Origin of the sequence: Streptoalloteichus hindustanus, assembly GCF_900129375.1 — a bacterium.
In the GTDB taxonomy this organism is placed as follows: Bacteria; Actinomycetota; Actinomycetes; order Mycobacteriales; family Pseudonocardiaceae; genus Streptoalloteichus; species Streptoalloteichus hindustanus.
Genome location: NZ_FQVN01000017.1, coordinates 1 through 56885, shown reverse-complemented (window position 1 = coordinate 56885; position 56885 = coordinate 1). Strand labels below are relative to the sequence as shown.

Genomic DNA, 56885 nt, shown 5'->3' with positions numbered 1-56885 from the left:
GTGGCTGACGAGAAGCCTTTATCACTCACTTGCTGGATGTTGACCCCCGACTGATGACCCACACGGGTCGAAACAGGGGCGTTTCCGGCTCCGCCGTGGTTACGGTCCTGTCATGGCTCGCTGTGGGACCGTACTCGGTCGCTATCTGGTGGCGGTCCAGCGGTTCGTCGCCCAGCTCGACCTGCCGGAGGACGCCGCCCGGCTCGGCGGCATGGCGCGGGCGGTGTTGACCGGCGACGGCTCGGCGTTGCTCGCCTTCCTGTGCGCGGCCCGGAAGTGCCTCTCCGCGCACCACGCGCCGGAGGACCTGTGGGTCTGGCACGAGAAGGCGTTGGCCATCGTGATCGACCTCGTGGTGGGCGGGGCGACACTCGACCGCCTGGACACCGAGACGCACCAGGGACTGTTGAGCAGCTACCGGTCCGCCCTGGGCGAGACGTGAGGAGTCGCGGGTGCGGAGCGGACCAACAACGCCGGCCAGGCCCCGAAAACGCACGACCGTCCACCGTGGACACTGTTGGTTTCCCCCGGCTCCCGCGTCGACCTCACGGGGACATCGGGCCACCCGCGGTCCGGCGCGCCCGGGGAAATCCGAGCCGCCGTGCCCGCAAACCGCGAGCACGGCGGCCAGGAACCCCCTCGATCCGGTCAGGGCGGGCTGGCGCTCAGACCTTGCCCATCACCGGGCTCTCCGCCTTGGCACTGGTGAAGGCATCACGCCAGGCCTTCAGGTACTCGTCCTTGCTGACAAAACCGTCGTTGTCGTTGTCGAGCTGCGTGGCGCCCTGCGACGCGTCCCCGCGCGCCGCCCCGGTCGCCTCCAGCACCTTCTGGAGCTCCTGGACGGACACCCGGCCGTCGTGGTCGGTGTCCGCCACCGAGAACTCCGCCTCCCCGAGCGGACCGAAGTTCCGGTTGAACGCCTTCTCGTCCGCGGCCTGCCGCGCCATCGCCTGGCAGAAGTCCTCCAGGGTCAGGCTGTCGGACGGCTCGACGCCGGCGGCGTCGGCGACGGCCTCCCACGCCCGGTCGTACTCGTCCTCCAGCCTGCGGGCCTGCTCCGAGCTGGGGGTCACCTGGACCGCCTGGATGATGCGGTGCGCCAGTTCCTGGTAGTCCTCGCGCGTGATCTCCCCGTCGTTGTCCTGGTCGACGTTGTCGAACAGGCGTTGGTGCTTGCGCTCCACGGCGTCCTTCGCCATCTCCCGCCCTTTCTCCCGTTTCTCGCCGGTCGCTGGCCGGCCCTGGTTTCTCCACCCACCCCGGCGCGCCGCTTCCCCGCGACGCGCCGTGCTCGGTTCCGCTTTCCGCGGCGGACCGCGCTTTTCGATCACCGCTGTTTGGGGCACATCCTGAATAACAGAGGCCGTGGCGGGCGAGCAGGCCGGCTTTCGCGCCAGCACTCGATCGGGGCCAGGTCTACCGCCCGCGAGTGACGCGGCGGGGGAAGCCGGAAGCTCCGGTCCCCCGCCGGGTTCAGACCGGAACGCGCGCGAGCAGGTCCCGCACCGCGATCAGGACGTCGCGCTCGCCGGGCACGAGGTAGAAGTGGTCGCCGGGGAAGGTGCGGAGCGTGAACCCGCCCGTGGTGAGCCGTGCCCACGCCGCGGCGTCCGCCTCCGAGGTCATCGGGTCGTCCGCTCCCCGCAGCACGGTGACAGGGGCGGAGGTGGTCGGCAGGACAGCCGGGCGGTAGGCGCCCAGCAGGTGGTAGTCGGCCCGGACGGCGGGCAGCACCAACGCCCGCAGGGCCGGATTGTCCAGGATCTCCTGGGGCACGCCGCCGATGCGGCGCACCGCGGCGAGCAGGGCGGCGTCCCCCTCCTCCCACGGGGGCCGCGGCGGCATCCGGTCCGGTGGCGCGTGCGCGGAGAGGACCAGGTGGGCCGGCGCCCGGCCAAGGCCCTGTTCCAGGCGCGCCGCGACCTCGTAGGCGACGAGCGCGCCCATGCTGTGGCCGAACAGCACGACCGGCAGGTCCAGCAGCGGCTCCACCGCGCCGGCGACGCCCTCCGCCAGCTCCGCCATGCTGTCCGGGCAGGGTTCGGCGACGCGGTCCTGGCGGCCCGGGTAGCAGACGGCGAGGACGTCGACGTCGCCGGGCAACTGGCGGGGCCAGTCCCGGAAGAGCGCCGGCGTGCCGCCCGCGTGCGGCAGGCACACCAGGCGCAGGCGCGGCCGGACGACCGGGCGGTACCGGCGGAGCCACGGCGTTCCGGTCCCGCCGACGAACATCGTCATCGCACCCCTCCAGCCGGTTCGTCGGGATCGTTCGGGGAGCTCGGTTCGGGGTCACCGGTCAGGGACCGCGCCAGGCCGGCCACCGTGGGGGTGACGAACAGCGCCTGGGCCGGGACCACCACACCGAGCCGGTCCTCGCAGCGCTGGACGACCTGCAGCGCCAGCAGCGAGTGGCCGCCGAGGTCGAAGAAGTTGTCGTGCGCGCCCACCTCGTCGACACCGAGCACCTCGGCCCAGATGCCCGCGATCTCCCTCTCCAGCCGGCCTCGCGGAACGTCCCCGCCCGCGCTCGACCGCCGCTCCGGGCACTCCCCGTCCCCGCCGTTCCCCGCGGCGACGCCACCTCCGGGGACGGCCATCGCCCGGAGCAGGTCCTCCGGGGCGCGAGTGGAGACCACCACCTGTCCCAGCGGCAGGGCGGCCAACGCGAGGGAGAAGGCCGTCACCGCGTGGTCGGGGTCCATCCCGGCGGTCACCTCGGCCCCACCGAAGCCACCGGTGGCGCTGGACCGCGCCGCCATCCCGAGGCCGCACCACCGGTCCCAGTCGATCGAGACGACGGGCAGGCCCAGGTCCCGGGAGGCGTGCGCCGCGAAGGTGTCCAGGAAGGCGTTGGCGGCGGCGTAGCAGGACTGCCCGGGGGCGCCGGACAACGCCGCCAGCGACGAGAAGAGCGCCACGAAGTCGGGGGACGCGTCGACGGCGCGCAGCGCGTCGACCAGGGCGCACGTCCCGTCCACCTTCGCCCGCAGCGCCGCCGACACGTCAGCGGGGGTGAGCAGCGCGGCCGTCCCACCGCCCGGCACACCCGCCGCGTGCACGACGCCGTGGATCGCCCCGAACCGCTGTCGTGTCTCGTGCAGGACTTCCTTGATCCGGGCGCGGTCGGCCACGTCCGCGCGACGCGGCACGACCTCGCCGCCCAGCGCCCGCAGGTGTTCCACCTCCGGCGTCGCGGCTCCTTCGGGCGCCGACCGCCCCAGCAGCACCAGACGCGCCTGGTGGGCGCGCGCGAGGTGCTGGGCGACGTGGAGGCCGACACCGCCGAGGCCACCGGTGACGACGTAGACGCCGCCCTGTCGCAGTGGCGGCGCTGGCAGGTGCTCGGCGGCCAGCGGTTCGAAGTGCCGGGTCCAGCGGTGGTGTCCGCGGAGCGCGACCAGTTCCGGGGTGGGCGGCCAGTCCGGCGCGGCGAGCAGGTCCCACAGGGTTCGGTTGCGGGCCGCGGTGTCGGCTGTGGCGGGGTCGAGGTCGACGACGCCGACCGTGATCCGGGGCTGCTCCAGCGCCAGGGTGCGGGCGGCGGCCGCCAGTCCCGTCGCTGCCGGCGCGAGGTGTTCCGTGCCCACGACCGGGAACGCGCCCCGCGTCACCACCGCCAGCTCGACGTCGGTGGGGCTGGTCGCGACGGCGCGGGCGAGGCCGAGGAGCGTGGTCAGGTTGACACCGGTCCCGCCGGAGTGCGGTTGGGACCACAGGTCCACCACGCGCACCGGTCCCGGTCCCGGCCCCGGCCCCGGTCCTGGTCCGCTTCCGAGCGCGTCCAGCAGGAGGGCGTACTGGTCGGGCTGGTCCGGGGCGAGTTCGACGTGGCCGGGGGCGGTCCGCCGGAACGACGCCCCGGCCGTGACCTCGACGGGTTCGACGCCCTGGTCGCGGAGCAGGTCGACGAGGTCCCGGGCCAGGGGTGAGCGGTCGGACAGGACGACCCACCGCCGGCCACTGGGCGTCGTGGCTGTCCGTGTGTCCCCGACAGCGCCGCCGAGATCGACCGTGCGCTTCCAGCTCACCCCGTACAGCCAGTCCCCCGGCTGGTTCCGGCTTCCGCGCCGCACCGGGGTGGGTTCCTCGTCCAGTCGGTGCGGCACCCGCCGGAACGGGTACCGCACGGCGGGGACGCGCGCCCGGCGCTCGCCGGCGAACAACGCGGACAGCTCGACCTCGACGCCGACTGTCCACATGCGACCGATCGCGTCGAGCAGAACCTCCCGATCCGTGCGCTTGTCCCGAGGATGGCGGCTCGCGGCGACGACGAGCGCGTCGGAGTGGGGGTCGGAGTGGGCACCGACAGGGACCCCGGCACGGGACCCGATATGGGCACGCGCCAGCGTCGACATCGTGGTGCCCGGTCCGACGTCCAGCAGCACCGGGCGTTCACCGGCCAGCACGTGGTCCAGGCCGGCGGCGAACCGCACCGGCGACCGGAGGTGCGCCACCCAGTAGTCCGGGTTCGTGACCTCCTCTCCCACCGGGCGCCCGAGGGCGGCGGAGACCAGCGGCGCGGTGGGCCGGCGGAACTCGATGCGGGCCACGGTTTTCCGGAACTCCTGGAGCACGGGCTCCAGGAACACCGAGTGCGCGGCGCTGGCGAAGGGCAGCCGACGGCAGGCGATCTCGCGACCGGCCAGGCGGGCTTCGACGTCCCGGATCCGGTCGGCGGGTCCGGTGAGGACGCACAGGGCGCGGCCGTTGACGGCGGCCAGGGACACGCCGTCGGTCAACAGCGGCGCGAGGTCCTGCTCGCTGGCGGCCACGCTGAGCATGGCCCCCTCCGGGGTCGTGGCCATGAGCTCGCCGCGCCGTCGCACCACGGTGAGCGCGTCGCCCAGGGAGAGGACGCCGGCGAAGTGCGCCGCCGCGTACTCGCCGAGACTGTGTCCCAAGTGGACAGTCGGCCGCAGCCCGCAGGAGAGCAGGAGTCGGCCGAGGGCGATCTGGGTGACGAACTGGGCGGGCATCCCCCACACCGGATCGGTGATCGGCTCGGCGCGATCACCTTGCCCTGCGGGGAACATCGTCGCGAGGAGTTGGTCCCGCGCCGCGCTGTCGGGCAGGAGTTGGAGGCATTCCTCGACGGCATCCCGGTAGACCGGCGCGTGCTCGTACAGGTCGCGGCCCATTCCCGTGTATCCGGCGCCCACTCCCGGGAACAGGAAGGCCAGGCTGCCAGGAGACGACGTCGCGTCACCACAACTCGGCGCACCACTGATCTCATGCAGCGCGTCGACTGCTCTGACGCGGTCGGGGACCACCACGGCGACGCGATGTCCGAAGTGCCGTCGCCCCACCGCGAGCGTGTAGGCCACGTCGGCCAGATCGGCGTCGGGATGGGCGTCGAGGAAGGCCGCGCACGCCGTCGTCATCTCCCGGAGTGCTGGGGATTCCCGGGCCGACAGCACGAGAAGGTGGCTGCTGCGGCCGGGATCGGACGGTGGGCGCGGCGGAGCTTCCTCCAGGACCAGGTGCGCGTTCGTGCCTCCGATGCCGAACGCGCTCACCGCCGCCCGGCGCGGGTGCGCTCCCCGGAGCCAGGGCCGGCCCTCGACCTGCGCGGTGAACGGGCTCGCGGCGAAGCGGAGGTCCGGATTCGGTTCGCGCAACAGGGGATGCGGTGGCAGGAACCCGTGGCGCAGCATCAGCGCGGCCTTGATGAAGCCCGCCACGCCGGCGGCGGCGTCGGTGTGGCCGATGTTCGCCTTGACCGCGCCCAGGCCGCACGCGCCGGTGTCCGGCACTCCCGCCGCCCGGTACGCCTCGGTCAGCGCGGTGAACTCCACAACGTCGCCCAGCGGCGTCGCGGTGCCGTGCGCCTCCACGTACCCGATGGACGCGGCGGGGACACCGGCGGCGGCCAGCGCGTCCGCGATCACCCGGCGTTGCCCGGCCACGCCCGGCGCGGTGTAGCTGAGCCGGTCCGCGCCGTCGTTGTTCACCGCGCCGCCCCGCACCACGGCGTAGATCCGGTCCCCGCCCGCCACGGCGTCGGCCAGCCTCCGCAACACCACCACGCCGAGGCCGTCGGCGGGGACGAACCCGGAGGCGTTGCGGGCGAACGGCCGGGTGTGGCCGTCGGCGGACAGCGTGCCGCCGGGCTGGTGCAGGTAGCCCAGGCGGCGCACCGAGGCCCAGGACACGCCGCCGGCCAGCGCGGCGTCGCACTCGAACGTCAACAACGCCTGGCAGGCCAGGTGGACGGCGACCAACGAGGTGGCGCACGTGGCCTGCACCGCGATGCTGGGACCGGTGAAGCCCAGCCGGTGGGAGACGCGGGTGGGCAGGAAGTCCTTGTCGTTGGCCGACAGCAGCAGGTCGCCGATGGAGCCCAGGAAGGCGTCGCGGTCGATCGGCCGGTGGGTGCACACCGTCTGCCCCGCGTACACCCCGACCCGGCCCGGGAGGGTCTCGGGCGCGTACCCGGCGTCCTCCACCGCGTGCCACGCGGCTTCCAGGAACATGCGCTGCTGCGGGTCCATCAGCGCGGCCTCCCGCGCCGAGTAGCCGAAGAACGCGGCGTCGAAGTCCTCGCCGTCGGGCAGCACTCCGCCGACGGGGACGAGGTCGGGGTGGTGGAGCCGGTCGTCCCCCGCGCCCGCGCGGCGCAGCTCGTCGGGAGCGAACCGGGTGGTGCCCTCCCGGCCCTCGACGATGAGCCGCCAGTAGGCGTCGAGGTCGGGGGCGCCGGGAAAGCGGCAGCTCATCCCCACCACGGCGATGTCCAGGTCGGGTTCGGCGTCCTCGACGTGCACCCTCGTCGCCTCCGTCCACGCCGGCGCGCCTCACCCGGAGCGGGCGCGGCCGAGCTTCACGGCGTCAGTCGTGTCGGCTCGCCCCGCCCCTCGGTCCGTCGAGCGGGCGTGGCTCGGAACTGCTGGTGGAGCACGGCGACGTGCTCCCGGCGGAACCCGTCGTCGAGCGCGCGTTGGACCCGGTCGCGCAGCACCGGGAGGAACGACCCCGCGACACCGGACTCCTCGGCGACCGCGGACAGGTTGCGGAGGATGTCGATGTGCGTGGTGAGGGGCGCCTGCTCGTACCGGTAGTCGCCGCGCCCCATCAGCTCGACGCCGACGTCGATGGTGTGCTGCAGCCCCGGTTGGTACAGCGGGACCGAGCGGGCGAAGTCGTCCAGTGGCACGCCCAGGCTGGTGGCGAGCGCGGAGCACTCCAGCAGCGTGTTGACGATTCCGTAGTAGAACGCGGCGGAGACCGAGTGGTAGGCCTTGGCGTAGGGGGCGTCCTCGCCCAGGTAGAGGGCGGTGCCGCCCAACGCCCTGGTCAGCGGGCTGATCTCGCCGTACCACTCGGCGGGTCCCGCGTAGACCGTGAAGCACTGCTCGGTGCCCACGGTCTGCGGATAGTTGAGGATGGCGGCCTCCAGGTAGCGGCCACCGGCGTCGGCGACCCACGTCGCCAGCGGCTCGACCTGGTCGGGCACGCCACTCGCCGTCTGCACCACGATCCGGCCGGCGAGCCCCGGCCCGGCCGGCTCCAGGACCTGCCGCGAGATGGCGTAGTTGAGCAGGGCGAGCACCACGACGGGGCTGGAGCGCACCGCCTCGTCCACGGTGGCGCACCAGTCGACCCCCTGCGGCGCGAGGGCCACGCCACGCTCGGGAGTGCGGTTCCACGCCGCCACCGACAACCCCGCGCCCACGCAGGCCCTGGCCACCGCCGAACCCATCACCCCGGTTCCGATCACCGCGACGTCAGCCACCGTGTTCCCGGCCCCCTTCCCGTCGGCCGAACCACAGGACTCCCTCCCCGGGAAAAGCCCGGGAATGGTGGGGATCAGCCGGCGAACCCGTCCGCCGACGCGTCGTGGCGTTCTGCCACAGGCGGTTCTATCGCCGCCGGGAATGGACGTCAACGCGGACGGTCCTTCCGAGTGAAACGACCTCGCGGGCCAGGGCTTGCCCTGGTCCGGGCGGGTGCCGACCCCGGCCCACCTGTTCAGGGGATCAACATGGCCCGATCAGGGACGCGTTATCCGCCGCGCCCACCCGGAATTCACCAGAATGCGCTGCCGATAGCAGCGGGCCGGCAGGGAGCGCACCCCGCAGGTCACTGTGCCCGAGCGGAACCGGATGTCATCGAACGGGACGTCCGAACGGAGCGTGGGAAAGCGACGGACCAGCGCGGGGAGCGCGACGGCCAGCTCCACCCTGACGAGCGGGGCGACCAGGCAGTGGTGGGCCGCACCCGAAGGTCAGGTGGGGTGACGGTGGGCGGGTGATGTCGAACCGGTCCGCCTCCGCGCACCACTCCTCGTCCCGGTTGGCGGACGGCAGGGCGCAGAGCACGGAGTCGCCGGCCTGATCAGGGTCCGGCCCAGCACGACGTCCACGACCGCGGGCAGGATCACTCCGAAGTGGACGACGGACAGGTAGCGCAGGAGCTCCTCCACCGCGCGCTCGGCGAGCAGTGGGTCCCTGCGCAACGCGGCCAGCCGGTCGGAGTGGCGGACCAGCTGGGCCAGCAGGCCGTCGCCCGGCGGGGACACCCGGTTCCGCTGGCTGCCGGTGCGGGGCGGGGGCACCGGCCCCTGTCCGGCGGAGGTGTGGCTGAACCGCGTGGCGTCCATGAGCACGCGGCGGACGTCAGCGTGCCGGAAGATCACCCAGGCGGGTTCCTCGTTGGGCAGGACGGTCTGGGCGACGAGCTCGTCGGCGCGGAGGCGGTCGAACTCCTCGCACGAGCTGAAGGGGTCAGCTCGGCCGTGGGACTGGCCGTTCCTGGTCGCCGATTACTCGCCCCGACCAGGAGCCACCCCGCGCAGCGCCGCTGTGGGCGACGGACACGGCACGTGGCCGGGGGCGGACGGGGCTCACTCGTGTGCTGGATGTCGTCCCCGATTGATACCCCGGTCGGTTGAATCATGAACATCCCGGGCCCGGAGCTGGTTACGGTCCTGCCATGGCTCGCTGTGGGACCGTGTTCGGTCGCTACCTGGCCGCGGTCCAGCGGTTCGTCGCCCAGCTCGACCAACCCGAGGACGCCGCGCGCCTCGGTGGCATGACGCGCGCCGTGCTGGGCGGGGACGGCGCGGCGATGATCACTTTCCTGTGCACCGCGCGGAAGTGCCTGACCACCCACAACGCCCCGGAGGGCCTGTGGGCCTGGCACGAGAAGGCGCTGGCCATCGTGATCGACCGCGCGGTGGCCGGGTCGGCGCTGGAGCGCCTGGACAGCGAGACGCACCAGCGAATGCTCAGGAGCTACCGGTCAGCCGGCGGCTCTCCCGTCGACCTGTGAACGCGGGGATCCGAACGAGCTCACACCTCAATGGGCTGTCCACAAAGGATTGGGATCAGTCCGGAGTGGACGGTGGACACCGCTGGGTCACATGCGCGAGGTGCGGGGCTCAGCGGGAGGGCAGGAGGCGGAACAGCCCGCAGCCCAGCGTGCCGCCGGAATCCACCGAGGTGACGACGGCGATCCGGCCAGCGCCCTCACCTGCCGGTTCCCGTCGGCTGAGGACCGCGGCGACCTGGAACGCTCCCGTCGCCGATCCGGTCTCCCCGATCGGCGTCAGGTCCGGAACCCGGGTGAGCGGCTGTTCGCCGAACAGCGAGGTCACCGCGGCGCGTTCCTGCCGCCCGAGGTCCCCTGCCGCATGCGACGTCGAGGCGGCCCACACCTCGTCCGGGCTGATCCCGTGTCGCCGCAACCCTTCGAGGAGACAGCGGCGCAGCGCCTCCTCGACGTCGCCGTCCAGGCAGACCTGGCTTTCCACCCCCAGCACGGCGACCAGCGGCGGCGGAGAGTGTCGCGTCCAGCGCTCCAGGAGGAACAACGCGCTCCCCTCGCCCAGCACGCCGGGTGGGGCGGGCGCGTGGTGGTGGAACTCCAGCCACGCCCGCATCGCGCTGTACTCCTCGCTCGCGCCCACCACCACCTGGCGGGCGCGGCCGGCCGTGAGGAGCCGGCGGGCGTACGCCAGCGCGTGCAGTCCGGCGGTCCTGCCGGTGGTGATCGTGGCGTTGGGTCCCCTGAGCCGGTGCCAGATCGCGACGAGGCCGGCCGCGCAGTTCGGCACGCCGCTGGGCACCGCGCCGGGGTTGACGTAGAAGGGCCGGGTCTCCAACAGGGAGGAGCGGGTGAAGTCCCGCATCTCCTGCACGGTGCCGGAGGTGGCCAGCACCACCGCCGTGTCGTCCCGGTCCCGCGATTCCGCGTCGTCGGCGCTCCCCTGCGTGCCCTCTGTGCCCTTGGTGTCCTGCGGAAGGAGCTCCCGGGCCGCGGCGAGCGCGAGCCCGCTCACCCGGTCCACGTTGCGGGTGCCGTTGCGGCCCAGCACCGCGCGGACGTCGAACCCGGGAACGAGACAGGCCTCGTCCACCGGCGTCACCCCGTGCTCGCCGCCGAGTGCCCGGGCCGTGCTGGCCCCGGCGCGCACGCCGGTGGTGAAGGCGTCCCGGCCGATGCCGAACGGCGAGACCGCCGACCACGCCGTGACCACCGGAGCGCCTTCCGCGACAGATCTGTCCATAGTGGACTCCTCACCGCCCTTCCGGCCGCTGCTCGGGTTGGTGTTCCCCGAAGACCACGACGGCGTTGTTGCCGCCGAAGGCCAGCCCGTTGTTCTGCGCGATCCGCACCCGCGCCGACACCGCCCGGTTCGGGACGCAGTCCAGGGCGCAGTCGGGGTCGGTGCGGTGGTGGTTGATCGTGGGCGGGATGAACTGGTCCCGGATGGCCAGCACGCAGGCGATGCCCGCGAGCGCGCTGGCCGCGCCCATGGTGTGCCCGAGCATGGACTTCAGGCCGACGGTGCGCGGCGGGCGCCGGCCGAACACCTCGTGGATCGCCCGGCTCTCGGTGCGGTCGTTGGCCTTGGTGCCGGTGCCGTGCGCGGAGATCACGTCCACCTCCCCTGGCTCGACACCCGCGTCGGCCAGGGCCAGTCGCATGCACCGGGCCACCCCGTCCTGGTGCGGGGTGGTCTGGTGGTGGGCGTCGCAGGTCAGGCCGAAACCCCGGACCTCGGCGTAGATCCGGGCGCCGCGCCGGCGGGCGGACCCCTCGGTCTCCAACACCAGCATCCCGGCGCCCTCGCCGGTCACGATGCCCTGCCGGTCGACGTCGAAGGGCTGGCAGGAGTGCGGCGCGATCAGCCCGAGCCGGTAGAAGCCGGTGAAGTTGCGTCGGCACATCGCGTCCGCGCCTCCGCACAACGCGATGTCGGCCTCCCCCGCGCGCAGCGCGTCCAGTCCCTCGCCGATGGCGTAGTTGCCGGCCGAGCACGCCGTCCCCAGGGTGACCGCGTGGGCGCGGGCCAGTCCCAGTTCCCGCGCGACGCCGACCGACAACGCCCCGGCCGGCACCCGGCGGACCAGCGCGGCCGGCATCGCCCCCGGGCCGCCGGCGATCTCGGCGGCGACGAGCTGGTCCAGCTCGTACGAGCCGCCGTCGGTGGTGCCCACCGACACCAGCACCCGGCGGTCGAGCAGACCCGCGGCCGTGAGCCCGGCGTCGGCGACGGCCATGCGCGCGGCCGACGCCGAGAACTGGGCGGCCCGGCCCAGACCCGCGACGGCGGCGGGTCCCAACCACCGCCGCGGGTCGAAACCCACCACCTCGCACCCCGGGGCGTGCGCGAACCCGGTGGTGTCGAACAACGTGACCGGACCAGCACCCGAACGGCCGGCCCGCAGCGCCGCCACGAACTCCGGGACGCTCTGGGCGACGCTGCTCACCACGCCCACACCCGTCACCACGACCCGCTGGTCCATCACCTGCTCGTCCCCGTCTCGTCGCCGTGGCGGTCCTCCCGGACCGCCTCCTTCGGAATGCGGTGGTGTTCCCGGGCTGCCGGGCCGTCGATCCGCGTCGGGCGCGGACTCGCCGGTGCCGGCTAGCCGACGGGCAGCGGTTCCCTCGTCGTGGCCAGCACGTTGGTCAGGCACCGGGCCCGCTCGCCCGCCCAGCTGTACTGCTGGTTCTGGTAGACCGCGATCTCCGACCAGATGTAGCCCTGGTACATGAAGGTCTTCTTCCCCGCCGGGACCGAGAACACCATCGTCTCGGTCACGGACTTCGACCACTCCTGGCTGAAGGTGAGGGTCGTGGTCACCGTGACGCTTCCCTTGACGAACACGGCGTCGGCCTCCAGCGAGGTCGACACGCTGAGCGTCTCGGAGGTGCTGAAGGTGAACCCGACGGTCACCGACCGGGACCAGGCGGTCTCGGCGTCGGAGTTGGTGTTGTCCAGGGAGCCGATGATCTGCAACGTGGGCGCGTAGAGGATGATCGCCCGCATCTGGCTCTCGGTCCCCGGCAGCGGAATGCCCTTGTCGAAGACGTCACTGTCCACAATGGTCGGTCTGGAGGTGAGGATCTCGACCTGCTTCGTCGGAAAACCCACGCGTTGACTCCTCCTCGCTCATGTGCCTCTTGTCACGGCGCCTCTTGTCACCACGCCTCTTCCCGCCGCGTTCGTCGTCACCGCGTTTTCTCGTCACCGCGCTTCTCGTCACCGACGGCTCACCGCCGGGCGAGCGCCTCGGCGAACACCTCGCGGAGAGCGGCGAGGTTGACCATCCGGCGGATCTGGTCCTCCTCGAAGACCAGCGCGTACTCCCGCTCCACCGCCGCCACGATCTCGACCAGCGTCATCGAGTCGATGCCGCAGTCCTCGACGAACCGGCTCGTCTCGTCCAACGCGCCGTCGTCGAGTTCGGCGAGCTCCAGGACGATCTCCCGAACCCGGTCCCGCTTCCCCTCGGTCACCGCCGCGTTTCCCTGACCGGACAACATCCCTTCCTCCCCGGCTAGACGGGCAGTGGGGACTTGGTGGTCACCAGCACGTTGGTCAGGCACCGGGCGCGCTCGCCCGCCCAGCTGTACTGCTGGTTCTCGTAGTCCAGGACCTCGGACCAGATGTAGCCCTGGTACATGAAGGTCTTCTTCCCCGCCGGGACCGAGAACATCATCGTCTCGGTCACGGACTTCGACCACTGGCTGCTGAAGGTGAGGCTGGAGGACACCGTCACGCTGCCCTTGACGAACTCCACCGTGACCTCCGCCGTGGTCGAGACGCCGATCGTCACCGACGTGCTGAAGGTGAAGCCGGTGGTGACCGACCGCGACCACGACGTCGCGGCGTCGGAGTTGGTGTTGTCCAGGGAGCCGATGATCTGCAGGGTGGGCGCGTACAGGATGACGGCGCTCATCTTCTGCTCGGTGGCCGGCAGCGGGAGGCCCTTGTCGAAGACCTCGCTGTTCAGGACGGTCGGCCGGGACGTGAGGATCTCGACCTGCTTCGTCGGAAAACCCATGTTCTTCCCTTCGGTTCCTTCCCCGGTGGGCGGGCTGTCGCCGACGCCCGGTCCGCGCGTCAGAAACACGGGCTCCCGGTCGCGATCCTGTGGTAGTTGTTCAGGTCGTCCGGGTCGGTGAGCTGCACGCACCGGGCCCTGACCTTCGTGGTGGACCACCGGTCGGAGTCGTTCTTCGTCTTCTTGCGGTAGTCCTTGATGTAGATGTTGTAGACCACCGTGAGCACACCGATGCCGGCGACTTCCTTCTTCTCCTCGTCGACCCCGGAGGCGAGGAAGATGACCATGCTCTGGTCGCCGCTGTTGTAGTCGCTGTCCGGGATCGTGGAGGGCTTGATCCGGTTGGCGAGCTCGGCCTCGGTCTCGGTCTTGGCCAGGCCGCCGGACACCGTGGCCGACGCCCGGTAGGCGACCTCGGTGAACAGCCGCACGAACGCCTCGCCGCTGGTGTAGGGCTTCTTGTCCGAGCTCCACCACTCGCCGGTCTTCGGCTCCCGCTTGCCCAGGAAGCTGGACCCGAGCGTGTCCTCCAGCTTCTTCCAGCCCGCCGGCGCCTGGATGTTCTGCAGGCACTGGGTGTACTTGATCCTGTCGTAGGGGATCCAGGTGCCCGTCGCGACCGCGCTGAGACCGAGTTCGGACAGCTGCGCCACCACCGCGAGGCCACCGACCTCCAGCGCGTCCACATAGGACTGGAGGGAGCCGAGCGAGTCCTCGTCGTTGACGACCCTGCCGACGAAGTCCAGCGCCTCGGGCCGGGACTCCCTGACCTGGGCGACGAAGTCGTGGGTGGCGGAGTCGTGGTTGGCCAGCGCGTCCACGAAGTCCCTGGTGCCGGGTTCGGTGCTCGCCAGCTGGCCGATGAACAGCCGTGTCGCCAGGTCGGCGGAGGACAGCGACGAGACCAGGTCGCGCGCCCCCGCGACCACGGAGCCCGCCGAGAAGTCCTGCTGACTGGCGGGCTGGGTGATGGCGTAGCTCTCGGTCGTGTAGCCCGCGCTGCCCTCCAACACCTTGTCGATGTTGCCCCGCAGCTTTTCCTTCTCGGTCTCCGGGCAGGTGAGGCCGATCGTTTCGAGTTGCCGCACAAAACCTTCCGGCGTCGCCTTGGTGCGCTCGCCTTCAGCGGTTTTCCTGACGTACATGTCGTCGAACGAGCCGATGGGAAAACCCATGCCTCCACGCCTTTCGTCACCGAAAACGACGACGTTGACCAAAGTGGACCGAAGGACACCCGAGAGTGCGTGTCGTACGCGGTTCGGGCGCGGCGCTGCGGTCCCGCGTCAACATCAACAACCCTAGCGGGAGAACGTCCGCGCACACGGGGCACGAAAGGTCACCCACTCGTGTGGTTCTCCTCTACACACCGTCATCGGTGAAACACGCTCATCTCGCGCCGGGGACCGGTGGTGGGCGCCAACAGCAGCAGAGGACAGCGCCACCGGCGAGGTCAACGACCCAAAAACGGGGGATTGCCGGGGGCGCGGAAACGCATTACCCTCCAGGCGGCCCGACCGGCAAAAAGTGAGGACACCGGGCAATGGAGGAAGCGTCCCCGGCAAAAGGGACCCACCCCCGCACCGCATACGACACCTGGTCCCCGTTCTACGACACCGACTACGCGCACCTGCCCATGCGGCGGATCGTCTACGCGTTCGTCGAGCTGGCCCGGCGCTACCACGCGCCCGGCCAACGCCTGCTCGACCTGGGCTGCGGCACCGGGGCCAGCGCCCTGGCCCTCGCCGACCTGGGCTACGCCGTCACCGGGTGCGACATCTCCCCCGAGATGCTCGCGATCGCCCGGAGCAAGCCGCACGCCGACCGCGTCCGCTTCGTGGAGGCCGACCTCCGACACCTGCCCGACCTCGACGGCTTCCACGTCGCCACCGCGGTGAACGACCCCCTCAGCCACCTCCTGACCGAACGCGACCTCACGGCCGCGTTGCGGGAGGTCGCCCGGGTCCTGGCCCCCGGCGGCGTGCTGGTGTTCGACCAGCGCACCGAGACCGCCTACCGCCGCGTCTGCGGCCGCACCCTGGTCAGCGACCGCGAGGACCAGCGCCTGCGGTGGAGCGTCGTCGAGCACGACATCGGCGAGGAGGGCGCGGTCTTCGGAATGCGCATCGAGCGCGACCTCCGCTGCGGCGACGCCGCGCGCCAGGTGCGGCACGAGCACTTCCTGCGCTACCGGAGCACTTCCCTGCTCCGCCGGCTGTTGGGCGAGTCGGGCCTGGAGTGCGTCGGCGTCCACGGCCTCGACGGCCACTGCTTCCTCCGCGAGTCACCCGACGAGACGGTGGACACCACCGTCCTCTACGTCGCCCGCCGACCGCACTCGGTTCTGAGAGCCCACCCCGGGTTGTGACCCGCCCGCGGCACTGCGGCCGCGACCGGTGACGTCTGTCCACTGTGGACCTGATCGTCGACTGGGACGGCAGCGCCGTCGCCCTGTCCCCACCAGGGCGACCTGATCTCGGGTGGCGGTCGCGCACGCCCAGCGTTATAGTCGGTTTCTGATATCAGGGAGCTGCTATGGCGCGAAGTGTGGACAACCCGCTGGCCCTCGCGGTGCTGGGGCTGCTGGTGGAACGGCCGATGCACCCGTACGAGATGGGAGTCGTGCTCCGCGAGCGCGGCACCAGCGTCCGAACCAACCGGGGGTCGCTGTACGACGTCGTCGCGGCGCTCGAAGGTCAGGGGTGGGTCAGCGCCCGGGAGACGGTCCGGGACGGGCGTCGCCCAGCCCGCACTGTCTACGAGCTGACCACGGCGGGGCGCGACGCCTTCACGGAGCGGCTGGACGAGCTGATCCGGGTGCCGCGCCGGGAGTACCCGGTGTTCCTCACCGCGGTCGCCTACCTGGGGGCGCTGGGTCCGGACCGGGCGACGGCCGCGCTGACCGAACGAGCCGGCCACCTGCGCGCCGAGCTCGCCCAGCTCGACGAGGGACTGGCCGGGACCACCGCGCCCCGGCTGTTCGTCATCGAGGCCGAGTACGCGCGGGCGCTCGTCCAGGCCGAGTTGACCTGGGTGGACGAGGTCGTCGCGCGGATCGCCGACGGAACGCTGAGCTGGCCCGACAACGAGGAGAGTGGGAACTGATGGAGTACGGGATCTACCCGGGCAGCGTCGCCGGAGACGACCGGGGCGGGTTGGCGACGGGGCCGGCCGACGATCCGAGCCGGATCCTCGCGGCGCTCCGGGCCCTGCAGGGCGACGGCGCGCTGCTGGTGCGCGGCTACCTCGCCTTCACCGACCCCGGCCGCGCCCGCACCCAGACACCGCACGATCTCGGGCAGTACGCCGGAGAGGGGCGTCGGCTGGACGTGGTCGCCCAGTACCAGTCGGAGTCCGGCGACGTCCCGGGCTACCTGGACTTCGTCCGCGACCTCCTGCGCCGTCTCGGCCCCGCGACCGCCACCCTGCAGATCGCCGAGGAGCCGAACCTGACCGGCAACCCGACCCTGGACGGCCACTACCCCGAGGTGCGCCGCGCGGTGGTGGAGGGCGTGATCGCCGCCAGGGCGGAGGCCGACCGCCTCGGGTTGGCCGACCTGCGCGTCGGGTTCAACACCACTCCGCTGTTCGGCCCCGCCGCGACCTTCCTCTCCGAGCTCACGGCCCTGGGCGGGCAGCCCTTCCTCGACGCCCTCGGCTACGTCGGCCTCGACTTCTTCCCCGACGTGTTCGTGCCGACCCCGGACCCGGGAGCGGCCACGGCGGGGTTGCTGGCGATGCACCGCGACCTGATGACCTCCGCCGGTATCCCGACCAGCGTTCCGTTGCACATCACCGAGAACGGCTGGCCGACCGGCCCCGACCGCACCCCCGAGCGCCAGGCCGAGGTGCTGCGGGACGTCCTGGGCGCCGTCGTCGACGGGAGCGCCGCGCTCAACATCGGCGCCTACCTGCACTTCTCCCTCCGCGACGCGAACTCGTCCCACGAGGGCCTCTTCCACCGCTTCGGCCTGCTGCACGACGACTACTCCCCCAAGCCCGCCTTCGCCGTCTACCAGCGGTTCCTCTCCTCGACCGCGCCCTGACCTCCTGGGCGGCGCGGTGACGCGCCCAACGCCACGCGGTCAACCACCGGGGCCGTCTCCCCTCGCACGCCGTCCGGCGCGAGCGGGGAGGCGGCCCCGTCGCGCTTCCGCCGCTCCGCACGTCACCGATTGATCTTGCCTACCGGGCGCGGCCGGGCTAACGTGGTCTGTGAACAAACGACCGACTTGTTCATACGTTCACTGGAGGCGGCGTGCCACGGGCGTTCGACCAGGAGGAGCGGGAGCGGATCACCGCCTCCCTGCTGGCGGCGGGAGAGCGGTTGTTCACCACGCAGGGGTTGCGGAAGACCTCGCTGGACGAGCTCGTCGCGGCGGCCGGCATCGCGAAGAGCAGCTTCTACGCGTTCTTCGACTCCAAGGAGTCGCTGTACCTGGAGCTGATGCTCCGCCAGGCGCCCGTGCTGCGCGCGGAGCTCAACCGGGCGCTGGAGCTGCCGGACTCCGCCGAGGCGGTGCGGCACTTCCTGCGCGGAGCGATCGACGTGCTGCACCACAACCCGCTGTACCGGCGCATGGTCACCCATCCCGACGAGATGGAGGCGGTGCTGCGCCGCATCACGCCGGAACGCCTGGCGGAGCTGAAGCGCACCTCGCTGCTGCCCGTCCTGGAGTTCATCGAGCGGGCGCAGCGGGAGGGGCGGTTCGCGGCGGGCGACCCGGCGGTGCTGGAGGGCGTGCTGCGGACGGTGTTGCTGCTGCCGATGCACGCCGACCAGTTCGACCCGGCCGTCTACCCCCGGGTGATCGAGGCGGTCATCGACATCGTGTCGGCCGGGCTCACCCGGCGGACGACCAGCGAGGAGTAGAGCTGCATGATCACAGTGGAGGATCTCACCTTCCGCTACCCCGGCCGGGACGAGCCGGCCGTGCGCGGTATGACGTTCTCGGTCGACCGCGGCGAGATCTTCGGTTTCCTGGGCCCCAGCGGCGCGGGCAAGTCCACCACGCAGAAGATCCTCATCGGACTGCTGACCGGTCACGGCGGCCGGGTTTCGGTGTGGGGCAAGGAACCCGCCGAGTGGGGGCAGGACTACTACGAGCGCATCGGTGTCTCGTTCGAGCTGCCCAACCACTACCAGAAGCTGACCGCGGCGGAGAACTTAGAGTTCTTCGCGTCGCTCTACCGGAAGCCCTCGGTGGACCCCGGGGCGCTGCTGGAGTCCGTCGGGCTCGGCGAGCACGCGAACACGCGCGTCGGCCAGTTCTCCAAGGGAATGCAGATGCGGCTGGTGTTCGTCCGCGCGCTGCTGAACGACCCCGACCTGCTGTTCCTGGACGAGCCCACCTCGGGCCTGGACCCGGTGAACGCCCGCAAGGTCAAGGACATCGTGTTGGAGCAGAAGGCGCGCGGGAAGACGGTCTTCCTGACCACGCACGACATGGCGACCGCCGACGAGTTGTGCGACCGGGTCGCGTTCGTCGTCGACGGCCGGATCGCCGCGCTCGACGCGCCCCGGGAGCTGAAGGTCCAACGCAGCCAACGCCTCGTACGCGCGGAGTACCGCGACGGAACCGGCGAACTACGCGGACAGGACTTCCCGATGGACGGCCTCGCCGACAACGCGGAGTTCCTGTCCGTGCTGCGCGGCGAGCGGCTGGAAACCCTGCACAGCAAGGAAGCCTCGCTCGACGACGTGTTCGTCGAGACCACCGGCAGGAGCCTGCGGTGAGCCGGGCGGCCGGTGTGCTCCGACTGGAGATCACGACGCAGTGGCGGTACCGGTTCACGCACGCGGCGGTGATCTCGGGGGTGCTGTGGCTCGCCCTGCTGTTGCCGCTGCCCGGTGAGCTGCGGTCGGTCGCGGAGCCGTACGTGGTCCTCGGCGACCTGACGATCGTGGGGTTCTTCTTCATCGCCGCCTCGGTCTTCTTCGAGAAGGGCGAACGCACGCTGCACGCGCTGGTGGCCTCGCCGGTGCGGTTCGCCGAGTACCTGTCCGCCAAGCTGGTCACGCTGACCGCGCTGTCCGCGTTGTTGGCGGTGTTCGTGGCGACGGTGACCCACGGCGCGGACTACCACCTGCCGGCGCTGCTGCTCGGCGCGGTCTTCGGCACGCCCCTGTTGCTGCTGACCAGTTTCGTGACCTCGCTGCCGTTCCCGTCGGTCAGCGACTGGTTCATGCCGTCGGTGGTGCCGCTCACGTTGTTGAACCTGCCGATCCTCCACTACTCGGGGCTGGTGGAGTCGTCCTGGTTCTACCTGGTTCCCACCCAGGGTCCGCTGCTGATGCTCGGGGCGGCGTTCCACCAGAAGTCGCCCGAGCTGTGGCAGGTCGGCTACGCGGTGGTCTATCCGACGCTGTTCGCGCTCGGCCTGTTCTGGTTGGCGCGGCGGGTGTTCGACCGGTACGTGGTGGCCAGGACGGGAGGCGCCTGAGATGACGAGCGCGATGGCCGTGTTCGGCCGCAACGACCTGCGCGGCGTCCGCCGGGAGTCGCTGCTGCTCGGAGTGGCGCTGGCGCCACTGGTGTGGATCTCCCTGGTGCGGTTCGCCACGCCTCCGGTGACCACCATGCTGGCCGAGCGGTACCACGTCGACCTGGTGCCCTGCTACCCGCTGATCCTGACCGGCTTCCTGCTGCTCACCAGCCCGATCGTGGTCGGCGGGGTGGGATCGTTCCTGGTGCTGGAGGAACGGGACTCCGGCACGCTGGCCGCGCTGCGCGTCACGCCGGTGTCGATCGCGACGTTCTTCGGCTACCGGGCGATCACGGTGCTGCTGGTGACGGCGGTGTACGTGGTGGGAACCATGACCGCCAGCGGGCTCCTGCCGCTCTCCCTGGTCCCCGAGCTGGTCCCGATCGGCCTGCTGACCGGCCTGTCCGGTGTGGTGATCGCGCTGACGATCCTCTCCGTCGCCAGGAACAAGGTCGAGGGCATCGCCGTGGTGCGCGGGCTCGGCATCGTCGTCGCCGGACTGCCGCTGATCCCGTACTTCCTCGACTCGGACTGGCAACTGCTGTTCGGGCTGACGCCCACCTACTGGCCGAGCAAGGCGTACTGGGTCGCCGACCAGGGCGGCGCGTGGTGGCCGTACCTGCTGGCGGGCGTTGTCTACAACGGACTGTTGATCTGGGCGCTGTTCCGCCGCTTCGAGAAGCGCATCCGGTGAGCGCGGACGTGACGCGCACGGGAGTGGTGGGCGAGGTCTGAGGCACGCCCGACCCGGGGCGATCGGCGATGGCACGACGTGGTTCTGCCATCGCCGGTTGCCCACCACCGCGTGGCCTCCGCGTCCTGTCCACCACACCGGGCGCCTGATGTCAGTGCTGGCCCCCCAGTTCCAGGCACGCCACGCCGCCGATGACCAGTGCGACGCCCGCGGCCTGGACCCCGGTCAGGCTCTCGCCGAGGAAGAGGACGCCGACCAACGCCACGGCGCAGACACCGAGCGCGGCCCAGATCGCGTACGCCACACCGATGCCCATCCCGGCCCTGAGCGCCCGGGACAGCAGGAAGTAGGCGCCGACGACCCCGACCACGGCCACGACCGTCGGGAGCACTCTGGTGAATCCCTCGGAAAAGCGGGTGGAGATCGCACCGATCACCTCGGCCACGATCGCACCGAACAGGAACAGGTAAGCCATCGGGCGACTCCTTCGCGCACGCCTCCACCGCGGTCGGCAGGCGGCCGGATCACCAGAGGAGGTCGCACGGACCTCGGACTTCCTCTCACGCTCGACCCGCGCGAACACCATCGCACCGACGGGCCGCGGGCACCGGCCGAGGTGCGGAAGTCGTCCTCGGCCGGGGCGCGGTGGATTGACGAATTGGTCCAGGCCACCTAATGTCACCGGCGCGCCGCCGCGGTTCTCGACGACGGGAGCGCGCATGCGCCGAATCCCCGTACTCCTGACAGCACTCGTCGCCCTGTTCGCGTTGGCCACCCCGACCCAGGCCGCCGCGTCAGGGCTCACGGCGACCTTCAGCCGAACCGGCAACCAGGCCACGTTCGCGGTCGCCAACTCCGGCTCCACGGCGGTCAACGCGTGGTCGATCTCCTTCGACCTGCCCTCGGGTGTCACGGTCAGCAACGCCCAACACGCCACCGTGGCCCAGAACGGCACGCGCTTCACCCTCACCCCGGCCCACTACATCGCCACGATCCAACCGGGAAAGAACACCGGGGCGTACAGCCCGACGTTCACGCTCAGCGCCGAGGCCGACCCGGCCTCGTGCACGATCAACGGCGCGAACTGCGACGGCAGCGGCGAGCCCCCTCCCCCGCCGGCGCCGGTCACCGCGAGCTTCTCCCTCAGCGGAACGAGCGCGAAGTACGTGGTGAACAACAACACCGACACGGCGCTGACCGACTGGTCGCTCGTGTTCACCCTGCCCTCGGGCGTGACGGCGAGCAACGCCGACCACGCGTCGCTGACGCAGAACGGCACGACGGTCACGCTGACGCCCGCGTTCTACAACAAGACCGTCCGGGCGCGGGGCTCGACCGAGCCCTACAGCCCGACGTTCAGGCTCAGCCGGGCGGTCCAGCCCACGAGCTGTCGGATCAACAACGCCAACTGCGACGGCACTCCCGACGTCGCGCCGTCCGCGCCCGCGAACCTGCGGTCGCCGGTGAAGACGACGACGACGGTGTCGCTCGCCTGGGACGCCTCGACCCCGGGCTCGCTGCCGGTCGCGAGCTACGAGGTCTACAACGGGTCCGCCCAGGCCGCGTCCGTGACGGGCACCAGCGCCACGATCTCCGGCCTGACCGCGAACACCGCCTACACCTTCACCGTGAAGGCCAAGGACACCAAGGGAACCCTGTCCGCGGCCAGCGCGGCGCTGACCGTCACGACCAACAACCCGGCGGACGACACGGAACCCCCCACCGCGCCGGCGAACCTGCGCAGCACGGGGGTCGACGCGTCGAGCGTCACGTTGGCGTGGAACGCCTCCACGGACAACAGGGGCGTCGCGGGGTACGACGTCTACCTGGGCTCCACCCTCCGCACGACGGTCGCGGGCACGACGGCCAAGGTCGACGGCCTGTCCCCCTCGACCGACTACACCTTCACGGTGCGGGCGCGCGACCTGTACGACAACGTCTCCGGGCCGAGCAACACGGTCAACGCCCGCACGTCCGACATCGTCGGCGAGGGGTACGCGCGCGTCGGCTACTTCGTCCAGTGGGGCATCTACGGCCGCCAGTACTTCGTGCGCAACCTCGACACCACCGGGGCCGCGGCCAAGCTGACGCACATCAACTACAGCTTCGGCAACATCGACCCGGTCAACCTCACCTGCCTGCAGGGCGTCACGAAGGGCACCTCGCCCAACCCGCAGGACCCCAACCAGGGCGACGGCGCCGGTGACGCGGAAGCCGACTACGGCCGGCCGATGAGCGCCGGGCAGTCGGTCGACGGCGTCGGCGACAGCGGCTGGGAGCCGTTGCGCGGCAACTTCAACCAGCTCAAGAAGCTCAAGGCCAAGCACCCGCACCTCAAGGTGCTGATCTCGTTGGGCGGCTGGACGTACTCGAAGTACTTCTCCGACGTCGCGGCGACCGACGCGGCGCGCAAGAAGTTCGTCAGCTCCTGCATCGACACCTACATCAAGGGGAACCTGCCGAAGTACAACGGCGCGGGCGGGCCCGGCGTCGCGGCGGGGATCTTCGACGGCATCGACCTCGACTGGGAGTGGCCGGGCGCCGAGGGCCACGCGGGCAACCACATCAGCCCGGACGACAAGCGCAACAACACGTTGCTCATCGAGGAGTTCCGCCGGCAGCTCGACGCGCTCAGCGCCACGACCGGCAAGCGGTACCAGATCACCGCCTTCACCCCGGCCGACCCGGCCAAGATCGCGGCCGGCTGGGAGCTGGGGCGGATCGCCCAGTCCATGGACATCTTCAACGTCCAGGGCTACGACTTCCACGGCTCGGGCAGCGACAACTCCTGGGAGCCCAAGCGCACCGGCCACCAGGGCAACCTCTACGCGGACAAGGACGACCCGTACCCGTTCCACTTCAGCGTGGAGAACGCCGTCAACGAGTACCTGCGCGCGGGCGTGCCCCCACGCAAGATCACCGTCGGGCTGGCCTTCTACGGCCGGGGCTGGCAGGGCGTGGCGGCCGGCGGGCGCGACGGCGAGTGGCAGGACGCGAACGGCGCCGCGCCCGGCCAGTTCCAGGAGGAGGCGGGCACCCGCGGGTACTCCAACCTCATGGCGATGGTGCCCAACTGCACCGTGCGCCACGACGAACAGGCCGTGGCCACCTTCTGCTACACCGGCAACGGGGGGCAGTGGTGGTCGTTCGACGACGCCTGGTCCATCCAGCGCAAGAGCGCCTGGCTCCGCAGCAAGGGCCTGCTCGGCGCGATGATCTGGGAGATGTCCGGTGACACCGGCACTCTCATGACAGCGCTGGACAACGCGCTCCGCTGATCCACCACGACATCGGCGGTGACTATCCAAATCGGACAGTCACCGCCGATGTCGTTCCGCTGGCTACTCCGGGTGGGAGAACATGTTGGCGCGGCGCAGAACAACCCACTGCTCGCCGGGCCGGTCCAGGACAGCCGGGTACCAGCGCGGCCGCAACGCCGTGGTCAGTTCCTCACCCCGCTCGATCAAGGAGCTCACGGCGGGTTCGCCGACGACGATCAGGGCGGACCAGTCGACGTGCGCCATGAGGTGGTCCTCGGTGACCCCGAACCGGGCGTCCAGAAGCGTGACCACGTCATGGCCGGTGTCCGGACCAGCCTGGACATCGCTGACGTCGGGCGCCTCGACGCCCCCGACACCGGCGTCGCCCGGAGCATCGTCGGCATCACCGGCGTCGGCTTCTTCTTCCCCGTCCTCGAACTCGTCCCCGTCTTCCCCGCCTTCTTCGTCGTCCTCGAACTCGTCGCGCTGCTCGGACCACACGTGCTTGTCGAGGCTGTAGATCCGCGAGGTCAGGTCGAACGCCTGGTCGTCGGAGAGGATCAGCGTCACCGTGCGACCGTTGACCAGGGTGAACGTCAGCTCCGCCTCCGGGGCGCCGCCGGTGCCGGGTTCGGCCTCGACGTTCCCGGCGACCTCCCCGCACAGGGCGGAGTCGGCCGGACTCTCGTGGCCCGCGCCCAGCGAGGGCAGGTTCGCGGCCATCTCGACCACGCAGTGCGCGGCGGTCCAGAACGCCTCCTTGTCCCGGAACTCCGTGCGACTGCGGGTCAGCGTCCGTCCGAGCCCCGAGGTCTCGACGCGGGCCTCCACCGTGCCGGTGCCGGGCTTGTTCTCCCAGATCGCGATGACCGTGACGTTGTTGGCCAGTCGCCTGCGGTAGTTCTCGATGTGGCCGTGCCGGGCGAGTTCCCAGCCGCGCACCGTCTCTGGCCAGTCGTCGTTCACAGGGGATTCCTTCCGGGGCTTGATCACACGCTGCGGCGTGTCCCCGCGTCCGACGTGCCGCGCACGGCGATCGTTCCCGTGCCGACGACGTCATGACGGACGCGGGTCGGCCAGTTGCCGGGCGGCGCGTGTCCCACGGCTCGGCCCCGGCGTTCCGCGAAATCGGGACAGCGAACGTGAATCGGACCAACCACAATCATTTGCCATTCGCCTGTCGCGGGTGAAACCGGCGGCTCCGATTCGCACCTTCGGGCAGCCGCGCGGCACCTTCGGGCAGGTATCGGAAGTTGCCGCACGATCGAAAGAGCCCATCGGGCGGGTGGTGCTTGTTCGGCGCGTCGATTCGGCGAGCACTGCCGCCTGCCCGGCGGAAGGGCCGGAAACACCGAGGCCTGGAGGGAGCTCTCCGGACCGACTCGGCTTGGCCGACAGGCATTGACAACCCTGGGCAAGGCTCACTGCGTGGGAGATGGCTGGTCAAATACCTGTTGACATGGCATGTAAAATGCAGCGACCTTCAACCGGGTGCGTTCGAGTCGGCCAGCCGATCGGCGGCGGCGTCCAGCAGTCGACCGTGGAAAGATGGTTGGCCTAGACCAATCACCGCCTTCTTGCTTAGATTCGCCCTACCAGGTGAATGAGCAGTCAGACGAAGGTCGGCCGTAGTGGGGATGGCTTTGACGTTCGGACCACACGCACGCGTCCGGTTGTCGTAGTGGGCCTGTCACCACCGTAGCCGGGATTCCGGTCGGGCTTCTCAGCACGACGCCACTGGACCCGAAATCCGTTTCGGTTGTTCTCCGCGTTCCTCCTGGCGGGCGCGGAACACCCCGAAATGGTCGTGCGGGGTCTGGCGAGGCGCCTCCGCCGGGCGCCTGTCACGGGAGGGCATGCGGTATGAGTCGAAGGGCTGCGGACTTGGATCGGGACGGGACCGAGGACCCGGTGACCCCCGACCGCGAGCTGGGCGCGAACCCGGCGGTGCTGGTGTCGACCAACGTCATCCGCGGCTCGGACTCCCCTCGGCGCGGGGGCGAGAACGCGGCGCACGTCCGCGCGCTGGCCGAGGCCGGGACGCCGCTCCCCCCGATCGTCGTCCACCGCCGGACCATGCGGGTCGTCGACGGCATGCACCGGCTGTTGGCGGCGCGGAGCCGCGGCGAGGAGCAGATCGAGGTCATCTTCTTCGACGGCGACGCCGAGGAAGCGTTCGTCCTGGCGGTCAGGCTCAACGCCCGGCACGGGCTGCCGCTGTCGCGCGCCGACCGGATCGCCGCTGTCGTCCGGATCGCGCGCTCCCACCCGCACTGGTCGAACCGGGCGATCGCCGCGGTGGCCGGCCTGTCCGACAAGACGGTCGCGGCGATCCGCCGCTCCAGCCCGGCGGCGGCGCCGACGAGTGCCCGGACCGGACGCGACGGCCGGGTCAGGCCGAGCAACGGGGCGGAGGGCAGGCGACGGGCCAGCGCCCTCATCGCGGCGAAGCCGCACGCCTCGCTGCGCGAGATCGCCCACGAGGCCGGGATCGCCCCGGCGACGGTCCGGGATGTGCGCGACCGCCTGCGCCGGGGCGAGGACCCGATCCCGCCACGGCAGCAGCAGTCCGGAGCCGACCGTCGGGCCGAGAACGCCATTCCGGCCCGGCGAAGCCCGATCAACCCGCCGTCGAACGACCGTCAGCCCGAGCGGGCGGTTCCGACGGTGGCGTCGGAACCGCCGGGCGCCACGGACCTCTCGTTGGCCATGCGGGTCCTCAAGAACGACCCCTCGCTGCGGTTCTCCGAAGCCGGCCGCAGAATGCTCCGCCTGCTCGACGCGCACTCCATCGCCATGGACGACTGGAGCCAGTTCGCCTCCGCCGTGCCGGCGCACTGCGCCCCCACCGTCGCCCAGGCCGCGCAGCAGTGCGCGGAGGCGTGGCGGCAGTTCGCCGAGCACCTGGCGGATCTGAGCTGCGCCGCGGAGTGACACCAGCCCTGACAGTCCACAGAGGACAGACGGTCAGGAGGCGGCGCCGACGCTCCGCTCCTGCTCGCCGTCCGCGACGGGCGCGAGGGTGATCCGCGTGACGCACAGGGCGACCAGGGCGGCGGAGAGGGCGACGGCGGCCATGCCCCACGCCAACGTGGTGGCCTCGGAGACGAAGCCGATCACCGGCGGGCCGGCGAGCAGCCCCGTGGTCCCCATGGCGGCGACCAGGGTCAGCGCGTGCGGCCCCTCCTTCGCCGCCCCCACGTAGAGGCACGGCGTGACGGCGGCCATCCCCAGGCCCACGCAGGCGAAACCGACCAGCGCGGGGACGAGGCCACCGATCGCCAGCGCCAGGGAGAGCCCCACCGCGGCCAGCGCGGCGCCGGCGAGCACGACGGGCCGGTCGCCCCACCGGGCGCGCCAGTTGTCGGCGAACAGCCGGGCCAGCACCATCATCGCCGACACGACCGCGATGCCCAGTGGCGCGAGTTCCGACGACGCGTTGGCCACGTCCTTCAGGTACAGGGCCGACCAGTCGTTCATCGCGCCTTCGGTGACGGTGCCGAACACCATCGCCAGGCACAGCCAGACGGTCGTGCGGGACGGCAGCGCCAGCCCGTTGCGCTTCTTCTCCGGGGCCGGCGCGTCCTCGGTCAGCAGTCCGGGCCACGCGAAGGCGACCAGCAGCACCAGAACCACGGCGGCCGCGCCGAAGTGCACGGCCAGCGACGGCGCCGCCGAGGTGACGGCGGAGGCGAGCAGCGCCGCGCAGAACGTGCCACCGCTGAACGTGGCGTGCAGCTTCGCCATCGTCGTCCGCTCGTACCTGACCTCGACGGCGGCCCCCTGCGCGTTCATGGCGACGTTCAGGCAGCAGACGGCGACGCCGTCGAGGAACATGACGACCAGGGCGGCCGGGTAGTTCGGCACCACCGAGAGCACCAGCAGGACGACGCCGAGCCCGAGGCCGGACAGGCACGCCAACCGCCGCGATCCCAGACGTTTCATCAACATCGCCACGAGCGGGAACGACACCGTCGCGCCCACGCCGGGGGCCAGCAGGAGCACGCCCAACTCGGCCGCGCTCAGGTCGAGCCCGGTCTTGAGCGCCGGCAGCCGGGCCGCCCAGGTGGCGTACTGGAAGCCGAGCAGGCAGAACAACGCCGCCACCGCCAACTGGGCGCGGCGGAACTCGTTGCGAACACCGACCATGGGAACCGCCTTCTCACAACACCTTGGACATGTACACGGCGTTCGCGCCGTAGTCGCTCGGCACCGCGACACCGGGAAGGGGCCGATACCCGTGTGCGGACCAGAACTTCTCGCTGTCCCCGACCGCGACCAGGGAGATCCGGCGGTGCGTCCGCGCCAGCGCCGTCGCGGTGAGCCGACGCAGCAGGACCGTCGCCAGGCCCTTCCCGCGCAGCTCCTCGGCGACGACGAGGTCGTGCAGGTGCAGGTTCGGGGAGGTGAAGGCGGCTTCCTCGCGCTGGCCCAGATCCGGGAACCGGCACACCGGATAGGGCAGTGCCAACGCGTAACCCACCACGCCTCGGTCGCTGTCCAGCACGAAACAGGTCTCCGGCGAGGCCCGGTGCCGGGACTGGAGGGCGGCGCGTCCCTCGGACAACCCGCTCTCCTGGTACGCGCCGCTTTCCAGTTCGAGGATGGCGTCCCAGTCGTCGTCGGTGATCTCCCGCGTGAGCACCGTGTCACGCATGGGCGCCTTGGTGCGCACGGGCACCTTGGTACGCATGGGTGCTGTGTCATGCATGGGCTTTCGCCCTGTGCTCGCCGGGCAGGAGGTTGAGCGGCAACGGGCTGAAGCCGTTGAACCCCACCGTCGTGTAGCTCGTGGAGTAGGCGCCGCAGGACACTATCCACACAGGATCGCCGGACGCCACACTCCGGGGCACCGGGACGGGGAACCGCGCGGCGCCGAAGGTGTCGTCGCTGTCGCAGGTCGGGCCCGCGACGACGGCCGGAACGTGCTCCTCGTCGTGGTGGCCGGGGAACAGCAGCCGGTACTGCACCTGGTCCACTTCGTACAGTCCGTTGAACTTCCCGCAGCTCAGGTACAACCAGTGCTCCCGGTCGCCGGAGAGCTGGCGTCGGGCGGTCATCCGGACGACGTGCGCCCGGATCGCCCCGTGGTCGGCCACCAGGTGGCGGCCGGGCTCCAGGACGATGTCCAGGTCAGCGCCGGCCACCTGGCGGAGCCGCGCGACGCCCGCCCGGATGGTCGCGAAGATCTCGTCGAGCGGCGGGTCGAGCGGCCGGCCGGAGCGGTCGAGGTAGCCGAGCGCGGGCAGGCCGCCGCCCAGGTTGACGTGGTCCACCTGGATTCCCCGGTCCCGCAGGGCAACCAGCGCCTCGGTGAGGCGGTCAACGGCGTCCTGCCAGGCGTCCGCCGTCATCTGCTGGGAGCCGACGTGGACGGACAGGCCCGAGGGCGTCAGGCCCAGCAGCCGCGCGGTGTCCAGCACCCGCACCGCGTCCTCGCCGGAACACCCGCACTTGCGGCTCAACCCCCAGACGGCTCCCGCCCCGGTGGTGGCCAGCCGGCAGAACACCCGGGAACCGGGCGCGTGGGCCGCGATGGCCATCACGTCCTCGACGCTGTCGGTGGCGAAGTCGCGCACGCCGAGCCGGTAGGCGTCGACGATGTTCTGGTCGGACTTGACAGTGTTGCCGTAGTGGATGTCGTGGACCGACGCGCCGGCGCCCAGCGCCTGGCTGATCTCACCGGGGCTGGCGGCGTCGAACCCCGCGCCCCGCCCCGCCAGACACGCCAGCACGTCGTCCACCGGACAGGCCTTCATCGCGAACCGGACGCGGGCGCCCGGCAGTTCGCGGGCCAGCGCCTCGTACTGGTGCTCGATCCCCGCGAGGTCGAGGACGATCTGGTCCTCCTCGGCCGCTGCCAGGGCGGCCCGCAGCCGGCTACCGAGTCGCATGCTCATCGCTCTGTCCGGGCCGCCGCGACGGCCATGTCCGCGCGAGGTCGGTCGCTCCGCTCCGGGCGACGAGGTGCTCCCAGGAGTCGATCAGCAGCGCGAAGTCCTCGATGTCCTGCTCGGCCTCTCGCAGCAGCGCAGCGCGGCGGTCGACCAGGGAGTCGGCGAAGGCTTCGTACCTGCCGCCCAGGCGGCGGTAGGCGCGGTCGAGGCGTTCGAGTCGCTGGACGTTCTCGTCCTTGGCCAGACCGGTGCTCCGCCTGGCGAACTCCGCGACCACCGACGCGCGGACGCGGTGCTGGTCGTCCAGCAACGCCTCGCCGGCCTCGGCCATCCGCCGGTAGATGTCGTGGAAGTACAACATGGACAGGAAGAACTTGGTCAGCCGCAGGTGGTAGGCGGCGAAGCCCGGGCCGTTCTTCCGTTCCGGCGTGTAGAAGTTGACGATGTTGCGGTTGTGCAGCACGCCCGGGAGCTGGGCGTCGTGCGCCAGGTGGAGCAGGAAGTAGTCGCTGCCGATCGTGTCCGTGGCGGGCGGCAGCGGCACCTGCTCGTGGATCTGGTGGAAACCGACGTTGCACATGTCCACGCGCATCGGGTCGACCAGCGTCAGAACCGATCGGTCGTGGGTGAACACCTCGGCTCGCGCGCCCGTGAAGGACTCGTCCACGAGCTGTCTCTTCTCGGCGTCCGACCACTCGCCGGGCGCCCACAGGCTGACGACGTCGTAGTAGACCTCGGGGTTGAGCCGGGCGATCTCGCCGATGTCCACCGACAGCTCGCCGATGAACGAACTTCCCACCATCACAACGGGTTTGCCCGCGTGCGCCGGGTCGAGCGCCGTCTCGGACACACCCGCCGCGGCGTCGGCCGCCCGTCTCCCGAGCGACGTGAGCTCGTGGTGGATCGGGAAGACCGTGGCGCCGTGGAGAACCTGGTACCGGCTGTCGGAGTCCCTGCGGTGCACCGAACGGCAGCCGAGGGCGCTGGCGATCAGGAAGGCCCGGTTGGTGCAGGCGCCGTAGGACACGCCGTTCGGCAGCATGAGGTCGAGCAGCAGGTCGGGTTTGACGACGTCCGCGTCGTCGATCACCTGACGCAGGAAGGCCCGTTGGGCCGCCTCGTCCATGTGCAGCGCGGTCACGTTCTCCGGCCGGCGCGCGGCGTGGATCGCGCTGGCGTGCTCGGCGAACGTCCGCTCGTCGGTCGAGTCCAGCACCAGCAGGACCACCTCGACCCCGAAGTGCGTGGCCGCGTACGCCGCCTCCTCGCCGAGGGCGGTGATCGTGGCGGCGCAGGCCCGGTTCGTGGGCAGGGTCAGGCAGATCCGACGCACGCCGGCTCTCCGCTCGTGCCCCCGGACTCGCGCTCGCTCCAGGAGTCGAGCCCCAGGAGCTTGCGGCCCAGGTCGGTCAACGCGGCCGTGCCGTACCGCAACGACTCGTGCTTCGTCGCGTCACCGAGCAGCGTCCTGTTCCACTCCGGCGTCCGCAGGTGGCGCCACGACTCGACCCGCGACCGCCGGAGCTCCTCGTGCGACTCCAACGCCGGCATCATGGACAGGTACTGGACCGACCGGACGCCGTTCTCCGAGGTGTTCGGCGCCACCCCGTGCGCCAGCAAACCGTTCCAGATCAGCAGATCGCCCGCCCTGAGCTCCGGCCGCACCACGGGGAACTCGGCGCGGTCGATGGCGGGTCGGATCGGGTCGCGGTCCGCGGGCTGCCCGGCCTTCCACTCGTCGAAGCGGCGGAACAGCTCGGGCGCGCACTGGAAACCGCCGTGGTCCGGCTCGGTGTCGGTGAGCGCGATGAGGCCCTGGACGCGTTGCGGCAGCACGTCCAGCGTGCTGTCCACGTCCCAGTGCAGGTCGATGTCGAAGCCGGTGTCGGTGTGGGGGATCAGGGCGCGGTCCCGGTTCCCGACGTTGGGCGGGTTGAGGTTGAGCCGGTCCAGGGTGACCCAGAGCTCCTCGCAGTCCCAGACGTCGACGAACGCGTCGTAGACGCGCCGCGTCTGGCGGCTGTCCCAGATCAGCTGGTGGTGGTAGGCCTCGACGAAGCCGTAGACGTGGAGGTCCCTGTCCAGTTCGGACCGGAACTCCCGCTCCGGGTACCAGGTCTCCGGCCGGTTCGGGTCGAGTCCCTGGAACTCCCAGGCGAAGGCCAGCAGGTTCGCCGCGGCGGAGGCGGGGATCGCGGACCTGACGACGACGTAGCCGTAGGTCTGCCAGTGCGCGAAGTCCTGTTCGGACAGCACGCGCAGCGGCAACGACTTGGTCAGGTCCCGAAGAGGCGTTTCCGCCAGGTAGGTGTCGGCGTCGGTGCTGGAGTAGGGAATGGCCGAGGCGGCTCGGTGCGCTGCGGACACAGGTGCTGACATGCGGGCACTCCAAGGAAAAGAACAGCGACGGCGGGTGGAGTACTGACCGGTCGCGCCGATGCGCCAGGAACAACCTGCTTCGGCGTTCGTCGGGCGAATTCCCGGTCTGGCGCCGAATTCCAGCGGAGGAGGTGGCGGGTGTCAAGGCGGCCGGAACCGTCACGAGCGGACCTCCGTGTGGTGTGCGACTGCGGAATTTCCGCAGTCGCACACCGAGCTGGCTCCTGGCCTGCCTGCCGTCCAGCTCCCCCGCACACCCCGATGCCATGGGGTGCCTTGACGTGCCGAGCCGGTGTCACTAGCTTGTCGCAACGTCTTCGACAGCATCGACGCTGTCATCTCCGTCTGTTCTGGCCATCCATTGGGCAAACTCCTGCGCGCGTGCGCGTTTCCCGCTCCGATTCTTCGCTGTGAAAGGCGGTGGGATTCGGCGTTTTCACCACGAGGAGACACGTAGCAAAGCACCTTGCTCTTTTGGCAAACTTGGTGCGTGGACGACGAACTCGATCGCGTGCTGACCACCGTGGGACCGCGCCTCCGGGCGCTGCGCCGCCAGCGCGGCATCACGCTGGCCGCGCTGGCCGTGACCACCGGCATCTCGGAAAGCACCCTGTCCCGGCTGGAAACCGGGCGGCGGCGACCGAACCTGGAGCTGCTGCTCCCCCTGGCCCGCGCGCACGGCGTGCCGATCGACGAGCTCGTCGGCGCCCCGCACACGGGCGACCCGCGAGTCCACCTGCGCCCGATCCAGCGGCACGGCATGACGTTCGTCCCGCTGAGCCGGCGCGGAGGCGGCGCGCAGGCGTTCAAGATGATCATTCCGGTGAGCCGGGACGACGCCGCTCCCGAGCCGCAAACCCACGAAGGCCACGAGTGGCTCTACGTCCTCAACGGCCGACTGCGGCTGGTGCTCGGCGACCAGGACCTGGTGCTCACCTCCGGCCAGGCCGCCGAGTTCGACACCAGTCTCCCGCACTGGCTGGGAAACGCGGGCGCCACGCCCGTCGAACTGCTCATCCTGTTCGGACCGCAGGGAGAACGCGCTCACCTGCGCGCCCGTTCGCGGTAACCGCCGCTACCGCGTTCGGCGCACCCGCAGCACGGAGTCCTGGCGTCGACCGGACTGTCCCCCGGGTCCGGTCAGCTCGCGGTCGACGAGATCTTCCACCTCCACGTGCCACCGGTGCGCGGGTAGGTCGAGCGAGGCGAGAACCTCTCGCGTGGTCGGGAAGTGGTACTCGAACGGCGGGTGCTCCAGCCACGACGGCCAGCCGGCGTGGCTGATGACCAGCAGGACTCCGCCCGGCGCCACCGCGTCGGCCGCGCCGCGGAGGATCTTCTCCCGCTCGCCCTCGGCCGCGACGGGCGAGTGGAGGAACTGCGCCGAGACGAGATCGAACAACCCGGCGGGAAACGACTGCGGGAGATCGTGCCGCTCCCAGCGGATGCTGTCGGCGACCCCGGCGTCGAGGGCACGTGCGGCCGCCCGGCGCAGGACGGTCGCGGAGACGTCGACAGCGGTCACCCGCCAGCCCTGCCCAGCCAGCCAGATCGCGTCACCGCCCTCCCCGCACCCGAGGTCCAGCGCCGTGCCGGGTGCGAGCGAGCCGACTTCCCTCACCAGCAACGGATTGGGACGCACGGCTCGGGCAGGGCCCTGGTCCTGGCCCTGGTCCTGGTCCTGGTAGAAGCCGTCCCAGTACTGCTGCGCCGGACTCGGCACGGAGGCGTCAGTCATGGCCGATCTCCTGTCATCGTGGCTGCGTGGAGGGAACGAGAGGGCGATCGACCGAGCCAGGAGACGAGGTCGTCCGCGCTGGACAACAGGGTGTTCCGCACGCCACCGGGTCAGCCAGTTTTCATGCCATTGCGGCAAGAGGCGATGACGACGCCGGCCGCGACCACCCCCGCCTGCTCGCTCTGGCGGTGATCAGCTCCGGAGCGACCGTCGGGCCCACCGGTGCGGTCTTCCGCTCTGGGCTCGGGTTGCCAGACGGGCTCGCTTCGGCACCGCCCTTGCGAGCCCGCCGAAGATGATCATTATCCTCGGTTCCGGTCCTGCCCCGCAGGACCGGAACCCATCCGAGAGGAGTCACGATGGCCGTGAGCGCCAACCTGGACGCCCTGCTGGACAAGAAGTACGAGGAGCTGCCGCTGGAGCAGGTCCTGGAGGCGCCGGTCGCCGCGCTGGCCGGTGTCAGCGAGGCGGACGGCGAGCTGCTCAAGAAAGCCTTCAACATCACCACGGTGGCCGACCTCGGCCGCAACAAGCACTTCCGGGCCGCGGCGGCGTTACTGGACCTGCACAACGCCTCGAAGTGAAGCACTTCCCCCTGCGCACGCCCGCAGATCACGAGCCGTCAGAGGTGAGTCCCACGGCGCCGGACAGCACCGGAGCCTGAACGCGGACTGACCCCGAACCGGCCAACTACCGTGGGCCCAGCGGGAAACGCGCCCCGCCAGCACGAGCTGGCGGGGCGCAGCGCTGAACAGCGGAAAACCTCTCCCCCACCCGGCGCACATCCCCTCGCCCCTGCGCCAAGCCGAATCCCGCCGCCGAGGATTGGAAAACGCTTGCCAGCACAGGACTTTCGACCGCCCCTCACACGGGGACGGCGCTGACCTCGATTCGCGGACCGGCTGGCGGCCGACCGTCGGGAGTTCCGCGCGGCCCGGGCCGCCTCCCTCCGTGCCCGGGCGGACCTCCCGACGCTCCTGTGCCACGTCGACCCCGCCCGTGGTCTCCGAAGGCACCACCTCGACGTGATCCGCGCCGGGGCCGGTGAGCCGGGCGGCCACGATCGTGGGCACGTCCCCGTGTCGGGGCCGCTCGACGCCCGAACCTGTCGGTGGCGGCGGGGATGATGCGGTCATGGCTGGCGAGACAACGATCACCGTCGTGGGCAACCTGACCGCTGACCCCGAGCTGCGCTTCACCTCCTCCGGCGCCGCGGTGGCGAGCTTCACCGTCGCCTCGACCCCGAGGACGTTCGACCGGCAGAGCGGCGAGTGGAAGGACGGCGAAGCGCTGTTCCTGCGGTGCAGTTGCTGGAACCAACAGGCCGAGAACGTCTCGGAGAGCCTGACGCGGGGCATGCGGGTCCTCGTGCAGGGCAGGCTCCGACAGCGGTCGTTCGAGACCCGGGAGGGCGAGAAGCGCACGGTCGTCGAGTTGGAGGTCGACGAGATCGGCCCGTCGCTGCGCTATGCGACCGCGAAGGTCAGCAAGGCGAGCCGGGGCGGCGGGCCCGCGGGTAACGCGGGCAACACGGGCATGCCGGCCAACGACCCCTGGGCCTCCGCCACCCCGGTCGCGGCAGCGCCGAGGGCGGACGAGCCGCCGTTCTGACCGTCGGCGGTCGCTGGCCGGGAGGCGTTGTCCGGTCAGCGACCGCAGCACTGACCAGTGCGCTGGGCGGGCAGTGAGGTGTCCGGGCCACGCGCGGTACGCCACAGGGGTCGCACGGGTTTGGTCAACCAAGGTTGACCAAACCGTCTGTGTCAACCTAAGTTGACCACGTGGGCGAGAGCCTGAGGCGTTGTGGCACGTGCGCGGGTGCGGGGCGTCGTGTGGATCGCGATCGCGGCTGCGCTCGGTGTCTCGGAGTTGGCTGCCCACAAGGAGTACGGCGGGCGGCGGGTGCCGCCCAGCCACTGGTCTCGGAACGGGGAGAAGGACGATGACGACCGCCTGGGCGGACCGGTTCGACAGCGCGCCACGCCTGATCGACGTGGGCGACCACACGATCTGCACGCAGATCCGGGGCCGCGGCCCCACCGTGGTCCTGGAGGCGGCCGGCACCGGTCAGGGCGTTGGCGGCGCCTGGGGACATGCCGTGGAAGCCGGCCTTGCCGACATGGCCACGGTCGTCACCTACGACCGGGTGGGTGTCGGGCGCTCCACCGGAACACCACGGCACACGATCACCGAGATGGCCGATGACCTGCATCAGTTACTCCACGCGCTGGAGGTCCGACTGCCCGCGGTGGTGGTGAGCTGGTCCTACGGCGGACTGGTTTCGGCGGTGCACGCGGTGCGCCATCCCCGGGACGTGGCCGGCCTGGTGTTCGTCGACCCCACCCCGACCGCTCCCGGACCGACGCCGCGCGCCCTGCGCGTCCCGTTACAGGCCCTGGGCGTCACCCAGCTCCGGCTGATGGCGCGGGGGTTGTTCGACACCCGGTTCGGCACGCGCCTGATCGACCGGATGGCCGGCCCGCAGCCGACCGAGGGGCTGCGGGAGCAGACCGCGCGCTTCTACCGGACGCCGCAGGCGATCCGCGAGTTGGCCCGGATGCTGTCCCGCATGGACAGTCATCTGTCCGAAGTGGACGCTGTCCTGACCGCGCCCGGTGTCCGGTTCCCCGACGTCCCGACGTCCGTCGTCGCGGCAGGCGTGCGGCCGGCCCGGATGCCCGAGGCCCACCGGTCCCACGTCGACGCGAGCCACCGACGGCTGGCCGACCTCGCGCCACGAGGCCGGGTCGTCCTCGCGGAGCAGGCCACCCACCAGATCCCCTACGAGCAACCCGACACCATCCTCCACCAGGTCTCGGAGGTCATCGGCGACGCCGGCTGACCAAAGGCCAAGGTGACGCAACGAACAGCGCTGCCCCGAGCGCCGATCCGTACCGATCGAACGCCAACAGCCGAGAAGCCATGGTTCAGCCGTGACTGAAGGGCGCGGCTGCGGCCTGGTGGTGGCCGACCACGAGGGCCGCCAGGTGCGCTACGCCCTGGCCGACGCGCATCTGACGCGGGCGTTGGGCGAGCTGGTGCAGGTGGTGCTGGCCGTGGACACCGGCCAGCCCTGCGTGGACGACGACCGCCGAACGACCATCGGGGGCGAGGTCGGGCCGGCGGGGCCACGACGGCAGCGCGGGCGACGTCATGAGCGGCCAGGCTGACCGGTCGAAGTTCCCAGCACTGGCCGGAGAAAGGCGCGCCGACGGCTGCCGCACGGGCCCGACCATCGCCGCGCCCGGCCCGGGGTTGGCGGTCGATCCGGGACGGCGAGCGGTGTTGGCCCGACGGGTGCGGCTGCTGGTCGCCGCGACGATCACCGACAACCTGGTCGAGGCGGTCGTCGCGATCACCGCCGACGCCACCGCCTCCTCCACCGCGTTGATCGGGTTCGGGTTGGACTCGGTGATCGAGGTCGCCTCGGCGACGGCGGTGGCGTGGCAGTTCTCCGGTTCGGAGTTCGAGAAGCGGGAGCGTTCGGCGTTGAAGGCGATCGCCGTGTCGTTCTTCGCGCTGGCCGCCTACGTCACCGCGGAGTCGGCGCGCACGTTGTTCGGCGCGGCTGCGGCCGAGCACTCCACGGTGGGGATCGTGTTGGCGGCGGTGTCGCTCCTGGTCATGCCGTTCCTGTCGGCCGCGCAGCGCCGCGCCGGGCGGGAGTTGGGCTCGGCCAGTGCCGTGGCCGACTCGAAGCAAACCCCGTTGTGCACCTACCTGTCGGGGTGTTGCTGGTCGGCCTGCTGCTCAACCGCCTGTGGGGCTGGTTCTGGGCTGACCCTGGTCGTCGCGTTGGTGATCGCCGCCGTCGCGGTGCAGGAAGGCCGCGAGGCCTGGCGCGGCCACCACTGCTGCTGATTCCCACACGCGCCGCCTTCCATCAACGTCCACAGTGGACGGTGTGGACAGGCGACATCGACGCCAGGACATCGCTGTCAGGACATCACCTTCAGGTCGGAGGTGATCCGGGTCAGGGCGTCGACGACTGGGCGGCGTCGGGCAGCGGCGTGCGCAGGATGCCGTCGAGGAGCACGCGGAGCGTCCAGGCCTGGCGCAGCTCCGGTGTGCCGGACAGCAACTGCGCGGCGTGCCCGGCGAGGTGGGGGTGGTCGGTCGGCGAGGCGTTGCGCAGCGCGTCGGCCAGCGCGTTCCACTCGTTCTCGGAGTGCGGCGTCCGCGGGTGGGTGGAGTGCTCGGCGGCGTCGGCGGTGGCCACCAGGAGCAGCACGTCCACACCCCAGGCGGCCTGGTCGTCCGGGACACCGCCCTCCTTGAGCAGGGCCAGCAGCGCGTCGAGCAGGTTGAGGTAGTTCGGGCCGGACGGGCGGGCGACGACCGCCGCGCGGGCGAGGCTGGGGTACTCGTGGAGGACCCGCCCGTACGAGGCGAGGACGGCCTCGACGCGTTCCCGCCACTCCCCCGCGCCGCGCGCCGGGCTCAGGTCGACCTCTCCCAGTAGTTCGTCCAGCACCGCGGCGTGCAGCTCCGCGGTGTTGGCGACGTACACGTACAGGGAGGCCGGGCCGGTGTCGAGCTCCTGCGCCAGGCGCCGCATGGTGACCCGCTGCAGGCCCTCGTCCCGCAGGACCCGGAGGGCGGTGGTGATGATCCCGTCGCGGGTGAGGGCGGGCTTGGCGGGTCGCTCCCGGCGACTGCGGGCGTGGGCGGCAGGCATGCGCCCACGCTAGCGAACGTGTTCGGCATCCCAGCGACGAACATGTTCGTTACGAACATGTTCGGGTACAATCGTCGGCAGGCCAGCACCTCCTGCCGAAGGAGCAGCACCGCCATGACCCCGCACCACCCCATCGCGATCGTCGGCGCCGGCCTCGCGGGCCTGACCCTCGCTCGCGTCCTGCGCGTGCACGGCATCGACGCCGTCATCCACGACCTGGACGCCTCCCGCCACGCCCGCGCCCAGGGCGGCATGCTCGACATCCACGCCGAGAGCGGCCAGGTCGCGCTGCGCGCCGCCGGGCTGCACGAGCAGTTCCGCGCGATCGTCCACCCCGGGGGCCAGGCGAGCCGGGTCCTCGACGAACACGGCGTCGTGCACTGGGAGGAGACCGACGACGGCACCGGCGACCGCCCCGAGGTCGACCGGGGCCAGCTCCGCGACCTGCTGCTCGACTCGCTGCCCGACGGGACTGTCCACTGGGGACAGAAGGTGACCGGCGCCCGTCCCGTGGGCGCCGGCCGCCACGAGGTGACCCTCGCCGACGGCTCCGCCTTCACCACCGACCTGCTCGTCGGCGCGGACGGCGCCTGGTCACGCGTCCGCCCCCTGGTCTCCGCGGCCCGGCCGGCCTACACCGGTGTCTCCTTCGTCGAGGTGGACCTGCTGGACGCCGACACGCGACACCCGGGGAGCGCGGCCCTGATCGGCGGCGGCATGTTCTTCGCGTTGGGCGGGGGCCGGGGTTTCCTGGCCCACCGCGAGATCGACGGCAGCCTGCACGTCTACGTGGCCGTGCGGACCGGACAGGAGTGGCTCGACTCCATCGACTTCTCCGACACCGAGACCGCCAAGAGCGCGGTGCTGGCGCAGTTCGCGGGCTGGCACGAGGACCTGCGGACGCTGGTCGCCGACGCCGACGGCCCGCTGGTTCCGCGCAAGATCCACGCGCTGCCGGTCGACCACCGCTGGGACCGCGTCCCGGGCGTGACGCTGCTGGGCGACGCCGCGCACCTGATGTCGCCGTTCGCCGGCGAGGGCGCCAACCTCGCCATGCTCGACGGCGCCGAGCTCGCCCAGGCCATCGTCACGCACCGCGACGACACCGAGAGGGCACTCGCCACGTACGAGGAGGCGCTCTTCCGGCGCAGCGCCGAGAAGGCGGCCGAGTCCGCCGCGAGCCTGGAGCTGTGCTTCGGCCGGGACAACCCCGTCAGCGCCCTGGTCCAGATGTGGTCGGGCGGATCGTCCGAGGGCGAGCTGACCTGACCAACAGGCGCGCCGGCAGGAGCGCCAGCACGGTCACGTCATTCGCTGTGCCGACACTTCCACCGAATGCGCCGAGCAGTGGCGGGCGTGACCGAAATCTCGCTCACCGCCGTGCGACACCGTCGTTGTCGTCGCATGCGCGGTGAAATAGCCACAGCTCGGAGAAGTTGACGAGTACGTACTCGTCGATGTCCCACACCGTCCACCGGGGCGACGGTAACGCGGACCGAATGGCATCGGCCCAGCCCAGCCGCCCTGAATGCTTCAACTGCCACAGCAACACTTGGGCGCTGTGGAACCACCGCTTTCCCGCGCACACCGCCGCGCGGCCCATCTCCTCGCCGCCCGATGCCAAGCTGAGATCAACTTCGCTCGAATGGACGAGTGGCGGTCATATTCAGTCCGATATGGTTGACCGCGCTGCGCGCAGACCGGGTCACGGGGCCTTCGCGTCAGCTTTCTCCGACTCTGGGGGTGCCACGGGGTCAGGTGTTCCTGTCCCGCAGGGAGGTGGAGGCGGTGTCCGCGCATGGCGACACATTCGCGACGCAGCTCCGGCGCCTGTTCGACACGGTCAGCCGCGCGGACGGCACGAGGTTCACCCCGCGGGAGGTGGCCGAGGAGGTCACCCAGCGGGGGCACAAGGTGTCGAGGGGATACCTGTACGACCTGCTCAGGGGCAAGTCCGAGCCGAGCCACGCCCTGGTGCGGGCGCTCGCGGACTTCTTCCAGGTGCCACTGGACTACTTCAGCGACAGCGAACGCGGCCGCGAGCTCAACCAGCAGTACGAACTCCTCGCGGCGCTCGGGGACAACGCCGTCCGGAAGATCGCCCACCGCGCGCGGGGGCTCAGTCGCGGACAGCTGAGCAGGGTGATCGCCTACATCGACTTCGAAAAGCAGCGCGGTGACGCGGTCGACGACGACACGTGAGCTCACCCGCTGAGATTCCACAGGTGACGACTCGGGGAGGGGTGGTCCAGTGCTGGGCGCGTTTCGGGAACACGCGCGGCGTTATGCCGGTGAGGCGCGACTCCGAAGACGATTACGCCGGGAGTTCGAGGCATCCGGCATCGACGGACCGGCCGACATGGCGGAGGTCTGCGCACGTCTGTCCCGGCGGCGGGGCAAACCGATCCATTTACTGCCCTACTCGCTGACCGTGCCCACACCGTTCGGGTTGTGGCTGGGCAATCCCGCCGCGGACTACATCGTCTACCAGTCCGAAACCACCCCGACGCACCAGCAGCACATCATCGCCCACGAGTTGGGGCACATGCTGGCCGGGCACCATTCGGACGAGGATGACGACGAGGTCTGGCGCGAGTTGATGCCCGACATCCCGCCGGACCGGATCCGCCGGGCGTTGCGCCGCACCAGCTACGACGACCAGCAGGAGCGCGAGGCCGAGGTGGTGGCCACGCTGCTGCTGGAGACCACGACCAGGCACCGGGCGCTGACGCTGCCCGCCCGGTCGGAGCAGGCGCGACGGTTGCAGGCCACGCTGAGCGACCGGCGGTGGTTGTGAGCGAGTTCCCCGGCGGCGAGTACGTCGTGGCCGTCGCGCTGGTGGTCTTCCTCTACCGGCTGGCCCGCACCCCGCGCAACGCGGCGCTGTGGGCGCTGGTGTCCTGTCTGCTGCTGGAGTTCTTCAGCGTCCACCTCGACCACCTGGCCACCGAGGTGGCCGCGCACGGGGGCGGGCGGGGCCTGCCCAAGCTGGCCACCAACCTCATGCTGTTCGCGAAGTACCTGGGGCTGGGCCTGTTCTTCCTCCTGGCCGGCGGCGAGCCGGACCTCCGGCGACGGGCGCGCCGGGAACTCGTCCTGCTGGCGGCCATGTCGGCGACCGTGGTGGCCCTGATGTGGGCGACCCCGCCGGAACTGCGTGACCACTCCTTCGGCGGCACGCTGGAGCGGCCGACCGTCCTGCCGATCGTGGCGTTCTACGTGCTGGGCAACCTCTACTTCGTCCACCTCCTCTCCCAGGGGGCGCGGTGGGGGTGGCGCTACGCCGGGGAGTCGGGCTGGCGCCTGCGGGTGGGCTTGGCCGTGATCGCGGTCGGCCTGGGCCTCGGGGCCGCGGCGTCGGCGGCACGCGCCGTCCTGATGGCCAGCCGGTGGCTCGGCGGCCCGAAGGTGGAGTGGGTGCCCCGGGTGGCCCTCAACCTCCTCGCCGCGTCGGGGTTCCTGGTGGTGGTGGGCCTGCTCGCCGCGCTGCTGCTGACCGGCACCGCCCAGGCGACGCTCTGGTGGCGTCAGCGCCGGGACTTCCTCGCCCTGCGGCCGCTGTGGGAGCTCCTGCACCGGGAGTTCCCCGCCGCGCAACTGGACCGGCACGTCTCCGCCCGGCGGGAGCGGTGGCAGCTGTGGCGCGTCCACCACCGCTTCTGGCGCCGCTACGTGGAGATCCGCGACGGCCTGGTCCAGCTCAGCCCCTACCTGGAAGGGGCGGGCTGGAGCCACGACGCGCCGCCGACCGAACAGGCCGCCGCGGTGCGTGAAGCCGTGCGGCTGCGTCGCGGCGAGCGGCAGGCCGGCGAGAAGCGCGCGGTCCTCATCGCCCCTCCCTCGCCGGCGTTCCACGACGACGTGGGCCACCTCCTCGCGCTCTCGCGCGCCCTGGCCCACCCCCACCACCAACACCCCTCCTCGGAGAAGTGAGGTCACGTGCTCCAGGCCATCACCGCGGACCAGGTACTGCCGGGACCGGCCGGTCACCGGATCGACAACGGCGCGGTCCTGATCGAGGACGCCACCATCCGCGCGGTGGGCGCCCGGCGCGAGATCGAGCGCCGCGCCCCGGCCGGAACGGCGTGGGTGGAGTACGCCGGCGCCACGATCCTGCCCGGACTCATCGACGCGCACGTGCACCTGGCGCTGGACGCCAGCGAGAACCCGGTCAACGCGCTGATCGAGGCCGACGACGACACGGTCCTGCGGGGAATGGCCGCCCGCGCCGCGCAGGCACTCCACGCCGGGGTCACGACCGTCCGCGATCTGGGAGACCGCGACGGGCTGATCTTCTCGCTGCGCGGGGAGATCGAGGGCGGTTCGCGCGTCGGCCCGCGCATCCTCGCCTCCGGCCCGCCGGTGACCGTCCCGGGTGGACACTGCTGGTTCTTCGGGGGCGAGGTCGACGGCGAGGAGCAGATCCGCGCCCGGGTGCGCCGCAACGCCGAGCTGGGCGCCGACGTCATCAAGGTCATGGCCAGCGGCGGCTCGATCACCCCGGGCGGAGCCGCCATGTGGGAGCCGCAGTTCACCACCGAGCAGCTGCGCGTGGTGGTCGACGAGGCGGCCCGGCACGGCCTGCCGGTCGCCGCGCACGCGCACGGCACCGGGTCGATCGCCGCCGCGGTCGCGGCCGGGGCGAACACCATCGAACACTGCACGTTCTTCGACTCGCAGCGCGAGTTCGAGTACGAGCACCGCGAGGACCTCGCCGTCGCGATGGCCAGGGACGGCATCGCCGCGTGCGTGGAGACCTCGCTGCACTGGCGGGCGGCGTTCGCCAGGGACGCCGACTACGCCTGGCGCCGGTACCGGCGGATCTCCTGGTTGGACGCCCACGGCGTCCCCCTGGCCGTCGGCACCGACTCCGGCCTGTCCGGCAGCACCTTCGACGCCCTGACCCTGGGGCTGGAGGTGTACGAGCACATCGGTTTCCCCCGGGAGCGGATCATCGAGCTGACCACCGCCAACAACGCCTCCGTCCTGGGGCACGGGGACCACCTGGGGCGACTGGCCCCCGGCTACGACGCGGACATCCTCGTCGTCGACGGCGATCCCCTGGCCAGCCTCGCCGCTCTCCGCGAGGTGCGCGCGGTGTTCTCCCGCGGACGGCTGAACATCGACCTGTCGCGGACCCTACGGGCCCAACCGTCCGACCCGTCGTGATGGTCGTGTCCTGCTGGCGGCGTGCCCGAAGCCGTGGCCCACCCGGGGCGGGGCGCGCTCGGCGACGCGATCCGCGACCGGGGCGGCTGTGCCGATCTGTCAGGGCTGGACGACAACGCCGAGCCTGTCGTGAGCGTGCTGCTGGTGTGAGAGTTCTGCTGGGGAGCATGGCGAAGGCACGCGGCTGGGACCACCGCGTCCGGTCCTGACCTCCGGTCGGGACCGGTCGACGTGGTCGCGAGGAGCGGAGAACCGAGGGGGAAACGCCCGGGAACGCAGGGCGTCCGGTTTCTCCACCGCCCTCGCCGGTGAACGGTCAGGCGAGCGGCTCCACCACGACGTACGAGCCAGAACCGTTGGGATTCCAGAGATTGAGGGGGGTTGGTCGATGAAGGTACAGGTTCTTGGGGATCTGCGCCTGGACGACGTGGAGGTCGCCCGGGTTCTTCCGGCGTCGAAGCCGCGAAAGGTCCTGGCACTGCTGCTGTTGAACTGGAACCGGGTCGTCCCGAGAGAGCTGTTGGTCGAGGAGGTCTGGGGGCACGCTCCGCCACCGGGCGCCGCCACGGCACTCCAGGACCACGTCGTTCGGGTGCGCGAGCTGCTGGCGGGTCTTTCCCGTGGTGGTGAACAACTGCTCGTCGCCGAGGAGAACGGTTACCAGCTCAGGGTCGACCCGGACGACCACGACCTCAGCCTGTTCCTGCGGCAGGCCGAGGACGGAGACCGAAAGCTGGAACACGCCGACCACGCCGGCGCCAGCCGCGCTCTCCGCTCCGCACTCGCCCTGTGGCGGGGGTCCGCGCTCGCCGACGTCGAGGCCGGGAACGTCGTCGAACCCCGGGTCCTGTCGCTGGAACAGCGACGCCTGACCGCGCTGGAGCAGTGCGTCGACGCGGAGCTCCAGCTGGGACGACACCGGGAACTGCTGGCCGAGCTGACCGCACTCGTCGCCCAGTTCCCCCTGAACGAACGCGTCCACGCCCAGTTCATGGTGGCGCTGCACCGATCCGGGCGCGGCGCCGAGGCGCTCGCGGTCTTCCGCCGCCTCCGGGACGACGTGGTTCGCGAACTCGGCGTCGAGCCGTCACCCTCGGTGCAGCGGCTCCGGCAGGCCATCCTCGCGGCGGACCCCACCCTGGAGACGGTCCCGAACCCGCAGCGGAAGCTGCTGTTCTCCCGTGCCACGCGCATGTTCGACCCCACGCGGTGACGTGGTGCCCCAGTGACGCGGCGACGCGGCGACGGAGTGAGAGGAGCGCCCGCCTGACGCGGCGGCACTCTTCGCCGTTGGCGGTGGGGATCACGGGACGGTGACCCCCACCGCCAACTCCACCGTCACGGGGACGACGTCTGGTGGGAAGAGGGCACAGCGCCTCGCCGGTCCACTGTGGACAGATGACGGAGAGGAGCGGCGAACCACGGCGATCTGTCCGTCCCGCAGAGATGACCGCCCAACCCGCGGAGGCGGGGTACTCGGCGGGGAGGACGGCGACGCGGCCGTCCTCCCCGCCGAGCTCAGGACGTGTCAGTCAACTCGTGCGGAGACCAGAGCTCAGGTCCTCGGCCGGGCCTCCCGGACCTCGTGGAGGTGGATGAGGACGTCGAAGGCGCGGCCGAGCGCGACCGTGCCGGGCTCCGCCGGGTAGCTCGACCCGAAGTCCCGCGTCGGCCGAGCGATGTCCAACCACGCACGCGCGCTGGCCGGAGCAGTGCGCATGTCCAGGTAGTAGTTCCGGTGGGGAACCCGGTCGAGGGTGTGCTCGTTCATGCCGCGCTCGGCGGGTCCCACGGTGAACTTCTTCCAGTCACTGTTGAGGGACGCGTCCTTCGACAGGAACGAACCCCGGTTGAAGGTGAAGCCGATGGGGCGGTAGCTCCTGCCCAGCGCGTCGCGCAGAAGCGACCCCTGCGTCCTGGGGTAGACCTGGGGCTGGCTGCTGACGTAGCCGACATGCCCGTTGTGCGCCGACAGCAACATCTTGTGGCCGGTGCGCCGCTGCCACCAGATGACGTTCTGGGCCATCACCTCGTCGCGGAAACGCTCGGAGGCGGTCACCGACGCCGGGTTGGTCACGTCGATGGTGAGGAACTGGGCGGTCTGCGCGATGAACCGGGCGTGCTGCTCAACCCACGCCCACGCGTCTCCGCCGGAGTTCCCGAGGCCGCTGACCAGTTCCAGGGCCTGCTGCGCCCTGGCCGCCAGCCGCTGCCGCTCCTCAAGCGGCTTGCGCAGGTAGGCGAAGGCGTCGTCGATCGGCCGCAGGCCGGTGTAGAGCTCGTTGAGCCGGGGCAGCGCTTCCGGGTTGTGCTGCCGCACGTGGTCGGTCACCCGGCCGAAGAAGTCGTCGGTCACCGACGGCGCGCCGATGTCATCGCCCATGAAGCGCACCGGCCGGTCGGGGTGGCGCTGGTTGTGGCCCCGCATCCACTGGATGAGGCTCACGAACTCCTCGCGGTCCCACGGGGAGTTGGCCAGCGCCTCCTTCGCGACCTGGCGGGCGTCGCCCCTGCCGGTCCGGAGGTAGTCGTCGATCCTGACCCCCGCCGACCAGCTCAGCTCCAGGGCGAAGGTGGTGAAGCCCCGCTCCTCCACCAGGTAGCGGAAGACCCGCTCCTTCATGGCGAAGAACTCGTGTGAGCCGTGGGTCGCCTCACCGAGGCCGACGACCCCGGCGTCACCGATCATCGCGCCCAGGGCGCGCAGGTCCGCCGTGTTCCCGCCGGGCTCGGTCGACAGCAGCGGGTGAGCCGCCAGGACCAGCGCGTGGACCGGGTTCCGCCGCACCCCGGCGGAGTCGGCCGTCCCGGCCGGGGCCGCGTGGGCCACCGCGGGGGCGAGCACCGCGCCCACCGCGATCACCGACGCCGCCAGGACTCCCCTGCGCCGGAAGTGCTTCCGATCCCTCATCCGTTCGTCCCTTTCGTCGTGCCGCGCTTCCGAGGGAAATCCTCGCCGCGCCACCCCTGTCGCGCGCTGGAGGCAACTGCCGGCTTCGTCCTCGGGTCTCCCCCACCTCGCCCCCTGGCGCGTTCGGGCAGGAGCGCTGCCCGAACGCACCATCGCCAGAGACCGGGCGTCCACGGCGAAACACCCAGCGCGGAACCCCGGACAGCGGAACGATGACCACCGGGACCGCCGGTCGTCGGGCCGCGGACAGCCGAGGCGCCGACGGCCGGATCGCCACCGAGTCCACTGTGGACACTGACGACGAGGGGGAAACCCGATGACCCACGAGCCGGAGCAGCCCGTCGCACCAGCCGCCGAGGCCCCGCCCGCCCGGCCGCTGCCACCCTGGTTCGACGACGCCAAGCTGGGGATCTTCATCCACTGGACCGCCGCGGCGATCCCCGCCTTCGCACCGGTCCACCTGGTTCAGGGCCTCCAGGACCGGGGGCCGAACGTGCCCCGCTGGCAACAGCGGCAGTTCTGGCGCACCCTGCCCTACGCCGAGACGTACCAGAACACGATGGCCGTCCCGGGAAGCGAGACCAGCAGGTACCACGCCGAGCACTACGGGGACCTGCCGTACTCCGCCTTCGTCGAGCAGTTCCGGGACCAGACGCTCCCCGCCTGGGAGCCCGAGTCCTGGGCGCGGCTGTTCGCGCGGGCCGGGGCGCGGTACGTCGTGCTGACCACCAAGACCGAGGACGGTTTCCTGCTCTGGCCCAGCGACCACCCCAACCCCCACCAGGAGGGCTGGCAGGCCGGGCGGGACGTGGTGGGCGAGCTCGCCGACGCCGTCCGGTGCCACGGACTCCGCTTCGGGGCCTACTACGCCGAGGGACTGGACTGGACGTTCGGGGGGCTGCCCGTCACCGACGACGAGAGCTTCGTCCGGGCGATGCCCACCAGCGACGCCTACCACGCCTACACCGACGCGCACTGGCGCGAGCTGATCACCCGCTACCAGCCCAGCGTGCTGTGGAACGACTACTGCCTCCTGCCCAACCTCGACGCCGAAGCGCTGTTCCGGACCTACTACCAGCAGGTGCCCGACGGCGTCGTCAACGACCGCTTCGACATCCCCCGCCAACACGACGGCCAACTCCACGCCGACTTCGACACCCGCGAGTACTCCAACGACACGAAACCCGCCGCCCGCAAATGGGAAGCGTGCCGCGGCATCGGCACCTCCTTCGGCTACAACCAGCTCGAAACCGAGGACAGCTACCTCAGCTCCACCCAGCTGATCCACCTCCTGATCGACACCGTCGCCGGGGGCGGGAACCTGCTCCTCAACGTCGGCCCCACCGGCAGCGGCGACATCCCGCCCGAACAGGCACAGCGGCTCGTCGACCTCGGCGACTGGCTGGCCACCCACGGCGACGCCATCTACGGCACACGCCCCTGGCACCGCGCCAAGGGCATCACCACCGAAGGACTGCCCGTCCGCTACACCGCCTCACGAGAGGTGCTCCACGCCCTCGTGCTGGGAACTCCCCGAGGCACGACCATCGACCTCGACGTCCGCCTCCAGCCAGGAGCCACTGTCCAGCTCGGCGCCTGCCCACACCCACTACCCTGGCAGAGCTCGCCCCACGGCACCCGCGTCCAGTTGCCAGCGCCACCCGCGCCCGAAGCCGCCCTCAGCCTCCACATCAGCCCGCGTGAGGCGGTGACCGACCCCGTCGACTGACCCGACAACAGTGCCATCGACGCGGCCCGCGCCCCGGGTAGCTCCAGGGCGCGGGCAGGGCGTCGGTGAGCGGTCAGGTTGGTTTGTTTTGGTCTGCACTGAACCCACGGTGTCCTAAGTGGAGCGGAGGAATCCCTCGGAGCCAGCACCGACCACCGCTACCCGCGTTTGGTGATCCGCACCTGGCCGCCCGGGCTCTCCACGGTGATCTGGTTCCCGGCGTCCGGAAAGCTCTCGACCTCGACGCGGGACCTGTCCTCCCGCTGGGCCGACGCCGCGATCAGGTAGCGGGTGTCATCCCCGGGGAGAACGAGGGAGACGTCACCGTCGCGGGTGCTCGCCACCACGCGGCGCGGTGGCGAAGGCCAGGGTGTGGCGGGCCTGTCGGCTGTGAACCTCCACATCGGACGAAGCGCTCTCGTCGACGGCGACGTCGCCGGTCCCGGAGCTGAGCCTCAGGGTTCCGGAGGTCTTCGCGGCCCGGATGTGACCGGTCCCGGTCCGCACCGTCAGCGCGTTGGGCAGACCGTCCGCGCTGACCTCCGCTCCCTCGGTCCGCACGGACACAGCTACGTTCGCCGGCACTTCGACCGTGTAGTGACTGCCGCATTCGATGACCAGTCCCCTGCACTTGGCGGTCAGCCGCAACGTGCTTCCGTCGAGCGCCCACGACGCGTTGCCCTCCTCCGCCGCCATCCCGGTGAGCCGGCGTGACACCCTCAAAGCCCGACCGTGGCCGGGAACGAGACGAAGATCGCTGGTCGAGTCGATCGTCAGCTCCTGGCCGGGGAGGTCGAAGGCCCGGCTGTCGTTGACCGGTGTGACGCCGACGTCACCGATGCGGCAACCGCTGATCACGAGCACCGCCGCGAGTGCTGCCGTACGAGGGATGCCCCTGATGATCCCGCCCATGGGGTCGATGCTGCCGAGTGCGCCCCGAAGCCGGTATCTGCCGAAAGGCAGATGGTCTGGCGATCCCGTCCTCAGCAGCCTGGGACGCATGCGAAGAACACTGTCCGTGCTCGCGGTCGCGGCCAGCGCCGCCGCAGTGCTCGCGGCCCCCGCCACGGCCGCGGAGGCCGCGAGCGTGAAGTGGCGGGACTGCCCGTTCGAGGGCCCCGTCCAGTGCGCGACCGTCCCCGTGCCGACCGACTACCGGAACCCGAACGGCCCGAAGATCGACATCCAGATCTCCCGGCGCACCAGCACCCGCCCCGACCTGCGCCGCGGCACCCTGATCATGCACCAGGGCGGGCCAGGACCACACCTCGACAACGCCGCGTCCGTCGACAAGCTGCTGCCGAGGAGCGTGCTCGACGCCTACGACATCGTGAGTTTCGACCAGCGCGGCTTCGGCACCAGCGCACCTGTCCGATGTGGACTGGAGCCGTCGGAGCAGTTCACCTTCCCCTGGCCGCTGCCGGGTGGCGAGCCCGCGATGCGGCAGCGCGCCGAGCGGATCGCCCAGAAGTGCGCCGGCCAGAAACTCATGCCGTTCATGGGGACCGCCAACGTCGCCAGGGACGTCGACCGGATCAGGGCCGCGCTCGGCGAGCGGCGGGTCAGCTACTTCGGCGTCTCCTACGGCACCTACGTCGGCGTCGCCTACGACATGTTGTTCCCCGGCCGCGTCGACCGGGTGTTGCTCGACAGCAACGTCGACCCCACCGCCGCGTGGCGCGGCGCCTTCCGCGACGCCATGACCACCGGGGTGGACGTCCGGTTCAACGACCTGGCCGCCTTCCTCCGGCGGGACCGGGCCGACCTCCAGCGCGAGTTCCTCGACCTGGTCCGGAAACTCGACCAGGCGCCGCTCGCCACCCCCAGCGGCGCCCTGACCGGCAGCCACCTGCGCATCACCCTGTTCTCCGCCCTCTACCGGGACGAGACGTTCCCGCTCGTCGCCCGCATGATGACGGCCGCCCGCGACGGTGACGGCCCGGCCGCCGCCGAGGTCGGCAACAAGTTGGGAGTCTGGTACGACGACGACAACGACGCCTCCGCCGAGCTCGGTGTGTTCTGCGGGGACGTCGCCTCCCCGAGGAACCCGGAGCTCTACGCCACGGAGGCGGAGGCCGACGCCCGGCGCTACCCCCTGACCGGCGGGGCGGGCTCCGCGATCTGGCCCTGCGCGTTCTGGGCGCACAAGCCGATCGACGCGCCCGTGAAGGCCAACCCGGAGGGCCGGCCGAACATCCTGCTGGTCAACAACCTCCGCGACCCGGCGACCACCCACGGCGCCGCGACCGCGCTGCGCCGGCAGTACGGCGACCGGGCCCGACTCGTCAGCGTCGACCACGGCGGGCACGGCGCCTACCTGTTCGGCGAGAACGCCTGCGCCCAGCGGATCGGCACCGACTTCCTCGTGCACGGCGTCCGGCCGCCGGACCTGACCTGCCCCGACCGGCACGCCGCCCTGGCCGGGGAGCTCGCACACCTCACCGGGGTCGAGGGCGCGCCGGGCGCCGCCGCCGAGGTCCGCGACTCCACCGGAGTGGCCCGGTTCCAGAGCGGGGTCGCCGACGTCGCCACCGGCCGTCCCATGCTGGCGAGCGACCGGGTGCGGGTCTTCAGCAACACCAAGGCGTTCGTGGCCGTGGTGGTCCTCCAGCTGGTCGCCGAGCGCCGGGTCGAGCTGGACGCCCCGGTCGAGCGGTACCTGCCCGACCTCATCCGCGCCAACGGCAACGACGGCCGGGAGATCACGGTCCGGCAGTTGCTCCAGCACACCAGCGGGCTGCCGGACTTCGACTCCGCGGTGTTCGAGCCCGGCGGCTACTCGCGCCATCGCCTCGACCACCACACTCCGCAGGAGTTGGTCGCCGACGCCGTGTCCCGACCCCGGCTTTCCCGTCCTGGCACCAAGTTCGACTACTCGACCACCAACTACGTGGTCGCCGGAATGATCATCGAGAAGGTCACCGGGCACCGGTACGCGTCCGAGGTCGAGAACCGGATCCTGCGCCCGCTCGGCATGGGGGACACGTCCCTGCCCGGCGACGAGGCCACGCCGCGCGGCCAGCACGCCCGCGGTTACGCGCACCTCGACGACGAGGGCAGGATCAGCGCCTCCGGCCGGCGGATCGACGTCACGATGGTCAACCCGTCCATGGTGTGGGCGGGTGGCGAGGCGGTGTCCACAGTGGGCGATCTGAACACCTTCTTCGCCGCGCTGCTGGGTGGCGGGTTGCTGCCGCCGGAGCAGCTCGCCGAGATGCACCGCACGGTGCCGGCCGACCTGATGCCCGGCGCGGAGTACGGCCTCGGCCTCATCCGGATGCCGCTGTCGTGCGGCGGCGAGTACTGGACGCACGGGGGCAGCGGGCTCGGCTACCAGACCCGCGAAGGCGCCACCGCCGACGGTCGCCAGGTCAGTATCGTGATCACCACGTCACCGGCCACCCGTGCCCAGTCGGACGCGATGCTCGGCGCGGTGGACACCGCGTTGTGCGCGGCGCGATAGGGAGGGTTCGTGTTCTGGCTCGTGGTCTCGGCGGTCGTCGCGGTGGCCGCCGCGCCCGGCGGCGCCTTCTGGTGGCCCCGACACCTGACCCGAGGGGCAAGTGTCGCCTTCGGACTGTCCATTGTGGTCACCGCTGCCTATCGGGGTCCTGGCGACAACGCCGGCGCCGGCTGGCTCCTGCTGGAGACCGCCGGACAGCTCTGCGTGCTCGCCCAGGTCGTGCGCCGGCCACCGCCGCGCACCGCCGTGACCACGGCCGTGATCGGAGTCGTCGCCGTCGCTGGTTCGCCCCTGCGGATCGGCCTGTGGCTCACACCGCCCTCCCCACCGGGCGAGATCGTCGCCCTGTGTGCGGTGTGGGCCCTGATGGCCGCCGCGGCGGTCGCGTTGGGCGCCTACCTGCGGTCGCTGGACCGGGAGCGGGTCCGGTCGGTCACCGCCGCCCGGCGGGAACAGCGGCTGCGGCTGGCCAGGGACCTGCACGACTGGCTCGCGCACGAGATGACCGGAATCGTGCTCGCCGCGCAGGCCGGGCAGCTCGACGGGACGGACCAGACCCGCACGCTGCGCCAGATCGAGGAGGCGGGGACGCGAGGGCTGGACGCGATGGACCGCGCGTTGCGGCTGCTGCGCTCCGCCACCGACGAGCCCGCCACCGGCGGACCCACCGCGGACCAGGCGGTGACGCTCGCCGAGGTCGGCGCGGTCGTCGAGCGGTTCACCGAGAGCAGTCGGGCCCGGGTCGCCTGCGAGATCGCCGATCTCGACCCGCCGCGGCCGGAGATCGTGGCGACTGTCCACCGCGTGGTGGTCGAGGCGCTCACCAACGTGCGGCGGCACGCGCCCACCGCGTCGACCGTGCTGGTCAGGGTGGCACGTGCCGGCGCGGACGTGGTGGTCGAGGTGACCGACGACGGCGTCGCCCGCTCGCCGAGGCGGCGGCGGGCCGGCGGCACGGGGCTCGCGGCGTTGGCCGACTGGGTCGCCGCGGTGGACGGCAGGCTGACCGCCGGCCCCGCCCGGCCGCACGGCTGGACGGTGCGGGCGGTGGTGCCGACGTGATCCGGGTGCTGATCGCCGACGACCAGGAGATGGTGCGGCACAACCTGCGGCGCATCCTCGACTCGGCGCCCGACGTGCGTGTGGTCGGCGAGGCGGCGGACGGCGTCGCGGCCGTCGAACGAGCCAGGGTCCTGCGCCCCGACGTGGTGCTCGTGGACATCCGCATGCCCCGCCGCGACGGACTCGCCGTGACCGGGGAGCTCGCCGGGCCGGACGTGCCCGACCCGCTGCGGGTCGTGGTGATCACGACGTTCGGGCTGGACGAGTACGTGTACGCGGCGCTGCGCAACGGCGCGTGCGGCTTCCTGCTGAAGCGGTCGGGGCCCACCCTGCTGATCGAGGGCGTGCGGGCGGCCGCCGCCGGGGAGATGCTGGTCAGCCCCGAGCTGACCGTGCGGCTGCTCCGCCACCTCACCCGGCAGCGGCCCGCCGACGGCGACGTGCTGACCGACCGCGAACTGGCCGTGGCCCGACTCGTCGCGCGGGCGAGGACCAACGCCGAGATCGCCGCCGAGCTGTTCGTCACCCCCGGCACGGTCAAGACCCACCTCGCCAACATCCAGCGCAAGACGGGCGCCCGCAACCGGGTGGCGATCGCGGCGTGGGTGTGGGAGACCGGAAACGCCGACTAGCTGGTTGTCCACTGTGGACCGAGGTTCGCGCCAGTTCCGCGCGAGCGCCCCGATGCGCTCCCGACGGCCGTGCGGGAGACGGTGGAGTCCGCGGCGGCCGTGCCAGTCTGGACCCATGCGACGGTCAACGCCCTCGGCCACCGCCCAGAACGTCGCGCTGGCCCGGGCGCACCTGACGCACACCGGAGTTCTGCACGACCCGTGGGCGCGGACCATGCTGCGGCCCCGCTGGGCGGTGATCGCCCGCGCGCCGCGGCGCCGGCCGTTCGCTCGCTGGGGCCGGTCGACCGCGTTCACGCTCGTCGCGGCCCGAACCCGCTTCTACGACGACGCCGTGCGGAGCGCCGTCGACCAGGGCGTCCGCCAGGTCGTGGTGCTGGCGGCGGGTTACGACAGCCGCGCCTGGCGGCTGGCCCGGCCCGGCGTCCGGTTCTTCGAGGTCGACCACCCCGCCACCCGGGCCGACAAACGTCGCCGCGCGCCGGCCGGCGGACCCCGTTTCGGGTCGGTGGACCTGGAGACCGAGCCCCTGGACCGCGCCCTGCTCGCCGCCGGCCTCGCCACCGACGAGCCCGCGCTGTTCACCGTCGAGGGCCTGACCATGTACCTCGGCGAGCGGCGGGTGCGAGCGCTGCTGACCGCGCTGGGCCGACTCGGCGGCCAGGAAGCCGGCTGGCGGTCAACTTCGGGCTGAGCACCACCCCGCCCGACCGCTCCGGCCCCCCCTGGCCGCCCTCACCCGGCTCGCCCTGGCGATCCACGGCGAACCTGTCACGTTCGGCCCGCCACCACCGGCCACGACCGCCCTCCTGGCCGACGCGGGCTGGTCGCTCCAGCGGTTGCTCACCGCGCCCGACCTGGTCCGGCACTACCTGCCGGACACCGGCCTGCCCGCCAGAGCGATCAACCCGCGGGCCCACGCCGTGGAAGCCGTGCTCGCCTGAGTCACTTTGCGACACCCGTGTGGTGGCCTGGTTTTCCTGGCAGGACGGCTATTCCGGGGCGCGCTCCCGCCAGCCCACCCGGCGCCCGCGCAGGCGCGAGATCACCAGGAAGACCGCCGTGGTCAACAGCAGGAAGCCCGGCACCAGGACCAAGGCGTCCGGGGTAGTCGCGGTCACCGACAGGCCGGCGTTGCGGGACTCGCCGTCGAACGTGACGCGGATGACGGTCAGGTAGGTCAGGTGCAGCGCGATCGACGTCCACAGTGAACCGGTGGTGATCCTGGCGACCAGCAGCGCCGTGCCGAAGATCGGGAAGAGGACCGCGTAGGCGACCGGGTCCTGGCCGACCGGCGCGAAGCTGGGCGCCGGCACGTCCTCGCCCAGCACCGTGCCCACCGCGAACTGGACGACGGTCGACGCGGCTCCGGTGAAGCAGAACAGCAGGATCGTGACGAGGAAGGACGTCCACCGGCGCAGCGCCTGGTTGAGCGTGCGGTAGACGTAGCCGCGGAAGACCAGTTCCTCCGGGAACGCCTCCAGGACGAACGCGACCAGCGCGTTGACGACGAGGAACTCCACGAGCTTCGACGCGGTGAGCGGTCCCCACTCCAGCCAGCCCGCCCACGTGCCCGCGCCGAGCAGCACCGCCGCCGAACCCGCGGTGACCAGCACCCCGAGCCCGAAGGACCGCGGTCCCGCACCGCCGCCCGTGAAACCGAGGCCGGACATCGGTCGCCGGTCCACCCGCCCGCGGAGCAGCGCGATCAACGACACCGCGATCACCAGGCAGATCACGGCGACCAGGCACTGCCTCGGGAGGCCGGCCAGGCCCGTGCGGGTGTGCACCGCCTGCCCGACCGCTGCCGCGGCGCCCAGCGCCACCGCCATCACGCAGGCGCCCAACAGCGCCCGCACAAGGGCCCAGACCCGCGTGGTTGCCGCCGGCGCGCCAGTCACATGCGTCCCGGCCGGTGCCCGTGTGGCGGACATCTCTGCCTCCTCGATCGCCCCGGGTTTATTTCGGTCAACTGTACAGAAACAATGGAGGGGCGGACCACGGGGGAGAACCGAGGGGTGAGGAGCGACCGTGCCGAAGATCGTTGACCACGAGGAGCGCCGCTGGGAGCTGGTCAGGGCGACCTGGGCGGTGATCCGCGAACGGGGCGTGGGGGGCGCGTCCGTCCGCGCCGTGGCCCGCCAGGCCGGCTGGTCGGCGAGCTCGGTCCAGTACTACTTCTCCACGCAGGCGGAACTCCTGCTCTTCGCCCTGCGGGCGATCTCCGAGGAGGCCGAGCGCCGCCTGGACGCGCCCGACCTGCCCGCCGACCCCCGCGCCCGCGGCCTGACCCAGCTGGAACGGCTCCTCCCGACGGACCCGGACTCCCAGGTGGCGAACGAGATCTGGGTGGCGTTCCTGTCCCTGGTCCTCGTCGACCCCGAAGCCAGGGCCCTCAACTCCGAGGACAACCGCCGTGGAGCCCGCCTGTGCCGCGAGGTGCTCGACGCGATGTCCGCCGCGGGGCAGATCGCCCCGCACGTCGATCTCGACATCGAGGCCGCCCTGCTGCAGGCCCTGTTCGACGGCATCGCCCTGCACGCGGTCACCGACCCCGACCAGATGCCACCCACCCGCATCCGACAGCTGCTGGACTACCACCTGCGCCGCCTCCAGCCCACCCCCACCACCGACCAGTAGGGCAACCAGGCAGCACAACAACTTCCACCACCAACTCACAAGAGCAGCCCCCGTCGAAGGTGTCGAGACGCCTTCGACGGGGGCTGCTGCTGGACTTGCCGGACCGGTCAGCCCTCGTGGCCCGTGCAGTTCATCGTTCCTCCTGACACGGCGAGGACTCGCGGCGGCAGGGCGGGGCTAGCACCTGTGCTTGGTGGCTGCTCCACCGGGGACGTTCTCGATGGTGGCGTTGCACTGGAAACCGTTGTCCCCCACCGCGTCCATGAAGATCCACTGGGGGATGGCCGCCGTGTTGCTGGGGTACTGCACCCACACGCGGTAGTAGACGGACTTGTTGGTCTTCAGCGCCCTGGCGACCGCGTTCTCGATGATCTTGACGTCGGACCGGTTCACCTTCTGGTACATCGGGACGATGTTGTCCACGTTGTTGGAGCCGTGGAGTCGCGCCGCGATGAGGTGGCCACGGTCCATGGGGTTTCCGTTGAGCGACCCGCTGGGCGGGAATCCCACGGGTGTCGCCCGTTGCCCGTCCTCCTTGGTGGTCGTGGCCACGCAGACCGTGCCGCCCTTGGCGCGTTGCGCGGGTTGACCGAGGTACTGGAAGGTCTCCATGGGGTCGTTCACCGCCGTGTCGACCGGCATGCTCTTGTTGAAGCAGGGATCCATCACCGCCTTGCTCTTGAGCGGATCGAGGCGGGGACCTGGTTGGGGTTCGAGTTTCGGTTCGACCTTGTTGGCTTCCTTCTCCTTGTCGATCACCTGGCAGGTGGTCTGGTTGTGGACCAGGACCGGGGTTCCGGCGGCGATGACGTAGTAGGTGTGCAGGTCGGCGACGGTGAGGTTGTGGACGGT

At 71.4% G+C, this 56885-nt stretch carries 53 protein-coding genes and 2 pseudogenes; 30 read left to right on the top strand and 25 right to left on the bottom strand.

All coding sequences use genetic code 11. The features are described from left to right. Positions 1-112: 112 nt before the first annotated feature. A complete protein-coding gene (locus BUE43_RS30475) occupies positions 113-442 on the top strand; it encodes a hypothetical protein (RefSeq protein WP_143174497.1) in 330 nt (109 codons plus the stop codon). Positions 443-665: 223 nt separating this feature from the next. Here BUE43_RS30475 and BUE43_RS34485 read toward each other — a convergent pair whose 3' ends face one another. The 5 genes from BUE43_RS34485 to BUE43_RS30450 all read right to left on the bottom strand — a co-directional run bounded on the left by BUE43_RS34485 (position 666) and on the right by BUE43_RS30450 (position 8638). Next, positions 666-1202, bottom strand: coding sequence for an EF-hand domain-containing protein (locus BUE43_RS34485; RefSeq protein ID WP_073489802.1), 537 nt, complete (start codon positions 1200-1202; stop codon positions 666-668). A gap of 274 nt (positions 1203-1476) precedes the next feature. Beyond that, positions 1477-2241: a thioesterase II family protein gene (locus tag BUE43_RS30465; RefSeq protein ID WP_143174496.1), complete on the bottom strand. Its 765-nt coding sequence runs from the start codon at positions 2239-2241 to the stop codon at positions 1477-1479. After that, entirely contained in the window at positions 2238-6767 is a 4530-nt protein-coding gene (locus tag BUE43_RS30460; protein ID WP_073489800.1) for a type I polyketide synthase, read from the bottom strand. Before BUE43_RS30460 ends, BUE43_RS30465 begins: the two co-directional genes overlap by 4 nt. 56 nt (positions 6768-6823) lie before the next feature. Further along, on the bottom strand, positions 6824-7735 hold the full coding sequence (locus BUE43_RS30455; RefSeq protein WP_073489799.1) for an NAD(P)-dependent oxidoreductase: 912 nt from the start codon (positions 7733-7735) through the stop codon (positions 6824-6826). 492 nt (positions 7736-8227) lie between these two features. Continuing rightward, entirely contained in the window at positions 8228-8638 is a 411-nt protein-coding gene (locus BUE43_RS30450; RefSeq protein ID WP_073489798.1) for a hypothetical protein, read from the bottom strand. Between the two features lie 296 nt (positions 8639-8934). On the opposite strand from BUE43_RS30450, the gene BUE43_RS30445 reads away from it, so the two are divergent. Continuing rightward, positions 8935-9273: a hypothetical protein gene (locus tag BUE43_RS30445; RefSeq protein ID WP_143174495.1), complete on the top strand. Its 339-nt coding sequence runs from the start codon at positions 8935-8937 to the stop codon at positions 9271-9273. A 109-nt stretch (positions 9274-9382) separates the two neighbouring features. Here BUE43_RS30445 and BUE43_RS30440 read toward each other — a convergent pair whose 3' ends face one another. The 6 genes from BUE43_RS30440 to BUE43_RS30415 form a co-directional block, all read right to left on the bottom strand. Beyond that, positions 9383-10510 carry a beta-ketoacyl synthase N-terminal-like domain-containing protein gene (locus BUE43_RS30440; protein ID WP_073489796.1) on the bottom strand — a complete coding sequence of 376 codons (1128 nt, stop codon included), beginning with the start codon at positions 10508-10510 and terminating at the stop codon, positions 9383-9385. Between the two features lie 10 nt (positions 10511-10520). Beyond that, a complete protein-coding gene (locus BUE43_RS30435) occupies positions 10521-11753 on the bottom strand; it encodes a beta-ketoacyl-[acyl-carrier-protein] synthase family protein (RefSeq protein WP_073489795.1) in 1233 nt (410 codons plus the stop codon). Between the two features lie 122 nt (positions 11754-11875). Then, positions 11876-12385: a hypothetical protein gene (locus BUE43_RS30430; RefSeq protein ID WP_073489794.1), complete on the bottom strand. Its 510-nt coding sequence runs from the start codon at positions 12383-12385 to the stop codon at positions 11876-11878. 119 nt (positions 12386-12504) lie between these two features. Beyond that, on the bottom strand, positions 12505-12750 hold the full coding sequence (locus BUE43_RS30425; protein WP_159447816.1) for an acyl carrier protein: 246 nt from the start codon (positions 12748-12750) through the stop codon (positions 12505-12507). A 41-nt stretch (positions 12751-12791) separates the two neighbouring features. After that, entirely contained in the window at positions 12792-13298 is a 507-nt protein-coding gene (locus BUE43_RS30420) for a hypothetical protein (protein WP_073489792.1), read from the bottom strand. Between the two features lie 59 nt (positions 13299-13357). After that, complete coding sequence (locus BUE43_RS30415) at positions 13358-14473, bottom strand: lectin (RefSeq protein WP_073489791.1); 1116 nt, start codon at positions 14471-14473, stop codon at positions 13358-13360. 365 nt (positions 14474-14838) lie between these two features. Between BUE43_RS30415 and BUE43_RS30410 the strand changes: the two genes are divergently transcribed. The 7 genes from BUE43_RS30410 to BUE43_RS30380 all read left to right on the top strand — a co-directional run bounded on the left by BUE43_RS30410 (position 14839) and on the right by BUE43_RS30380 (position 20475). Further along, positions 14839-15663, top strand: a complete 825-nt coding sequence (locus BUE43_RS30410; protein WP_073489790.1) for a class I SAM-dependent DNA methyltransferase — start codon at positions 14839-14841, stop codon at positions 15661-15663. A 167-nt stretch (positions 15664-15830) separates the two neighbouring features. After that, positions 15831-16400: a PadR family transcriptional regulator gene (locus BUE43_RS30405; RefSeq protein ID WP_073489789.1), complete on the top strand. Its 570-nt coding sequence runs from the start codon at positions 15831-15833 to the stop codon at positions 16398-16400. Beyond that, positions 16400-17341 (top strand): hypothetical protein, encoded by a 942-nt coding sequence (locus BUE43_RS30400; protein ID WP_073489788.1) that lies wholly within the window; start codon positions 16400-16402, stop codon positions 17339-17341. The genes BUE43_RS30405 and BUE43_RS30400 overlap by 1 nt, the downstream gene beginning before the upstream one ends. Before the next feature lie 212 nt (positions 17342-17553). Further along, positions 17554-18168 (top strand): TetR/AcrR family transcriptional regulator, encoded by a 615-nt coding sequence (locus tag BUE43_RS30395; protein ID WP_073489787.1) that lies wholly within the window; start codon positions 17554-17556, stop codon positions 18166-18168. Positions 18169-18174: 6 nt separating this feature from the next. Next, positions 18175-19032, top strand: coding sequence for an ABC transporter ATP-binding protein (locus BUE43_RS30390; protein ID WP_073489786.1), 858 nt, complete (start codon positions 18175-18177; stop codon positions 19030-19032). After that, positions 19029-19739: a fluoroquinolone export ABC transporter permease subunit gene (locus BUE43_RS30385; RefSeq protein WP_073489785.1), complete on the top strand. Its 711-nt coding sequence runs from the start codon at positions 19029-19031 to the stop codon at positions 19737-19739. Before BUE43_RS30390 ends, BUE43_RS30385 begins: the two co-directional genes overlap by 4 nt. A gap of 1 nt (position 19740) precedes the next feature. Then, a complete protein-coding gene (locus BUE43_RS30380) occupies positions 19741-20475 on the top strand; it encodes an ABC transporter permease (RefSeq protein ID WP_073489784.1) in 735 nt (244 codons plus the stop codon). 151 nt (positions 20476-20626) lie between these two features. Here the strand turns inward: BUE43_RS30380 and BUE43_RS30375 are convergent, their stop codons facing one another. Next, a complete protein-coding gene (locus BUE43_RS30375; protein ID WP_073489783.1) occupies positions 20627-20950 on the bottom strand; it encodes a DMT family transporter in 324 nt (107 codons plus the stop codon). 244 nt (positions 20951-21194) lie between these two features. Between BUE43_RS30375 and BUE43_RS30370 the strand changes: the two genes are divergently transcribed. Next, complete coding sequence (locus BUE43_RS30370) at positions 21195-23753, top strand: glycosyl hydrolase family 18 protein (RefSeq protein ID WP_073489782.1); 2559 nt, start codon at positions 21195-21197, stop codon at positions 23751-23753. A 63-nt stretch (positions 23754-23816) separates the two neighbouring features. Here the strand turns inward: BUE43_RS30370 and BUE43_RS30365 are convergent, their stop codons facing one another. Further along, positions 23817-24701, bottom strand: coding sequence for a hypothetical protein (locus tag BUE43_RS30365; protein WP_073489781.1), 885 nt, complete (start codon positions 24699-24701; stop codon positions 23817-23819). A 918-nt stretch (positions 24702-25619) separates the two neighbouring features. On the opposite strand from BUE43_RS30365, the gene BUE43_RS30360 reads away from it, so the two are divergent. Then, on the top strand, positions 25620-26669 hold the full coding sequence (locus BUE43_RS30360) for a ParB/RepB/Spo0J family partition protein (RefSeq protein ID WP_234996012.1): 1050 nt from the start codon (positions 25620-25622) through the stop codon (positions 26667-26669). A 33-nt stretch (positions 26670-26702) separates the two neighbouring features. Here BUE43_RS30360 and BUE43_RS30355 read toward each other — a convergent pair whose 3' ends face one another. From BUE43_RS30355 to BUE43_RS30335, 5 genes are read right to left on the bottom strand one after another with little or no spacing between them, the layout of a single operon-like run. Next, positions 26703-27884, bottom strand: coding sequence for an MFS transporter (locus tag BUE43_RS30355; protein WP_073489779.1), 1182 nt, complete (start codon positions 27882-27884; stop codon positions 26703-26705). Positions 27885-27897: 13 nt separating this feature from the next. Continuing rightward, a complete protein-coding gene (locus tag BUE43_RS30350; RefSeq protein WP_234996011.1) occupies positions 27898-28428 on the bottom strand; it encodes a GNAT family N-acetyltransferase in 531 nt (176 codons plus the stop codon). A gap of 10 nt (positions 28429-28438) precedes the next feature. Then, positions 28439-29629 (bottom strand): type III PLP-dependent enzyme, encoded by a 1191-nt coding sequence (locus BUE43_RS30345; RefSeq protein WP_234996010.1) that lies wholly within the window; start codon positions 29627-29629, stop codon positions 28439-28441. After that, on the bottom strand, positions 29616-30965 hold the full coding sequence (locus BUE43_RS30340; RefSeq protein ID WP_073489777.1) for a DUF6271 family protein: 1350 nt from the start codon (positions 30963-30965) through the stop codon (positions 29616-29618). Before BUE43_RS30340 ends, BUE43_RS30345 begins: the two co-directional genes overlap by 14 nt. Further along, positions 30947-32011 carry a phytanoyl-CoA dioxygenase family protein gene (locus BUE43_RS30335; RefSeq protein ID WP_073489776.1) on the bottom strand — a complete coding sequence of 355 codons (1065 nt, stop codon included), beginning with the start codon at positions 32009-32011 and terminating at the stop codon, positions 30947-30949. The genes BUE43_RS30340 and BUE43_RS30335 overlap by 19 nt, the downstream gene beginning before the upstream one ends. A gap of 490 nt (positions 32012-32501) precedes the next feature. On the opposite strand from BUE43_RS30335, the gene BUE43_RS30330 reads away from it, so the two are divergent. After that, positions 32502-33080, top strand: coding sequence for a helix-turn-helix domain-containing protein (locus BUE43_RS30330; RefSeq protein WP_073489775.1), 579 nt, complete (start codon positions 32502-32504; stop codon positions 33078-33080). Positions 33081-33086: 6 nt separating this feature from the next. Here BUE43_RS30330 and BUE43_RS30325 read toward each other — a convergent pair whose 3' ends face one another. Continuing rightward, positions 33087-33749, bottom strand: a complete 663-nt coding sequence (locus BUE43_RS30325) for an SAM-dependent methyltransferase (protein ID WP_073489774.1) — start codon at positions 33747-33749, stop codon at positions 33087-33089. 359 nt (positions 33750-34108) lie between these two features. On the opposite strand from BUE43_RS30325, the gene BUE43_RS30320 reads away from it, so the two are divergent. The 5 genes and pseudogenes from BUE43_RS30320 (at position 34109) to BUE43_RS30300 (ending at position 37610) form a co-directional block, all read left to right on the top strand. Further along, positions 34109-34333: a hypothetical protein gene (locus BUE43_RS30320; RefSeq protein ID WP_073489773.1), complete on the top strand. Its 225-nt coding sequence runs from the start codon at positions 34109-34111 to the stop codon at positions 34331-34333. A gap of 550 nt (positions 34334-34883) precedes the next feature. After that, positions 34884-35360, top strand: coding sequence for a single-stranded DNA-binding protein (locus tag BUE43_RS30315; RefSeq protein WP_073489772.1), 477 nt, complete (start codon positions 34884-34886; stop codon positions 35358-35360). A gap of 331 nt (positions 35361-35691) precedes the next feature. Beyond that, complete coding sequence (locus BUE43_RS30310) at positions 35692-36591, top strand: alpha/beta fold hydrolase (RefSeq protein ID WP_073489771.1); 900 nt, start codon at positions 35692-35694, stop codon at positions 36589-36591. 103 nt (positions 36592-36694) lie between these two features. Further along, a pseudogene (locus tag BUE43_RS35480) lies at positions 36695-36919 on the top strand (hypothetical protein); the annotation flags it as partial. Beyond that, a pseudogene (locus BUE43_RS30300) lies at positions 36903-37610 on the top strand (cation transporter). The pseudogenes BUE43_RS35480 and BUE43_RS30300, both read left to right, overlap by 17 nt. 112 nt (positions 37611-37722) lie before the next feature. Here the strand turns inward: BUE43_RS30300 and BUE43_RS30295 are convergent. Continuing rightward, positions 37723-38427 carry a TetR/AcrR family transcriptional regulator gene (locus BUE43_RS30295; RefSeq protein WP_073489770.1) on the bottom strand — a complete coding sequence of 235 codons (705 nt, stop codon included), beginning with the start codon at positions 38425-38427 and terminating at the stop codon, positions 37723-37725. 114 nt (positions 38428-38541) lie between these two features. Here BUE43_RS30295 and BUE43_RS30290 point away from each other — a divergent pair, with 114 nt between their 5' ends. The 7 genes from BUE43_RS30290 (at position 38542) to BUE43_RS30260 (ending at position 44809) form a co-directional block, all read left to right on the top strand. Then, positions 38542-39696, top strand: coding sequence for an FAD-dependent oxidoreductase (locus BUE43_RS30290; protein ID WP_073489769.1), 1155 nt, complete (start codon positions 38542-38544; stop codon positions 39694-39696). Between the two features lie 519 nt (positions 39697-40215). Continuing rightward, on the top strand, positions 40216-40629 hold the full coding sequence (locus BUE43_RS30280; RefSeq protein ID WP_234996009.1) for a helix-turn-helix domain-containing protein: 414 nt from the start codon (positions 40216-40218) through the stop codon (positions 40627-40629). Between the two features lie 49 nt (positions 40630-40678). After that, on the top strand, positions 40679-41224 hold the full coding sequence (locus tag BUE43_RS30275; RefSeq protein ID WP_234996008.1) for an ImmA/IrrE family metallo-endopeptidase: 546 nt from the start codon (positions 40679-40681) through the stop codon (positions 41222-41224). After that, the gene (locus BUE43_RS30270; protein ID WP_073489767.1) at positions 41221-42360 is read left to right on the top strand and encodes an MAB_1171c family putative transporter; all 1140 of its coding nucleotides are present in this window, start codon (positions 41221-41223) and stop codon (positions 42358-42360) included. The genes BUE43_RS30275 and BUE43_RS30270 overlap by 4 nt, the downstream gene beginning before the upstream one ends. 6 nt (positions 42361-42366) lie before the next feature. After that, positions 42367-43596: an amidohydrolase family protein gene (locus BUE43_RS30265; protein WP_073489766.1), complete on the top strand. Its 1230-nt coding sequence runs from the start codon at positions 42367-42369 to the stop codon at positions 43594-43596. Between the two features lie 21 nt (positions 43597-43617). Then, complete coding sequence (locus BUE43_RS35730; RefSeq protein ID WP_268844460.1) at positions 43618-43746, top strand: hypothetical protein; 129 nt, start codon at positions 43618-43620, stop codon at positions 43744-43746. A gap of 238 nt (positions 43747-43984) precedes the next feature. Beyond that, complete coding sequence (locus BUE43_RS30260) at positions 43985-44809, top strand: AfsR/SARP family transcriptional regulator (protein WP_073489765.1); 825 nt, start codon at positions 43985-43987, stop codon at positions 44807-44809. A gap of 342 nt (positions 44810-45151) precedes the next feature. Here the strand turns inward: BUE43_RS30260 and BUE43_RS30255 are convergent, their stop codons facing one another. Further along, complete coding sequence (locus tag BUE43_RS30255) at positions 45152-46507, bottom strand: erythromycin esterase family protein (RefSeq protein WP_073489764.1); 1356 nt, start codon at positions 46505-46507, stop codon at positions 45152-45154. Positions 46508-46823: 316 nt separating this feature from the next. Between BUE43_RS30255 and BUE43_RS30250 the strand changes: the two genes are divergently transcribed. Next, on the top strand, positions 46824-48236 hold the full coding sequence (locus BUE43_RS30250; protein ID WP_073489763.1) for an alpha-L-fucosidase: 1413 nt from the start codon (positions 46824-46826) through the stop codon (positions 48234-48236). Positions 48237-48394: 158 nt separating this feature from the next. Here BUE43_RS30250 and BUE43_RS30245 read toward each other — a convergent pair whose 3' ends face one another. Both BUE43_RS30245 and BUE43_RS34480 read right to left on the bottom strand, forming a co-directional pair. Continuing rightward, positions 48395-48580 (bottom strand): hypothetical protein, encoded by a 186-nt coding sequence (locus BUE43_RS30245; RefSeq protein WP_073489762.1) that lies wholly within the window; start codon positions 48578-48580, stop codon positions 48395-48397. Next, positions 48558-49148, bottom strand: coding sequence for a DUF4097 family beta strand repeat-containing protein (locus tag BUE43_RS34480; protein ID WP_159447814.1), 591 nt, complete (start codon positions 49146-49148; stop codon positions 48558-48560). Before BUE43_RS34480 ends, BUE43_RS30245 begins: the two co-directional genes overlap by 23 nt. Positions 49149-49236: 88 nt before the next feature. On the opposite strand from BUE43_RS34480, the gene BUE43_RS30235 reads away from it, so the two are divergent. The 4 genes from BUE43_RS30235 to BUE43_RS30220 all read left to right on the top strand — a co-directional run bounded on the left by BUE43_RS30235 (position 49237) and on the right by BUE43_RS30220 (position 54087). After that, positions 49237-51699 (top strand): alpha/beta fold hydrolase, encoded by a 2463-nt coding sequence (locus BUE43_RS30235; RefSeq protein ID WP_159447813.1) that lies wholly within the window; start codon positions 49237-49239, stop codon positions 51697-51699. Positions 51700-51708: 9 nt separating this feature from the next. Then, positions 51709-52761 (top strand): sensor histidine kinase, encoded by a 1053-nt coding sequence (locus tag BUE43_RS30230; protein WP_073489759.1) that lies wholly within the window; start codon positions 51709-51711, stop codon positions 52759-52761. Further along, positions 52758-53393, top strand: coding sequence for a response regulator (locus tag BUE43_RS30225; RefSeq protein ID WP_200797728.1), 636 nt, complete (start codon positions 52758-52760; stop codon positions 53391-53393). Before BUE43_RS30230 ends, BUE43_RS30225 begins: the two co-directional genes overlap by 4 nt. A 115-nt stretch (positions 53394-53508) precedes the next feature. Next, positions 53509-54087, top strand: coding sequence for a class I SAM-dependent methyltransferase (locus BUE43_RS30220; RefSeq protein WP_073489758.1), 579 nt, complete (start codon positions 53509-53511; stop codon positions 54085-54087). Positions 54088-54385: 298 nt separating this feature from the next. On the opposite strand, the gene BUE43_RS30215 is transcribed toward BUE43_RS30220, so the two are convergent. Continuing rightward, positions 54386-55327: a CPBP family intramembrane glutamic endopeptidase gene (locus BUE43_RS30215; RefSeq protein WP_143174493.1), complete on the bottom strand. Its 942-nt coding sequence runs from the start codon at positions 55325-55327 to the stop codon at positions 54386-54388. Positions 55328-55424: 97 nt separating this feature from the next. Here BUE43_RS30215 and BUE43_RS30210 point away from each other — a divergent pair, with 97 nt between their 5' ends. Continuing rightward, complete coding sequence (locus BUE43_RS30210; protein ID WP_073489756.1) at positions 55425-56033, top strand: TetR/AcrR family transcriptional regulator; 609 nt, start codon at positions 55425-55427, stop codon at positions 56031-56033. Between the two features lie 177 nt (positions 56034-56210). On the opposite strand, the gene BUE43_RS30205 is transcribed toward BUE43_RS30210, so the two are convergent. Next, on the bottom strand, positions 56211-56885 hold a 675-nt coding region (locus BUE43_RS30205; RefSeq protein WP_200797727.1), incomplete at its 5' end, for a DNA/RNA non-specific endonuclease.

Bases quoted from the DNA above. Each gene is read 5' to 3' on its own strand.
- BUE43_RS30445 (WP_143174495.1), top strand. From the start codon at position 8,935: ATGGCTCGCTGTGGGACCGTGTTCGGTCGCTACCTGGCCGCGGTCCAG.
- BUE43_RS30255 (WP_073489764.1), bottom strand. From the start codon at position 46,507: ATGAGGGATCGGAAGCACTTCCGGCGCAGGGGAGTCCTGGCGGCGTCG.
- BUE43_RS30325 (WP_073489774.1), bottom strand. From the start codon at position 33,749: ATGACTGACGCCTCCGTGCCGAGTCCGGCGCAGCAGTACTGGGACGGC.
- BUE43_RS30355 (WP_073489779.1), bottom strand. From the start codon at position 27,884: ATGGTCGGTGTTCGCAACGAGTTCCGCCGCGCCCAGTTGGCGGTGGCG.
- BUE43_RS30345 (WP_234996010.1), bottom strand. From the start codon at position 29,629: ATGCGACTCGGTAGCCGGCTGCGGGCCGCCCTGGCAGCGGCCGAGGAG.
- BUE43_RS30295 (WP_073489770.1), bottom strand. From the start codon at position 38,427: ATGCCTGCCGCCCACGCCCGCAGTCGCCGGGAGCGACCCGCCAAGCCC.
- BUE43_RS30220 (WP_073489758.1), top strand. From the start codon at position 53,509: ATGCGACGGTCAACGCCCTCGGCCACCGCCCAGAACGTCGCGCTGGCC.
- BUE43_RS30320 (WP_073489773.1), top strand. From the start codon at position 34,109: ATGGCCGTGAGCGCCAACCTGGACGCCCTGCTGGACAAGAAGTACGAG.
- BUE43_RS30260 (WP_073489765.1), top strand. From the start codon at position 43,985: ATGAAGGTACAGGTTCTTGGGGATCTGCGCCTGGACGACGTGGAGGTC.
- BUE43_RS30435 (WP_073489795.1), bottom strand. From the start codon at position 11,753: ATGGACCAGCGGGTCGTGGTGACGGGTGTGGGCGTGGTGAGCAGCGTC.
- BUE43_RS34480 (WP_159447814.1), bottom strand. From the start codon at position 49,148: ATGGGCGGGATCATCAGGGGCATCCCTCGTACGGCAGCACTCGCGGCG.
- BUE43_RS30370 (WP_073489782.1), top strand. From the start codon at position 21,195: ATGCGCCGAATCCCCGTACTCCTGACAGCACTCGTCGCCCTGTTCGCG.
- BUE43_RS30390 (WP_073489786.1), top strand. From the start codon at position 18,175: ATGATCACAGTGGAGGATCTCACCTTCCGCTACCCCGGCCGGGACGAG.
- BUE43_RS30415 (WP_073489791.1), bottom strand. From the start codon at position 14,473: ATGGGTTTTCCCATCGGCTCGTTCGACGACATGTACGTCAGGAAAACC.
- BUE43_RS30350 (WP_234996011.1), bottom strand. From the start codon at position 28,428: ATGCGTACCAAGGTGCCCGTGCGCACCAAGGCGCCCATGCGTGACACG.
- BUE43_RS30375 (WP_073489783.1), bottom strand. From the start codon at position 20,950: ATGGCTTACCTGTTCCTGTTCGGTGCGATCGTGGCCGAGGTGATCGGT.
- BUE43_RS30215 (WP_143174493.1), bottom strand. From the start codon at position 55,327: ATGTCCGCCACACGGGCACCGGCCGGGACGCATGTGACTGGCGCGCCG.
- BUE43_RS30475 (WP_143174497.1), top strand. From the start codon at position 113: ATGGCTCGCTGTGGGACCGTACTCGGTCGCTATCTGGTGGCGGTCCAG.
- BUE43_RS30405 (WP_073489789.1), top strand. From the start codon at position 15,831: ATGGCGCGAAGTGTGGACAACCCGCTGGCCCTCGCGGTGCTGGGGCTG.
- BUE43_RS30250 (WP_073489763.1), top strand. From the start codon at position 46,824: ATGACCCACGAGCCGGAGCAGCCCGTCGCACCAGCCGCCGAGGCCCCG.
- BUE43_RS30440 (WP_073489796.1), bottom strand. From the start codon at position 10,510: ATGGACAGATCTGTCGCGGAAGGCGCTCCGGTGGTCACGGCGTGGTCG.
- BUE43_RS30310 (WP_073489771.1), top strand. From the start codon at position 35,692: ATGACGACCGCCTGGGCGGACCGGTTCGACAGCGCGCCACGCCTGATC.
- BUE43_RS30380 (WP_073489784.1), top strand. From the start codon at position 19,741: ATGACGAGCGCGATGGCCGTGTTCGGCCGCAACGACCTGCGCGGCGTC.
- BUE43_RS30315 (WP_073489772.1), top strand. From the start codon at position 34,884: ATGGCTGGCGAGACAACGATCACCGTCGTGGGCAACCTGACCGCTGAC.
- BUE43_RS30400 (WP_073489788.1), top strand. From the start codon at position 16,400: ATGGAGTACGGGATCTACCCGGGCAGCGTCGCCGGAGACGACCGGGGC.
- BUE43_RS30290 (WP_073489769.1), top strand. From the start codon at position 38,542: ATGACCCCGCACCACCCCATCGCGATCGTCGGCGCCGGCCTCGCGGGC.
- BUE43_RS30420 (WP_073489792.1), bottom strand. From the start codon at position 13,298: ATGGGTTTTCCGACGAAGCAGGTCGAGATCCTCACGTCCCGGCCGACC.
- BUE43_RS34485 (WP_073489802.1), bottom strand. From the start codon at position 1,202: ATGGCGAAGGACGCCGTGGAGCGCAAGCACCAACGCCTGTTCGACAAC.
- BUE43_RS30335 (WP_073489776.1), bottom strand. From the start codon at position 32,011: ATGTCAGCACCTGTGTCCGCAGCGCACCGAGCCGCCTCGGCCATTCCC.
- BUE43_RS30465 (WP_143174496.1), bottom strand. From the start codon at position 2,241: ATGACGATGTTCGTCGGCGGGACCGGAACGCCGTGGCTCCGCCGGTAC.
- BUE43_RS30235 (WP_159447813.1), top strand. From the start codon at position 49,237: ATGCGAAGAACACTGTCCGTGCTCGCGGTCGCGGCCAGCGCCGCCGCA.
- BUE43_RS30410 (WP_073489790.1), top strand. From the start codon at position 14,839: ATGGAGGAAGCGTCCCCGGCAAAAGGGACCCACCCCCGCACCGCATAC.